This is a genomic window from Cytobacillus sp. T106, from assembly GCF_040492155.1.
Classification (GTDB): Bacteria; Bacillota; Bacilli; order Bacillales; family Cytobacillaceae; genus Bacillus_AB; species Bacillus_AB infantis.
In genome coordinates, this window is sequence record NZ_JBEUMK010000001.1 from 575,425 (window position 1) to 630,476 (window position 55,052).

General features: G+C 47.3%; 64 protein-coding genes, 1 riboswitch and 1 other annotated feature (2 of these 66 only partly in view). Of the genes, 51 read left to right on the forward strand and 13 right to left on the reverse strand.

The window, feature by feature from the left end:
- The 5 genes from ABU165_RS02840 to ABU165_RS02860 all read left to right on the forward strand — a co-directional run.
- Positions 1-1,130, forward strand: partial view of a Y-family DNA polymerase gene (locus ABU165_RS02840; protein ID WP_318059517.1) — the 3' portion only. It extends 130 nt beyond the left edge of the window; only the last 1,130 of its 1,260 coding nucleotides appear in the window; its start codon lies off the left edge, out of view; its stop codon occupies positions 1,128-1,130.
- Between the two features lie 12 nt (positions 1,131-1,142).
- Positions 1,143-1,478 carry a YolD-like family protein gene (locus ABU165_RS02845; protein ID WP_009794731.1) on the forward strand — a complete coding sequence of 112 codons (336 nt, stop codon included), beginning with the start codon at positions 1,143-1,145 and terminating at the stop codon, positions 1,476-1,478.
- A 61-nt stretch (positions 1,479-1,539) separates the two neighbouring features.
- A complete protein-coding gene (locus ABU165_RS02850) occupies positions 1,540-1,692 on the forward strand; it encodes a hypothetical protein (RefSeq protein WP_165352519.1) in 153 nt (50 codons plus the stop codon).
- 144 nt (positions 1,693-1,836) lie between these two features.
- Positions 1,837-2,163, forward strand: a complete 327-nt coding sequence (locus ABU165_RS02855) for an iron-sulfur cluster biosynthesis family protein (RefSeq protein WP_035403064.1) — start codon at positions 1,837-1,839, stop codon at positions 2,161-2,163.
- 402 nt (positions 2,164-2,565) lie between these two features.
- Positions 2,566-3,114 (forward strand): hypothetical protein, encoded by a 549-nt coding sequence (locus ABU165_RS02860; RefSeq protein ID WP_318059516.1) that lies wholly within the window; start codon positions 2,566-2,568, stop codon positions 3,112-3,114.
- Between the two features lie 68 nt (positions 3,115-3,182).
- Here the strand turns inward: ABU165_RS02860 and ABU165_RS02865 are convergent, their stop codons facing one another.
- The 3 genes from ABU165_RS02865 to ABU165_RS02875 form a co-directional block, all read right to left on the reverse strand.
- Positions 3,183-4,115, reverse strand: a complete 933-nt coding sequence (locus tag ABU165_RS02865) for an alpha/beta hydrolase (protein ID WP_009794736.1) — start codon at positions 4,113-4,115, stop codon at positions 3,183-3,185.
- Positions 4,116-4,266: 151 nt separating this feature from the next.
- The gene (locus ABU165_RS02870; RefSeq protein ID WP_318059515.1) at positions 4,267-4,398 is read right to left on the reverse strand and encodes a hypothetical protein; all 132 of its coding nucleotides are present in this window, start codon (positions 4,396-4,398) and stop codon (positions 4,267-4,269) included.
- Positions 4,399-4,471: 73 nt separating this feature from the next.
- Complete coding sequence (locus tag ABU165_RS02875) at positions 4,472-5,398, reverse strand: hydroxymethylglutaryl-CoA lyase (RefSeq protein WP_101550238.1); 927 nt, start codon at positions 5,396-5,398, stop codon at positions 4,472-4,474.
- A 180-nt stretch (positions 5,399-5,578) separates the two neighbouring features.
- Between ABU165_RS02875 and ABU165_RS02880 the strand changes: the two genes are divergently transcribed.
- The 6 genes from ABU165_RS02880 (at position 5,579) to ABU165_RS02905 (ending at position 9,523) form a co-directional block, all read left to right on the forward strand.
- Positions 5,579-6,766 carry an acetyl-CoA C-acetyltransferase gene (locus tag ABU165_RS02880; protein WP_101550236.1) on the forward strand — a complete coding sequence of 396 codons (1,188 nt, stop codon included), beginning with the start codon at positions 5,579-5,581 and terminating at the stop codon, positions 6,764-6,766.
- Between the two features lie 59 nt (positions 6,767-6,825).
- Entirely contained in the window at positions 6,826-7,515 is a 690-nt protein-coding gene (locus ABU165_RS02885) for a CoA transferase subunit A (protein ID WP_101550234.1), read from the forward strand.
- Positions 7,516-7,540: 25 nt separating this feature from the next.
- Positions 7,541-8,209 carry a 3-oxoacid CoA-transferase subunit B gene (locus ABU165_RS02890; RefSeq protein ID WP_009794741.1) on the forward strand — a complete coding sequence of 223 codons (669 nt, stop codon included), beginning with the start codon at positions 7,541-7,543 and terminating at the stop codon, positions 8,207-8,209.
- 60 nt (positions 8,210-8,269) lie between these two features.
- Positions 8,270-8,641, forward strand: coding sequence for a VOC family protein (locus ABU165_RS02895; RefSeq protein ID WP_009794742.1), 372 nt, complete (start codon positions 8,270-8,272; stop codon positions 8,639-8,641).
- Positions 8,642-8,723: 82 nt separating this feature from the next.
- Positions 8,724-8,969, forward strand: a complete 246-nt coding sequence (locus tag ABU165_RS02900; RefSeq protein WP_009794743.1) for a YqkE family protein — start codon at positions 8,724-8,726, stop codon at positions 8,967-8,969.
- On the forward strand, positions 8,966-9,523 hold the full coding sequence (locus ABU165_RS02905; RefSeq protein ID WP_253617956.1) for a GrpB family protein: 558 nt from the start codon (positions 8,966-8,968) through the stop codon (positions 9,521-9,523). The genes ABU165_RS02900 and ABU165_RS02905 overlap by 4 nt, the downstream gene beginning before the upstream one ends.
- Before the next feature lie 39 nt (positions 9,524-9,562).
- Here the strand turns inward: ABU165_RS02905 and ABU165_RS02910 are convergent, their stop codons facing one another.
- Positions 9,563-10,483 (reverse strand): aldo/keto reductase, encoded by a 921-nt coding sequence (locus ABU165_RS02910; protein WP_318059514.1) that lies wholly within the window; start codon positions 10,481-10,483, stop codon positions 9,563-9,565.
- A 68-nt stretch (positions 10,484-10,551) separates the two neighbouring features.
- Positions 10,552-10,719, reverse strand: a complete 168-nt coding sequence (gene mciZ / locus ABU165_RS02915) for a Z-ring formation inhibitor MciZ (RefSeq protein WP_022544165.1) — start codon at positions 10,717-10,719, stop codon at positions 10,552-10,554.
- A 73-nt stretch (positions 10,720-10,792) separates the two neighbouring features.
- Between mciZ and ABU165_RS02920 the strand changes: the two genes are divergently transcribed.
- Positions 10,793-11,347, forward strand: coding sequence for an NUDIX hydrolase (locus ABU165_RS02920; protein WP_101550229.1), 555 nt, complete (start codon positions 10,793-10,795; stop codon positions 11,345-11,347).
- Positions 11,344-12,516 carry an endonuclease Q family protein gene (locus tag ABU165_RS02925; protein WP_148949120.1) on the forward strand — a complete coding sequence of 391 codons (1,173 nt, stop codon included), beginning with the start codon at positions 11,344-11,346 and terminating at the stop codon, positions 12,514-12,516. Before ABU165_RS02920 ends, ABU165_RS02925 begins: the two co-directional genes overlap by 4 nt.
- A gap of 86 nt (positions 12,517-12,602) precedes the next feature.
- Here ABU165_RS02925 and ABU165_RS02930 read toward each other — a convergent pair whose 3' ends face one another.
- Complete coding sequence (locus ABU165_RS02930; protein ID WP_022544163.1) at positions 12,603-13,169, reverse strand: GNAT family N-acetyltransferase; 567 nt, start codon at positions 13,167-13,169, stop codon at positions 12,603-12,605.
- A gap of 152 nt (positions 13,170-13,321) precedes the next feature.
- Here ABU165_RS02930 and spoIIM point away from each other — a divergent pair, with 152 nt between their 5' ends.
- The 16 genes from spoIIM to lysA all read left to right on the forward strand — a co-directional run bounded on the left by spoIIM (position 13,322) and on the right by lysA (position 27,453).
- Positions 13,322-13,966, forward strand: a complete 645-nt coding sequence (gene spoIIM, locus ABU165_RS02935; RefSeq protein ID WP_022544162.1) for a stage II sporulation protein M — start codon at positions 13,322-13,324, stop codon at positions 13,964-13,966.
- Positions 13,967-14,112: 146 nt separating this feature from the next.
- Positions 14,113-14,577 carry a ferric iron uptake transcriptional regulator gene (fur, locus tag ABU165_RS02940; protein ID WP_022544161.1) on the forward strand — a complete coding sequence of 155 codons (465 nt, stop codon included), beginning with the start codon at positions 14,113-14,115 and terminating at the stop codon, positions 14,575-14,577.
- A 143-nt stretch (positions 14,578-14,720) separates the two neighbouring features.
- A complete protein-coding gene (locus ABU165_RS02945) occupies positions 14,721-14,948 on the forward strand; it encodes a YqzK family protein (protein ID WP_022544160.1) in 228 nt (75 codons plus the stop codon).
- A 7-nt stretch (positions 14,949-14,955) separates the two neighbouring features.
- Entirely contained in the window at positions 14,956-15,849 is an 894-nt protein-coding gene (gene xerD / locus ABU165_RS02950; RefSeq protein ID WP_318059513.1) for a site-specific tyrosine recombinase XerD, read from the forward strand.
- A 215-nt stretch (positions 15,850-16,064) separates the two neighbouring features.
- Positions 16,065-17,246 carry a phosphopentomutase gene (deoB, locus tag ABU165_RS02955; protein WP_148949122.1) on the forward strand — a complete coding sequence of 394 codons (1,182 nt, stop codon included), beginning with the start codon at positions 16,065-16,067 and terminating at the stop codon, positions 17,244-17,246.
- A 112-nt stretch (positions 17,247-17,358) separates the two neighbouring features.
- Entirely contained in the window at positions 17,359-18,180 is an 822-nt protein-coding gene (locus ABU165_RS02960; RefSeq protein ID WP_009794756.1) for a purine-nucleoside phosphorylase, read from the forward strand.
- 23 nt (positions 18,181-18,203) lie between these two features.
- The gene (locus tag ABU165_RS02965; protein ID WP_101550220.1) at positions 18,204-19,508 is read left to right on the forward strand and encodes a pyrimidine-nucleoside phosphorylase; all 1,305 of its coding nucleotides are present in this window, start codon (positions 18,204-18,206) and stop codon (positions 19,506-19,508) included.
- Positions 19,509-19,775: 267 nt separating this feature from the next.
- Positions 19,776-20,936, forward strand: coding sequence for a D-alanyl-D-alanine carboxypeptidase family protein (locus ABU165_RS02970; RefSeq protein WP_035403067.1), 1,161 nt, complete (start codon positions 19,776-19,778; stop codon positions 20,934-20,936).
- Positions 20,937-21,122: 186 nt separating this feature from the next.
- Complete coding sequence (gene spoIIAA / locus ABU165_RS02975) at positions 21,123-21,473, forward strand: anti-sigma F factor antagonist (RefSeq protein WP_009794759.1); 351 nt, start codon at positions 21,123-21,125, stop codon at positions 21,471-21,473.
- Between the two features lie 2 nt (positions 21,474-21,475).
- A complete protein-coding gene (gene spoIIAB / locus ABU165_RS02980; RefSeq protein WP_101550218.1) occupies positions 21,476-21,916 on the forward strand; it encodes an anti-sigma F factor in 441 nt (146 codons plus the stop codon).
- Positions 21,917-21,928: 12 nt separating this feature from the next.
- Complete coding sequence (sigF, locus tag ABU165_RS02985; protein WP_009794761.1) at positions 21,929-22,687, forward strand: RNA polymerase sporulation sigma factor SigF; 759 nt, start codon at positions 21,929-21,931, stop codon at positions 22,685-22,687.
- A gap of 141 nt (positions 22,688-22,828) precedes the next feature.
- A complete protein-coding gene (locus ABU165_RS02990) occupies positions 22,829-23,449 on the forward strand; it encodes a stage V sporulation protein AA (protein WP_022544158.1) in 621 nt (206 codons plus the stop codon).
- Complete coding sequence (locus ABU165_RS02995; protein ID WP_009794763.1) at positions 23,439-23,858, forward strand: stage V sporulation protein AB; 420 nt, start codon at positions 23,439-23,441, stop codon at positions 23,856-23,858. The genes ABU165_RS02990 and ABU165_RS02995 overlap by 11 nt, the downstream gene beginning before the upstream one ends.
- 28 nt (positions 23,859-23,886) lie before the next feature.
- The gene (gene spoVAEA, locus ABU165_RS03000) at positions 23,887-24,462 is read left to right on the forward strand and encodes a stage V sporulation protein SpoVABEA (RefSeq protein ID WP_009794764.1); all 576 of its coding nucleotides are present in this window, start codon (positions 23,887-23,889) and stop codon (positions 24,460-24,462) included.
- On the forward strand, positions 24,449-25,933 hold the full coding sequence (locus ABU165_RS03005) for a spore germination protein (RefSeq protein WP_009794765.1): 1,485 nt from the start codon (positions 24,449-24,451) through the stop codon (positions 25,931-25,933). The genes spoVAEA and ABU165_RS03005 overlap by 14 nt, the downstream gene beginning before the upstream one ends.
- Before the next feature lie 200 nt (positions 25,934-26,133).
- Entirely contained in the window at positions 26,134-27,453 is a 1,320-nt protein-coding gene (lysA, locus tag ABU165_RS03010) for a diaminopimelate decarboxylase (RefSeq protein ID WP_009794766.1), read from the forward strand.
- A 57-nt stretch (positions 27,454-27,510) separates the two neighbouring features.
- Here the strand turns inward: lysA and ABU165_RS03015 are convergent, their stop codons facing one another.
- The gene (locus ABU165_RS03015) at positions 27,511-28,383 is read right to left on the reverse strand and encodes a DUF1002 domain-containing protein (protein ID WP_318059512.1); all 873 of its coding nucleotides are present in this window, start codon (positions 28,381-28,383) and stop codon (positions 27,511-27,513) included.
- A gap of 452 nt (positions 28,384-28,835) precedes the next feature.
- Between ABU165_RS03015 and ABU165_RS03020 the strand changes: the two genes are divergently transcribed.
- Entirely contained in the window at positions 28,836-29,189 is a 354-nt protein-coding gene (locus ABU165_RS03020; protein WP_009794769.1) for a GNAT family N-acetyltransferase, read from the forward strand.
- Positions 29,190-29,220: 31 nt separating this feature from the next.
- On the opposite strand, the gene ABU165_RS03025 is transcribed toward ABU165_RS03020, so the two are convergent.
- Both ABU165_RS03025 and ABU165_RS03030 read right to left on the reverse strand, forming a co-directional pair.
- Entirely contained in the window at positions 29,221-29,742 is a 522-nt protein-coding gene (locus ABU165_RS03025) for a DUF309 domain-containing protein (protein WP_022544156.1), read from the reverse strand.
- Between the two features lie 129 nt (positions 29,743-29,871).
- On the reverse strand, positions 29,872-29,973 hold the full coding sequence (locus tag ABU165_RS03030; protein WP_022544155.1) for a YjcZ family sporulation protein: 102 nt from the start codon (positions 29,971-29,973) through the stop codon (positions 29,872-29,874).
- 262 nt (positions 29,974-30,235) lie between these two features.
- On the opposite strand from ABU165_RS03030, the gene ABU165_RS03035 reads away from it, so the two are divergent.
- The 18 genes from ABU165_RS03035 to ABU165_RS03120 all read left to right on the forward strand — a co-directional run bounded on the left by ABU165_RS03035 (position 30,236) and on the right by ABU165_RS03120 (position 47,599).
- Positions 30,236-30,985: a segregation/condensation protein A gene (locus ABU165_RS03035; RefSeq protein WP_009794772.1), complete on the forward strand. Its 750-nt coding sequence runs from the start codon at positions 30,236-30,238 to the stop codon at positions 30,983-30,985.
- Between the two features lie 5 nt (positions 30,986-30,990).
- Positions 30,991-31,578, forward strand: a complete 588-nt coding sequence (scpB, locus tag ABU165_RS03040; protein ID WP_009794773.1) for an SMC-Scp complex subunit ScpB — start codon at positions 30,991-30,993, stop codon at positions 31,576-31,578.
- Between the two features lie 113 nt (positions 31,579-31,691).
- A complete protein-coding gene (locus tag ABU165_RS03045) occupies positions 31,692-32,135 on the forward strand; it encodes a hypothetical protein (RefSeq protein WP_094767127.1) in 444 nt (147 codons plus the stop codon).
- A 154-nt stretch (positions 32,136-32,289) separates the two neighbouring features.
- Entirely contained in the window at positions 32,290-32,778 is a 489-nt protein-coding gene (locus tag ABU165_RS03050) for a YpuI family protein (protein ID WP_009794776.1), read from the forward strand.
- A 313-nt stretch (positions 32,779-33,091) separates the two neighbouring features.
- The gene (locus ABU165_RS03055) at positions 33,092-33,982 is read left to right on the forward strand and encodes a superoxide dismutase (protein ID WP_009794778.1); all 891 of its coding nucleotides are present in this window, start codon (positions 33,092-33,094) and stop codon (positions 33,980-33,982) included.
- 164 nt (positions 33,983-34,146) lie between these two features.
- Positions 34,147-35,298 carry a D-alanyl-D-alanine carboxypeptidase family protein gene (locus tag ABU165_RS03060; protein WP_224951456.1) on the forward strand — a complete coding sequence of 384 codons (1,152 nt, stop codon included), beginning with the start codon at positions 34,147-34,149 and terminating at the stop codon, positions 35,296-35,298.
- Positions 35,291-35,878 carry a nucleoside recognition domain-containing protein gene (locus ABU165_RS03065; RefSeq protein WP_009794781.1) on the forward strand — a complete coding sequence of 196 codons (588 nt, stop codon included), beginning with the start codon at positions 35,291-35,293 and terminating at the stop codon, positions 35,876-35,878. Before ABU165_RS03060 ends, ABU165_RS03065 begins: the two co-directional genes overlap by 8 nt.
- 6 nt (positions 35,879-35,884) lie before the next feature.
- Positions 35,885-36,415, forward strand: coding sequence for a spore maturation protein (locus ABU165_RS03070; protein ID WP_009794782.1), 531 nt, complete (start codon positions 35,885-35,887; stop codon positions 36,413-36,415).
- Positions 36,416-36,582: 167 nt separating this feature from the next.
- Positions 36,583-37,323, forward strand: coding sequence for a pseudouridine synthase (locus tag ABU165_RS03075; protein ID WP_022544152.1), 741 nt, complete (start codon positions 36,583-36,585; stop codon positions 37,321-37,323).
- A 178-nt stretch (positions 37,324-37,501) separates the two neighbouring features.
- Positions 37,502-38,029 carry a thiol-disulfide oxidoreductase ResA gene (resA, locus tag ABU165_RS03080; RefSeq protein WP_022544151.1) on the forward strand — a complete coding sequence of 176 codons (528 nt, stop codon included), beginning with the start codon at positions 37,502-37,504 and terminating at the stop codon, positions 38,027-38,029.
- 15 nt (positions 38,030-38,044) lie between these two features.
- Positions 38,045-39,700 carry a cytochrome c biogenesis protein ResB gene (gene resB, locus ABU165_RS03085; protein WP_148949127.1) on the forward strand — a complete coding sequence of 552 codons (1,656 nt, stop codon included), beginning with the start codon at positions 38,045-38,047 and terminating at the stop codon, positions 39,698-39,700.
- Between the two features lie 2 nt (positions 39,701-39,702).
- Positions 39,703-40,890 carry a c-type cytochrome biogenesis protein CcsB gene (gene ccsB, locus ABU165_RS03090; protein WP_306009044.1) on the forward strand — a complete coding sequence of 396 codons (1,188 nt, stop codon included), beginning with the start codon at positions 39,703-39,705 and terminating at the stop codon, positions 40,888-40,890.
- A gap of 121 nt (positions 40,891-41,011) precedes the next feature.
- Positions 41,012-41,728 (forward strand): response regulator transcription factor, encoded by a 717-nt coding sequence (locus ABU165_RS03095; protein ID WP_009794788.1) that lies wholly within the window; start codon positions 41,012-41,014, stop codon positions 41,726-41,728.
- Positions 41,725-43,497, forward strand: a complete 1,773-nt coding sequence (locus tag ABU165_RS03100) for an ATP-binding protein (RefSeq protein ID WP_009794789.1) — start codon at positions 41,725-41,727, stop codon at positions 43,495-43,497. Before ABU165_RS03095 ends, ABU165_RS03100 begins: the two co-directional genes overlap by 4 nt.
- A gap of 197 nt (positions 43,498-43,694) precedes the next feature.
- Positions 43,695-44,246, forward strand: a complete 552-nt coding sequence (sigX, locus tag ABU165_RS03105) for an RNA polymerase sigma factor SigX (protein ID WP_318059511.1) — start codon at positions 43,695-43,697, stop codon at positions 44,244-44,246.
- Positions 44,218-45,495: a hypothetical protein gene (locus ABU165_RS03110; RefSeq protein WP_318059510.1), complete on the forward strand. Its 1,278-nt coding sequence runs from the start codon at positions 44,218-44,220 to the stop codon at positions 45,493-45,495. The genes sigX and ABU165_RS03110 overlap by 29 nt, the downstream gene beginning before the upstream one ends.
- A gap of 304 nt (positions 45,496-45,799) precedes the next feature.
- The gene (locus ABU165_RS03115) at positions 45,800-46,732 is read left to right on the forward strand and encodes a peptidoglycan DD-metalloendopeptidase family protein (RefSeq protein ID WP_318059509.1); all 933 of its coding nucleotides are present in this window, start codon (positions 45,800-45,802) and stop codon (positions 46,730-46,732) included.
- Between the two features lie 54 nt (positions 46,733-46,786).
- Positions 46,787-47,599, forward strand: coding sequence for a histidinol-phosphatase (locus ABU165_RS03120; protein WP_318059508.1), 813 nt, complete (start codon positions 46,787-46,789; stop codon positions 47,597-47,599).
- Between the two features lie 49 nt (positions 47,600-47,648).
- Here the strand turns inward: ABU165_RS03120 and serA are convergent, their stop codons facing one another.
- From serA to ABU165_RS03135, 3 genes are all read right to left on the reverse strand, one after another.
- Positions 47,649-49,223, reverse strand: coding sequence for a phosphoglycerate dehydrogenase (serA, locus tag ABU165_RS03125; protein WP_009794795.1), 1,575 nt, complete (start codon positions 49,221-49,223; stop codon positions 47,649-47,651).
- A gap of 180 nt (positions 49,224-49,403) precedes the next feature.
- A complete protein-coding gene (locus tag ABU165_RS03130; RefSeq protein ID WP_318059507.1) occupies positions 49,404-50,741 on the reverse strand; it encodes a sodium-dependent transporter in 1,338 nt (445 codons plus the stop codon).
- Positions 50,742-50,892: 151 nt separating this feature from the next.
- Positions 50,893-51,113: a binding site (T-box leader), on the reverse strand.
- Positions 51,114-51,488: 375 nt separating this feature from the next.
- Positions 51,489-51,998: a MerR family transcriptional regulator gene (locus tag ABU165_RS03135; protein WP_022544149.1), complete on the reverse strand. Its 510-nt coding sequence runs from the start codon at positions 51,996-51,998 to the stop codon at positions 51,489-51,491.
- Positions 51,999-52,190: 192 nt separating this feature from the next.
- On the opposite strand from ABU165_RS03135, the gene ABU165_RS03140 reads away from it, so the two are divergent.
- On the forward strand, positions 52,191-52,715 hold the full coding sequence (locus ABU165_RS03140) for a type 1 glutamine amidotransferase domain-containing protein (RefSeq protein ID WP_009794801.1): 525 nt from the start codon (positions 52,191-52,193) through the stop codon (positions 52,713-52,715).
- Between the two features lie 154 nt (positions 52,716-52,869).
- Positions 52,870-53,007, forward strand: a riboswitch (FMN riboswitch).
- A gap of 170 nt (positions 53,008-53,177) precedes the next feature.
- Positions 53,178-53,762, forward strand: a complete 585-nt coding sequence (locus ABU165_RS03145; RefSeq protein WP_022544148.1) for an ECF transporter S component — start codon at positions 53,178-53,180, stop codon at positions 53,760-53,762.
- 223 nt (positions 53,763-53,985) lie between these two features.
- Here the strand turns inward: ABU165_RS03145 and ABU165_RS03150 are convergent, their stop codons facing one another.
- On the reverse strand, positions 53,986-54,234 hold the full coding sequence (locus tag ABU165_RS03150; protein WP_009794805.1) for a ferredoxin: 249 nt from the start codon (positions 54,232-54,234) through the stop codon (positions 53,986-53,988).
- Positions 54,235-54,545: 311 nt separating this feature from the next.
- Between ABU165_RS03150 and ABU165_RS03155 the strand changes: the two genes are divergently transcribed.
- A protein-coding gene (locus ABU165_RS03155; RefSeq protein WP_009794806.1) for a YpbB family protein crosses the window boundary here: on the forward strand, positions 54,546-55,052 show its 5' end (the start). Its footprint extends 558 nt past the window's final position; the window shows 507 of its 1,065 coding nt (coding positions 1-507); its start codon is at positions 54,546-54,548; its stop codon lies beyond the right edge, outside the window.

A 55,052-nucleotide genomic window follows, 5' to 3' on the forward strand; every position in this document is an offset into this window, starting at 1 on the left:
AAAAACGGAAAGGAAGCATTGTCCTCGCCGCCTCCCCGCGGATGAAAAAAGAATTTGGCGTCAAGACCGGAACCCGCTATTTTGAAATCCCGAAAGATCCCCGCATTATCGTGGTAGAACCGAAAATGGCCACCTATCTGAGAATTTCCACCGAGATTACACGTGTATTCCACCGCTATGTCCCGAAGGAAAGCATCCATACTTACAGTGTGGATGAAAGCTTCATCAAAGTTGACGGAGCTGCAAAGCTTTGGGGAGGCGCTTATACCATTGCCGAGAAAATCAAGGATGATATTGAAAGGGAGTTCCAGCTGCCCTGTGCCATCGGCATCGGCCCTAATATGCTGCTCTCCAAGCTGTGCCTTGATCTTGAGGCGAAGCAGAAGGGGATTGCTGAATGGACATACGATGATGTCAAGGAGAAGCTCTGGAAGGTTTCGCCCCTGAGGGACATGTGGGGCATCGGAAGAAGGGTGGAGAAGACCCTGAACGGGATGGGCATTTTCACTGTAGGGCAGCTGGCCCGCTATGATCTGGAAGCATTGGAAAAGAAATTCGGCATCATGGGGAACCAGCTTTACCACCATGCCTGGGGCGTTGATCTTTCCGACATCGGCGCGCCGATCATGGAGGGGCAGATCAGTTTTGGGAAAAGCCAGATCCTGCTGCGCGATTATAAGGAGGAAGGGGAGATCAAGCAGGTGATCCTTGAAATGTGCGAAGAGCTGGCAAGGAGGGCCAGAAACCACCGCAAGGCGGGAAGGACAGTCAGCTTTGGCGTGGGATACAGCCAGGATGAATTTGGAGGCGGCTTCTACCGGTCGCGCACCATCGATCAGCCGACCAATGTCACCATGGATATTTACCGGGTCTGCCTGGAACTTTTTCAGGAAAATTACTCTGGGAAGACGGTCAGGAAAATTTCAATGGCCCTTGGCAATATTGTGGATGACCATGAATTCCAGCTCAGCCTTTTTGACCTGAACAGCTGGAAAAGCAGGGAGCTCGGATACACCGTCGACAGCATCCGCCGCCGTTTCGGATCCGGTGCGCTGCTGCGGGCGATATCATATACTGCGGCAGGGACAGCCAAACATCGTGCTACACTGGTCGGGGGCCATAAAATGTAAGGAGGCAGAGATATGATCCGGGACAGGGGAAGGATAAAATGGACGTCGATGATGCTCCCAGAGCATGTAAAGCTGCTCCGGGACTGGGCGAAAGAGGACACCTATGAAAAGCCGAAAGAACTGGATGAGCAGCAGCTTGAACAGATGAATGAGACACTTGCTGAAGCGATGGAGTTCGGCCAGGCGGTTGCCATCACCCACTTCCGCACTCACCGTCATGAACTCGTAATCGGAAACATCCACTATTGGGATGAAATCGGCCAAAAGCTTCATGTCATAGACCATTTTGGCGAGGTCCACCGCATCCCGCTGAACACGGTTGCCGATGTCAGGGCCGCCGGGGAATAGCGGCAGGAAAAGAGAATGGATTTGCGCAGGGGGAGCACCTTAAAGGCAGGAGGTGTTTCTTATGCCAAGAGGCAAAGAGCTTGAGCAGCTGCCCATGTCCAATATTGCTCCGGGAGCAGGGTCGGATAAAGGAAGGTTTAACCGCCATTCGCTCAGCGGAATGGAGCGGAAAGACCAGCCCCGTCCGGAAGATGCCGGGAAAAGCCAGCCTTGATCCGGCAGAGCTGTCACCTGCCGGGTTATTCCCATACCGGCGGGCCGGCTTGTCCAGCAGGGCGGAAGTGCTGAGCACATGAAAAGGTGGAATGCCTGCTTTATGCTAGAATGGGATTATGAAACGAAAGCAGGTGATTTTCCCATGAAAATTGCAGTCACTAGAACAGCACAGGAAAAACTCAAAGAAAAAACAGCCGGAAAAGAAGGCTATTTAAAATTAAAATATGATACAGAAGGCTGCGGCTGTGTTGTCAGCGGCGTAAGCGCCTTATGGCTGGTGGATGGAGTGGATTCCGGCGACAGGGAAATCAGCACCGAAGCCGGCAGCATCTATATAGAAAAATCAAAAGAAGTCTTTTTCGATGAAAGCATGACAATCGATTATTCCGATCAAGCCAATTGTTTTCAGCTGAAAAGCCCGAATCAATACTTGAATCCGAGAATGAGCTTCATTAATAAGATTTCCTGAGGCAGGCCGCAATGCGGTCTGTTTTTTTGTAGTTGAAGAATTTATAAATTGGAAGACTTGTGGATAATTTTCAATTCTTGATCCACGTCCAGCAGCAGCGCCGAAGTCATAAGCCGAACCTCCCAAAAAGGCAAAGAACGCCTTTCCGGGAGGTTCGTCTTGGGGCCCCCAGGAAGCTGGTCATGCAGATGTTGCCACAGGACGTGGCGTTCTTAGTCTGCGTTCCTTAAGGTGATCAAGGCGCTTGCGCTTTTGTTCCGGCTCAAAACTCAAAATGGAATTTTTTATCAATTCAGGTTTCAAAAAAGCCGAATAAGGCTAGAGAACCATAGCACACCTTGGCGCATGTTACAGGCTGTTCCTTCATTTAATGATAAAAGAGATGCTAAAGGGGGCGGGAGAATGAAGAAAAAGGCAAGCTTATGGATCATGCTGGCGGCCATCTTCCTTGCAGCATGCCAGCCTAAAACCTTCGAGGAAACGATGAGTACAGAAGTGCCTTTCAATGTCCAGAAGGTGATACATAAAGAAAAGGTGAAGGGCGGCACGGTTGTGTTGTATCTGACAGAGCAGGAGCGGGAAGCGGACAATGGGGCGGAAAAGGTGCAGGCAGTTGCCGCCGCCTATCTGCAGGAAAGCAAGAAGGCCGGCTGGAAGAACGCGGGCCATAACCATTGGGAGTATAAGCAGAACGATCATATGACGGTCTATCCGGAAACCTTCTATCAGTATGACACAGAAGGCAATCTGAAGCATAAAGTGCCGATTGTGTTTGGGCGGATCCTGAACAATGACATAACAGCAGTGGAAGCGGGAAAGAAGGATTCATTCCAGCCGGCGAAGCTGATAGAGACGGAAGAGGGGCGCTTTTATTTTGCGGCCGGTGAGTTCGAACTCGTGAGGGGCCTGTCTGCCGAGGGGAAGGCCGTCAGCCAGCAGAAAAACAGATAGTGACGGCGGCTGTTATGCTGCGGGAGCATAAAGGGAGGAGGCTTTCAAAAAGCCTCCTCCCTATCTGTTTAAGAACCGGCGGCCATCGGCCCCTTTTTAAAAATATAGTCTTCAAGAAATTCGTCGATGGCTTTCTCATAGTCATTGCGGTTTTCATTCAAGGACTGGGCATGGACCCCGTTCATGGCAAGAAACAGTTTTTTCGGGCCGGGCTTGCGCAGGAAAAGGGCCTCTGTCATGGTGGGCAGGATAAAATCATCCTTCGTGCTGTGGATGAACAGCACCGGCTTTTTGATCTGGTCGATGACAGCGATGGGGGATACTTCGTTCAGAGAATATTTTTCCCTTAGGCGCAGGAAAATGTCTGCCACCGGAAGAACCAGCTGTGGCGGCAGCTTCATTTCTGTTTTCAGCCGGTAAGAAAGCTGCTCCCTGAAATCCGAGAACGGACAGTCGGCTATATAAAAATCGGCTCCATCCTCCAGCATTCCGGCATACAGCAGCATGGTGGCCGCTCCCATCGATTCGCCGTGGATCCCCAGGAGCAGGTCATCGCCTTTCTCTTTTTTCAGCCACTGGACAACGGCCTGAAGGTCGAATTTTTCATAGTGCCCATAACTCGTCGTCTTGCCGCCGGATTCTCCATGCCGGCGGTGGTCATAGATGAGGGCGTTGAATCCGCGGTTGAGGAACAGATTCATATACTTAATGCTGTTTGTTTTATTTTCTGTCACTCCGTGGCAGATGATAATATATTTGTTCGAAGAGTGCGGCTCTGCGAGAACCGCCTTCAGGGAGTAACCAAAAGGGGATGGGATCAAAACCTCCTTTTTTGCAAGGCTGCTGAAGGAAAGAGGATCTACCCTTCCGGCTTCAGTTTCCCTGTTGAGGATAAAGCTGTCATCCTTTTTCTTCATATACATGATCCGATTGGTAAAATACACACCGATCGAGGTTAAAAAGACAAGGAGTGAAAAAAGGTAACGGAATGCCTTTCTCAAGACGATCCCTCCAAAATAAGGTTTTTCTTTATTTTACCATTAGCAGATGCTCTTCGAAATGAAAACGGACCGAAAATCATCGTTTTCTTCCTAAAGAAAAATTCTGCTCTGTGAACGAAAAACAGCCGCGGCAATCGCGGCTGCTGAACGGCTATTGCGGAGAATTCTGGCCCCTTGCCGGGTGAATGGCTTTTTCCAGCTCTTCAGCCGTAATCGTATGATTGACAGTATCGCTTGCAGGCTTGCCTTTCTGGCTGTTCCCTTTGTCCCGCTTCTGGCTCATGATAATTCCTCCTTTGATTTAGCATTAATTCTTAAAGTGCTCACAAAGGCGGAAGTTATGCAGATAAAACAGATTATGAACCTGCTCGTTCCCTGGATGCCTCTCCCAAATACAGCTGGTAAATCGCGCTTTCAATCGGCCGGCTGAGATGGGGCTGTACAATATCAATGGCATCCATAAGGAGGTCCAAATTGATGCCAGTGCTGATTCCCATCCGTTCAAGCATATTCACAACATCCTCGGTTGCCGCATTACCTGCCGCACCTGGAGCGAACGGACAGCCGCCAAGGCCGCCTGCAGAGCTGTCGAAGCGGTCGATCCCTGCCTGGAGAGCGGCAAAGATATTCGTCAAAGCCATTTTCCTTGTGTCATGGAAATGCGCTGTCAGCAAAACATTCGGAAATTCGTGCTTCAGCCTGCTGAACAGGGAGTATGCCTCATGAGGGGCAGCCATGCCGATCGTATCGGCAACACTCAGCTCATCTGCCCCGGCGAGAGTAAATTGGCGGCAAAGCTCCACAGTCCTGTCTTCCTCTATTTTGCCTTCATAAGGGCAGTAGAAGCTGGTCGAGATGCAGGCGCGTACAAAGTAGCCTTTTTCCTTCAATTCCCTGACCAGCGGCAGGATTTCCTCCATGCTTTCCGCTGTTGTTTTGTTGATATTTTTTTTGTTGAAGCTGTCGCTTACCCCAACGAAGACAGCAATCGCGCGGCAGCCGGTCATATAGGCGCGTTCAATGCCCTTCCTGTTGGGGGCAAGGACAAAATCGCGCACACCTGATCCAATAGAGCTGGCGGCAATTTCAGCTGCATCCGCCATTTGCGGCACCCATTTAGGTGAGACGAAGGAGGTAAGCTCCATCTCGGCAAAGCCGGCTTTTTTCAGCGCGGATATGAATTCCTTTTTAACAGGGGTTGGAATGAACGTTTTTTCATTTTGGAGCCCGTCGCGCGGGCCTACTTCTATGATGGTCGCTTTCTTTGGCAGGCAGAGGGTCATGATTTCACTCCTGACAACATATTTTTATTTGTAGATTGCAAGATTAATGAAAGGGCTTTCTTATATTGTAGGAGAAAAGAAAAATAAAAAGCAAGAATAATAGAAATTTTGACAAAATAAAAGGAATTTCTCATTTTTGGCTCGAACTAATACATATTGCAGTTAGAAAGGGTGAATAGCTTGAAGCAGACAGACATCGTAATAGCGAGTGCTGTAAGGACGGCGATCGGGAGCTTTAACGGGAGCCTGAAGGGAGTTTCAGCTCCGGCGCTTGGGGCCGCTGCCATAAAGGGTGCATTGGAAAAGGCAGGGCTTGAGGCAGAACAGGTGGATGAAGTTATCATGGGAAACGTGCTGCAGGCGGGGCTGGGCCAGAATCCGGCAAGGCAGGCAGCTATTTTGGCGGGGATTCCTGAAAGCGTTTCCTCTATGACGATCAATAAAGTCTGCGGCTCCGGCTTGAAGGCAGTGCATCTTGCCTATCAGGCGATTATGGCAGGGGATGCAGAAGTCGTCGTTGCGGGCGGCATGGAAAATATGAGCCAGGCCCCTTACCTGCTAAAAGGCGCCCGCGAAGGGTTTAAGATGGGCGATCAGAAGCTGGTGGACAGCATGGTCTCTGACGGGCTGTGGTGTGCATTCAATGACTACCATATGGGCATGACAGCGGAAAACCTCTGCTCGCAGTATGGCCTCAGCAGGGAAGAGCAGGACACATTTGCAGCATGGAGCCAGGAAAAAGCGCAGAAAGCACAAGAGGCCGGGCGTTTCAAGGATGAAATTGTGCCTGTCGAAATTCCTCAGCGCAAAGGGGATCCGGTCATCTTTGACAGCGACGAATATTTGAAAAAAGGGACGACAGCCGAAAAGCTTGCCGGCTTGAGGCCGGCCTTCAAAAAGGATGGCTCAGTTACTGCCGGCAATGCATCGGGCATTAATGACGGTGCAGCCGCCCTTGTTGTGATGAGCAGGGCAAAGGCGGAGGAGCTCGGGGTCCAGCCGATTGCTGTCATCAAAGCGAACGCAAGTGCCGGCGTAGATCCGAGCATCATGGGAATCGGACCGGTGCCGGCGGTCAAGAAGGTGTTGGAGAAGGCAGGAGTTTCAATGGAAGAACTGGATTTGATCGAGGCAAATGAGGCCTTTGCCGCTCAATCGCTTGCAGTAGGAAAAGAGCTCGGCTTCAACAATGAAATATTGAACGTAAACGGCGGGGCAATTGCGCTTGGCCACCCGATTGGCGCCAGCGGTGCAAGGGTCCTTGTCACGCTCCTGCATGAAATGAAAAAGCGGAATGCAGAGAAAGGGCTGGCAGCACTATGCATTGGCGGCGGCCAGGGAGTAGCGACAGTGGTTGAGCTTGCCTAGTCCCGCCTGCACTGAGGGGAAGAACAGCAAAAAAAGAAAAAAATGAGAGGAGAGAAACGATGAAAAAAATACATACATCCTTCCAGGAAGCAGTTGCCGGCATCCAGGACGGAGCGGTACTGATGGTGGGCGGCTTCGGACTTTGCGGCATTCCTGAGAATCTAATACTTGCCCTCGTGGAAAAAGGGGTGAAGGATCTGACCGTTATCTCCAACAACTGCGGAGTGGACGATTGGGGTCTTGGCCTTCTGTTAAAAAACAAGCAGATCAAAAAAATGGTCGGATCTTATGTAGGTGAGAATAAGGAATTTGAGCGCCAGGTACTATCAGGTGAAATTGAAGTCGAACTGCTGCCGCAGGGAACGCTTGCTGAGAAAATCCGCGCCGGCGGAGCCGGCATTCCGGCATTTTATACACCTGCCGGAGTAGGAACCCCGATTGCCGAAGGAAAAGAGACCAGGATTTTCAACGGAAAGGAATATTTGCTTGAAGAGGCGCTTGCCGCAGACTTCAGCCTTGTCCGGGCCTGGAAAGGGGATCGTATGGGAAATCTCGTATACCGGAAAACGGCGAGGAATTTCAATCCAATGATCGCAGCCGCAGGGAAAACAACCATAGCGGAAGTGGAGAACCTTGTAGAGACTGGCGGGCTTGAGCCGGAAAACATCCACACGCCGAGCATTTATGTGCAAAGCCTTATTAAAGGCAGCCAGGAAAAACGGATTGAGCGGCTGACTGTCAAATCATAATTAACGAGAGAAAGGAGCAGAAGATATGAGCAGCGATAAAGGTGCCGTGCGCGAGAAAATTGCCAGACGGGCAGAGAAAGAAATTGAAGACGGATTTTATGTAAACCTCGGCATAGGCATGCCGACACTTGTGGCTAATTATATTTCCGGCAACAAGGAAGTGGTCCTTCAATCCGAGAACGGACTTCTTGGGATCGGCCCCTATCCGGATAAGGAAGATGTGGATGCCGACCTGATCAATGCCGGAAAAGAAACCGTGACGGCCATACCGGGTGCAGCCTATTTTGACAGTGCTGAATCTTTTGCGATGATCCGGGGCGGGCATGTCAATGTCGCCATTCTGGGGGGAATGGAGGTTTCCGAGGAAGGGGACCTGGCCAATTGGATGATCCCCGGCAAAATGATCAAAGGCATGGGCGGTGCGATGGATCTTGTCCATGGGGCGCAAAAGATCATCGTCATCATGGAGCATACAAATAAAAACGGGGAAAGCAAGATCCTCAAGTCCTGCTCCCTCCCGCTGACTGGCAAAGGGGTCGTGGACCGCATCATCACCGAGCGGGCTGTTATTGATGTAACAGCCGGGGGGCTGAAGCTGATTGAGGTGGCGAAAGGCTTTACGGTTGAAGAGGTGGTCAGCTCGACCGGGCCGGAACTGCAGGTGGACGACTCGGTCTTAACAGAGGCATTTTAATGAAAGTTGGGTGCAGCCTCTGCGGCTGTACCTTTCTTCTGTATAGAGAGGGGAATTTAAATGGGAATTACTTTTAAAGGGATCGATCATATTCAGCTGGCAGCTCCAAAAGGGACAGAAGAGCAGGCCAGGGAATTTTACGGAAAGCTGTTGGGGCTTGAGGAAATCCCCAAGCCTGGAAATCTGCAAAAGAGGGGCGGCTGCTGGTTCCTCTGCGGCAGCCAGGAGGTGCACATCGGCATCCAGGAAGATTTCCTTCCGGCCAGGAAGGCCCATCCTGGATTTGTGGTTGAAGATCTCGCGGGACTGCGGAGCAGGCTGGAGGAGGCAGGCACAGTGATCAAGGAGGAGCCGCCGATTGATGGAAGAAACCGCTTCTTTACAGAAGATCCGTTCGGGAACAGAATCGAGTTCCTCGAATTTATCAGCTGATCCTTACGTGAGCAGGGAAGAATTCGGCACTGCTCCTTGTATGCTATAATATCCTGTAAATACGCAAAAAGAGGGATAGAACATGAAGAAAAAACGCCAAACAGCACAGCAGAAAAAAGACGACAAGCCGGTTACACTGGGGGATATGCTCAATCAGGACCTGATGGATCAGCTGAAGGCAGCAAAGAAGCAGCTGAAGGATGAGGAATTGAAGAAGGCTGAGGAAGAGGAAAAAAGAAAGATAGAGGAACGGCGTTTAAGAGAGAAGAATAAGAGCTTTGAAGAGCTTCTCCAGGATAGCGATCTAAATTGGAAAGAGTATAAATGATGGAAACCCGGCCAAGGAAGGTGGATGTCCAGCCGTACAGCGGGAGCTGGGCCGATTCTTTTCAGGAGGAAAAACAGCTCCTTGCCGCTGTCTTTGGAGAATCAGCTCCCATACACCATATCGGAAGCACCTCCATTCCCGGCATGAGCGCCAAGCCGATCATCGATATCCTGGCCGAAGCGGACAATGCCGGCATCTTTGATGAGGCAGCACCCAAACTGCAGGGGTGGGGCTATACAGCAAAAGGAGAAAACGGCATCCCCGGCCGGAGGTATTTTGTGAGATTTACCGAAGCAGGTGAAAGGCTGGTCCATTTGCACGGCTATCCAAAGGGGCACCCTGAAATCGGCCGCCATCTGCTGTTCCGGGATTATTTGCGGAAGCATCCGGAGGAAGCCGATTTATACAGCAGGACAAAGCTGGTAGCCGCCCGGAAATACCCTTATGATATTGAGTCCTATATAAAGGAAAAGGATCCGGTGGTGAAGCTGCTTGATGAAAAGGCGCTGGATTGGCACCTGCAGAATGAAGGAAAGGAACAGGATCTAACTTGATCCTGTTCCTTTTCTTCGTTACTCGGGAATCGCCAGGGCCTATCTGTGCTGTCCATATTGATTTGCCAGGCTGATAGACTGGATGGCCGCCAGTTCTTCAGCCGATAAAGGGCCAGCTGCCGCGGCCCTAGCATTCTCCCTGACCTGTGCGGCCGAGCTGGCGCCGGCAGCCACAGAAGCGACTGCAGGGCTGGAAAGGACATATTGGAAGGCCAATTCTGTCATCGAACGATTGCCGGAAGCTTCTTTCAGGTGGCGGAGAATGTCTTCCAGCTCTTTGTAGCTGTAATCAAGATAACCGTTTTCCTTTACAGAACCTGGGGCTTTCCCGAGCATCTTATCGCTCAGCATCCCCTTGGCGAGAGGGCCGCGGACCACGGCGCTGATAGCTTTCTCTTTAAGAAGCGGAAGGGCTGTCTCCTCCGGGCGGCGGTCAAGGATGCTGTATTGCATCATGACAGAAGCGATATTGGACCTTTTCACGTATTCCCGGATCACATTCGGCCTGATGGAGGAGATTCCATAGTGGCGGATAAAGCCCTCTTCCTTCAGTTCTTCAAATGCTTCAATTGTTTCATCTATCGGATCATCAAGGGTTCCGCCGTGAAGCTGATACAAATCGATATAATCTGTTCCCAGCCGCTTCAGGCTTCCCTTGACCGCTTCTTTAATATAAGCCTTAGAAGGATCCCAGCTCCAGCCGTCCTTTGCTTCATTCCAGCGGTTGCCTGCTTTTGTAGCAATAATGACGTTTTCGCGCACTTCCTTGAGTGCTTCGCCGACAATCTTTTCATTTTCCCCGAAATCGTATAGATCGGCGGTATCAAAATAATTGATTCCTTCTTCCAAAGCTGCCTCGATGATCTTCCTTCCTTCAAGGGCATCTGTTCCAAGGGACATGCAGCCAAGTCCCAGCTCGCTTACATATAGTCCTGTCTTTTCAAGCTCTCTCTTTTTCATATTTTCACCTCGAACTTATGATGAGTCCATTGTATCTAAAAGAAGGGCATGGCCACAAATATAAGAGACTATTTTATCCTCCGGAGCCGGACTTTTTCCGGGGTGGCAGCTGCCTCTGCCGAATCGATCCATTCCTTGATCAGCGTATGTTTCACTGTGTACTCTCTCAATTTTTCACGAATCTCCCATGCCTTGCCTGCAAGGATGACGCCTTTAGAGTGGACGCGGATTTTCAATTCATACTCCCCCAAATAAAGTATGATAAAATGTATGAGCAGATAATCGGATTAGAACTGGAGTGATAGAACAGTGAAGCATCCTTTAGAAGAAAAAACGATAAAAACAGAGCAGATTTTTAACGGGAAGGTCATCTCCCTTCAGGTGGACGATGTGGAGCTGCCGAACGGAAAAAACTCAAAACGGGAAATTGTCAAGCATCCTGGAGCGGTTGCTGTCATTCCCCTTACAGATGACAACAAAATCGTGATGGTAGAGCAGTTCAGAAAACCTCTTGAAAAGGCAATTGTGGAAATTCCGGCAGGCAAGCTTGAAAAAGGCGAGGATCCGGAGCTTTGTGCAAAAAGAGAGCTGGAAGAAGAGACAGGCTATGTTTGCGGAGAAATCGAAAAGCTCGTTTCCTTTTATACTTCACCCGGATTCGCTGATGAGATTCTCCATATATATGCTGCCAGAAAACTGAGAAAAATAGAAAATCCCGCCATTCCGGATGAGGATGAATTCGTCGATGTTATTGAGCTTACTCTTGAAGAGGCGCAGGCTTATATAGAAGAGCAAAAAATCCATGATGCCAAAACAGTCTATGCTGTCCAGTATCTCCAGATCGAACAGCTGAAGAACAGATGATGCTTCAAACTTATTATGCCGATATGCACATCCATATCGGCCGGACAAAGTCAGGGCGCGCCGTTAAAATAACGGGGGCCAGATCACTTGTGTTTTCCAATATCATCGAGCATGCAAGGGACAGTAAAGGCCTGGATATGATCGGGATTATTGACTGCCATTCACCAGAGGTAATTGACGAGATGGAAGAACTGATGGCCACGGGCGAGCTTGTGCAATCGCCTGAAGGAGGTCTGCTGTACGGCGGCCTCGCAATCATTCCAGGATCAGAGCTTGAAATCTATGATGAAAGCTGCAAGGGCCCCATCCACGTTCTCTGCTATTTTCCAAACCTTGATGTGATGAAGGAATTCTCTTTGTGGCTGAAAGGCCGCCTTAAAAATATCCATTTAAGCTCACAGCGTATCTATGCATCAGGAAAAGAGCTGCAGTCACAGGTAAAAGCGCTTGGCGGATTATTCATTCCGGCCCATGTCTTTACGCCTTTCAAGAGCATGTATGGAAAAGGTGTCGACCGGTCGCTTGAAGAGGTCTTCGATAAAGATCTTATCGATGGGATCGAGCTGGGCCTGAGTTCGGATACAGAAATGGCTGATATGATTCATGAGCTGCACCAGTACCCTTTTCTTACAAATTCAGATGCTCACTCTCTCGGAAAAATAGCCAGGGAATATCAGCAGATTGAAATGGCCGGGCCTTCATTCAATGAGTTTCATTTAGCCTTGAAAAGAGAGGGAGGGAGAAGGATTTCCGCCAATTACGGACTGGACCCGCAGCTGGGGAAATATCATCAGACAGTTTGTCTGGACTGCCATTCCCCCCTCGCTTCCGGTCATAATGGCTGCCGGAAGTGCGGAAGCATAAAGCAGGTGAAGGGAGTGGCCGATCGGATTATGGAGCTTAAGACAGCTGGGAGTGCACCGGCAGACAGGCCGCCATATGTCCATCAAGTGCCGCTCGAATTCATTCCCGGCCTCGGCCCAAAGATACTGGAAAGGCTGCTGGACCATTTTGGGACTGAAATGGACATACTCCACAGAGTGCCGAAGGAGGCACTGGAAGAGGTCATTCCAGATAAGCTTGCTATGCTGATCGTCAAAGCGAGGAGCGGCCGGCTTAGCTTGAAAGCAGGCGGCGGAGGGAAGTACGGAAAAGTTGAGCAGGAATAGCAGCTGAAGGGGACGAACACAGGAGCCGGGCTATAACTGTAAATATCTAACGAAATACCGGATCCAGAGAGCGGATCCGGTTTTTTCTATTCTTTTAACTTTGCAAAAATACAAGTGTCCCGCAGCACATCACCGCTGGCGCAGAGGGTATTTTTTCTTAAGGTAGCTTCCAGCGTAAAGCCGAGCCTCTCGGGGATTTTTCTGCTGGCTGTGTTCTCCGGATCGCACCGGATCTCAATTCTATTGGCAGACAGGCTGCTGAATGTAAACTCAATAAGAGCTTCGACCGCTTCTGAGATATAACCTTTCTTATGATGGCGCGAATCGCACCAATAGCCGATTTCAAACCTGCGGGCCTCCCAGTCGATGCGGTGCAGCCCGGTCGATCCGATGAATTGGCCGTCTTCTTTGCGGTATATATGGAGGCGGATATCTTCCCTCAGCCAAAATTGGGCATATGACCGGCGGATGCCTGCTTCTGTTTCTTCGAGGGACTGTTCCTTGGCAGCGAAAGGCAGCCATTTTTTCAGCTCATCCTTTGATGCTATGACAGCATCATACACATCTTTGCCATCGCCTGGCAGGCAAGGCCGGATATACAATCTTTCTGTCTCTGCAATGATTTCAGGAAAGTCGATTAAAATTGGATTCATTTTCCACTCCTCCTTTGTGATTGTTCCGATTATATCGGGTGGCACAAAGACTGGCAATATATTTTTAAAATAATGGCAAAATGATAGAATCCTGTCATAGACTGTTCTTCCCTGCATAGGATGTAGTAATAGATTATACAGGAGGAAGAGCAATGAAAAAACGTATGTACCAGAACTTTGCAGCCAATCATTTTCGCGAGCATTCCTCGATCTACTTATTCGTCATCGTCCTGTTTCTGATGGGGGTCATTTTCGGTGCCGTAGTGGTGAACAGCCTGAGCTTCAATCAAAAGGAAGATTTATATTACTATCTGTCGCAATTTTTTGGACAGGTATCGGCCGGCACTGTAGCTGAGTCACATGATCTTTTTATCCAGAGCCTGTTCCATAACAGCAAGTTCATTGGACTGATGTGGCTTCTCGGCATTTCCATCATCGGCCTGCCGGTCATCCTCGTGCTGTTATTTATGAAGGGTATGGTTGTCGGATTTACAGTCGGCTTTCTTGTAAACAGGATGGGCTGGGATGGGTTCCTGCTTTCCTTTGTATCAGTTATGCCGCAGAATATCATCATCATTCCGATCTTTATCATCACCGCAGCGATGACAGTGGCTCTGTCTTTAAAGATGATCAGGAGGCAATTTATGAAAAATCTCGGCCAGCCGGTCGTGCCGATGTTTGGAAGGTACCTGGCTGTGTTCTGCGCGGCAGTTCTATTATTATCAGTGGCTGCCGGCATAGAAGCCTATCTTTCCCCGGCTTTGATGAAATCGGTTGTCAGCAGTATAAAGCCTTGATTGCTTATTTTATAGTGATTATAATATAAGAATGAATATATTTTATTATAATAATTGTATCTTCTTATTTATAATGATTTTATTTTGAAAACATCTCCCTATCTGTTATAATGAGAACTGACAGTGCGAGGGAGGGACTTTACGGGATGGAGACCAGAATAGATAGAATTAAAAAACAGCTGCATTCGTCAAGCTATAAATTAACACCGCAGCGTGAAGCAACAGTCCGTGTGCTGCTGGAGAATGAAGAAGATCATCTGAGCGCGGAAGATGTATACCTCCTTGTCAAAGAGAAGTCGCCTGAGATAGGACTGGCGACCGTTTATCGCACACTGGAGCTGTTAACGGAACTGAAAATTGTCGATAAAATCAATTTTGGTGATGGAGTTTCCCGCTATGACCTGAGGCAGGAAGGCGCCGCCCATTTCCACCACCATTTAGTATGCATAGAATGCGGGGCAGTAGATGAGATCCAGGATGACCTTCTGGAGGATGTCGAAGCGATAGTTGAGCGTGACTGGAACTTTAAGATCAAAGATCACCGCCTGACATTTCATGGCATCTGCTACCGCTGCCAGGATAAAGAAGAAAGCGCCGATGAGGCTGATTGACTGGAACCTTTTCTTTAAACCGGAAAAGGTTTTTATTATTCTCCGAAAAAAAGCCGGAAATGCCAAAAGCTTTAGCCGGGAAGGTATAAATCTTGTCCAGCTTGGCATATCTTTTATTATAGAATGCAGCTGGAGGAAGAATGATGAGATCCTGGATGATTATGACGTTTAAAACATTGAAGGTATTTGTCCTGTTTACGGGATGTACAATCCTTTTTTATTATGGGCTTTTATGGTTAAATGAAGAATATCAGAGCTATCACCGTTATGATGAGCCGGAAGGCAGCGCCGTCAGGGTATCTGGTGATGCAGTTTCTGATGAAACCGACTGGTTTGACAGACTGATTCTGTTTTACCACAATGGGGAGTAATGCATAAATGGAAGACAGGCTGAAAGATTTTGTTCACTTTTTATTGATTGAAAAGGGACTTGCCAACAATACAATTGTCTCTTATGAACGGGATTTGAAAAATTATCTTAAATTCATTGTGAAAAGCGAAGGGCTTGCCAGTTTGAATGAAGTCCAAAGGGTCCATATCGTCCAGTTCCTGAAAAAGCTGAAGGAACAGGGGAAATCTGCCAAGACCCTTGCCAGGCATATTGCTTCCATCCGTGCCTTCCATCAGTTCCTGCTCAGGGAGAAGGCATGCGAAAATGATCCATCTGTACATATTGAGTCGCCGCAGCAGGAAAGAAGCCTTCCAAAGGTCCTGAGCATGGCAGAAGTGGAAACCCTCCTGGAATCGCCCTCAGACTCGAGCCATTACAGCCTCCGCGACAAAGCGATGCTTGAGCTCCTGTATGCAACAGGAATCAGGGTCAGTGAACTGATCGGACTGCAGATAGGCGATGTCCATCTGACAATGGGCTTTATCCGCTGCATCGGGAAAGGAAATAAAGAAAGAATCATTCCGATTGGGAAAACAGCTTCAGAAGCAATTGAAAGATATCTTCTGCATGGAAGGCCGAATTTTGTTTCGAAAAGCCGCAGAGATGATACATTATTCCTGAACCATCATGGAAGGCAGCTGACCCGCCAGGGATTCTGGAAAATACTGAAAAAGCTTGCAGGCGATGCGGGCATTGAAAAAGAGCTTACCCCTCATACTCTAAGGCATTCTTTTGCCACCCATCTGCTGGAAAATGGAGCAGATTTGCGGGCAGTACAGGAGATGCTCGGTCATGCGGATATATCAACAACCCAGATATATACCCATGTCACGAAAATAAGGCTGAAGGATGTATATTCAAAATTTCATCCCCGTGCCTGATAAAACTGGAGTTTATAAATCTGCAAAAAAATAAATCTGATAAAACTGCTGAATATAAAGCAGTTTTTTCTTGTTTTTTAGGTTATTTGTTTTGTAGAATATAGATGTCAGACTTCTGACGATTCTAAACCTCTCGCAGGTTAATACTTTTGAAAAAGGGTAACATATATTTGTAAAATAAATTGAAAACGTGTACATGTTTAGGAGGAGAGCACATGAATTCGCATACATATAAAAGAATCTTTCTAATTGTTATGGATTCGGTGGGAATTGGCGAGGCAGCGGATGCTGAGCGCTTCGGCGACAAGGGATCTGATACGCTTGGCCATATCGCTGAAAGGATGAACGGGCTGAACATGCCGAACATGGGCCGGCTGGGCCTCAGCAATATCAAAGAAATCAAAGGTATTGAAAAAGCAGAGAAGCCGCTCGCTTCTTATACAAAGATGCAGGAAGCATCAAACGGAAAAGACACCATGACAGGGCATTGGGAGATCATGGGGCTGAATATCGAGACACCGTTCAGGGTATTCCCGGACGGCTTCCCGGATGAGCTTTTGTCAGAGCTTGAAGCCCGCACAGGCAGAAAGATCATCGGGAACAAGCCGGCAAGCGGCACTGAGATCCTTGATGAGCTTGGGGAAGAGCATATGAAGACAGGAGCCCTGATTGTGTATACCTCGGCTGACTCGGTCCTTCAGATTGCAGCCCATGAAGAGATTGTGCCGATTGATGAGCTGTACACGATCTGTAAAATCGCCAGGGAACTGACACTTGATGAGAAATACATGGTTGGAAGAGTGATAGCACGTCCTTTCATCGGACAGCCTGGTGCATTCAAGCGGACAGCGAACAGGCATGATTATGCCCTGAAGCCATTTGACAGGACGGTCATGAATGAGCTGAAGGACGGCGGACTGGATGTACTGGCCATCGGAAAGATTTCCGACATCTATGACGGCGAAGGTGTGACAAAGTCACTGCGCACTGTCTCTAACATGGACGGGATGGATAAGCTCCTCGAAACGATGGATATGGATTTCACAGGCTTGAGCTTCTTGAATCTTGTGGACTTTGATGCCCTTTTCGGACATAGACGGGACCCGGAGGGCTACGGGAAAGCGCTGGAAGAATATGATGCCCGCCTTCCGGAAGTGTTTGATAAGCTGAAGGAAGATGATCTGCTCATCATTACGGCTGACCACGGGAATGACCCGGTACATCCCGGGACAGACCATACACGTGAATATGTCCCATTATTGGCGTATTCTAAGGGCATGGCGGTCGGAAAAGAGCTGCCAATCAGGCAGACATTCGCCGATATCGGCGCTACTGTAGCGGAAAACTTTGCTGTGGCCGCGCCAAAATTCGGAAAAAGCTTTCTGGGTGAATTGTAAGCCCGGGTCATATTTTAAACAACTGACAAGCTGAGCCATAGAAGGAGATTGGCAGGCAATGGCTGCCACCGGTTATCCGCTCAGTACTGTCTGATAAAAAGGGGATTATAAAATGGACTACGGAAAAATTCAAAATGCAGCACAATTTTTAAAAGAAAAGTATGGAGAAACGCCTAAAATCGGTTTGATTCTTGGCTCCGGGCTCGGCGTTCTGGCAGATGAAATCGAACAGCCAGTGAAAATACCTTATAATGAAATTCCTGATTTCCCTGTTTCAACAGTTGAAGGGCATGCAGGCCAGCTTGTATTCGGCCTTCTGAACGGTGTACAGGCTGTGGCTATGCAAGGGCGCTTCCACTATTATGAAGGCTACAGCTTCGACAAGGTCACTTTCCCTGTAAGAGTCATGAAGGAGCTCGGAGTGGAAATCCTGATCGTGACAAACGCTGCCGGCGGTGTTAATGAAAGCTTTGCACCAGGAGATTTAATGCTTATCTCGGACCATATCAACAATATGGGAAGCAATCCTCTGATTGGACCTAATGACTCCAAGCTTGGCGTCCGTTTTCCTGATATGTCGGAAGCATACTCCAGGGATCTGCGCCAGCAGGCAAGAGAGATTGCAGGCAAGCTGAATATCAGCATCCAGGAAGGTGTATATGTTGGCAATACCGGCCCTACATATGAAACGCCTGCAGAAGTGAGGATGCTCCGCACTATGGGCGGTGACGCAGTCGGCATGTCGACGGTACCTGAGGTAATCGTGGCCAGGCATGCAGGCCTGAAAGTACTGGGTATTTCCTGCATTTCCAATATGGCAGCAGGCATACTGGATCAGCCTTTAAACCATGAAGAAGTAATTGAAACGACTGAAAAAGTGAAGGCGAACTTCCTCTCTTATGTGAAAGAGCTTGTACGCCAGTTTGGTGCTTAAATAAAGAAAAAGTGGTGACGAATATGAGAATGGTTGACTTAATAGAAAAGAAACGCGACGGCAAAGAGCTGTCTTCGGAAGAAATCCAATTCATAATAAAAGGCTATACTGACGGTTCAATTCCTGACTATCAGATCAGTGCTTTAACGATGGCTATCTTTTTCCAGGGCATGACAGAAAGTGAGAGAGCCGACCTGACGATGAGCATGGTAGAATCAGGCGATAAAATCGATCTGTCAAAAATCGAAGGCATTAAAGTCGACAAGCATTCCACAGGGGGAGTCGGCGATACAACTACGCTGGTGCTCGGCCCTCTTGTAGCGGCTGTCGGTGTCCCGGTCGCTAAAATGTCCGGCCGCGGCCTTGGCCATACAGGCGGTACCATCGATAAGCTGGAGGCGGTTGAAGGCTTCCATGTAGAGATAGAAAACGAAGAGTTCATCAAGCTGGTCAATCAGAACAAAATTGCCGTCATCGGACAGAGCGGTAATCTTACGCCGGCGGATAAAAAATTATATGCCCTCCGCGATGTAACAGCGACGGTAGACAGCATCCCGCTCATTGCCAGCTCTATCATGAGCAAGAAGATTGCAGCCGGCGCAGATGCCATTGTCCTTGATGTGAAAACGGGGGCTGGCGCCTTCATGAAGACGCTTGACGATTCAAGAGAACTTGCGAAAGCAATGGTGAGGATCGGGAACAATGTCGGCCGCAAGACGATGGCAGTCATTTCAGATATGAGCCAGCCGCTTGGCTTTGCCATCGGCAATGCCTTGGAAGTGAAAGAAGCAATCGACACATTAAAAGGCGAAGGACCGGAAGATCTGACTGAGCTGTGCCTTGTACTAGGCAGCCATATGGTTGTGCTGGCTGAAAAGGCAGAAACCCCGGCACAAGCACGAGAAATGCTTGAACAGGCAATCAAGGACGGATCCGCCCTTGAAGCAATGAAAACCTTCCTCAGCTCACAGGGAGGGGACGCTTCTGTTGTCGATGATCCTTCCCGTTTGCCGCAGGCCAAATTTGTTTATGAACTTGAAGCAAAAGAAGATGGCTATGTTTCAGAAATTGTCGCTGACGCCGTAGGAACGGCTGCCATGGTCCTTGGTGCAGGAAGGGCAACTAAAGAATCTGAAATCGATCTTGCCGTCGGGCTCATGCTCCGCAAGAAGATCGGCGACACTGTCTCAAAAGGAGAATCACTTGCCACCATCTACAGCAATTTCGAAAACGTTGAAGAAGTCAAAGAACGCCTGTACAGCAGCATCAAAATCACGGCTTCCAAAGTAGATGCCCCTGTACTGGTGCATGAAGAAATTACTGAATAACATTGTATGGAAAAGCTGCATCCCTTAAGGGTGCAGCTTTTTTATGCCTTGACTCCCGCGTGCTTTCCGGTCCCCTTAGAGCACTCCGAAAATAAGTGAAAGCAGCCTCTCCAGCTCTCGGGCAATCCCTCCATTATACAAGCTCTTAAATTCTCAAACCCATCTGAAACGGCTCATGTAAAATAAAAACCGTACCTCCGCCAATTTATTGTATAAATTTGTCTCCTTTGGAAAAAATGGAGGCTATAAAGAATGGAGGGTTATGTGATGAAGCGAATCGTTTCTATAATGGTGTTTGTTTTACTATCAGCAATGATGGCACCGGCAGCCTTAGCCGAAGAAAGCGGCGTCAAGCTGGTTGACAACGTAAAATCGGCGATCTTGATTGAGCGGGATACCGGGGCTGTTTTATATGAGCAGAACAGCAATGAACAGCTGCCTCCAGCAAGCATGACTAAGATCATGACCATGCTTTTGATCATGGAAGCGATTGATAAGGGCAAGCTTTCCATGGATGAAAAGATCAGGGCGAGTGAATATGCAGCATCCATGGGCGGCTCGCAAATATTCCTGGAACCGGGCGAAGAAATGACAACAGAACAGATGCTGAAGGGGATTGCCATCGGATCAGGAAATGATGCATCTGTTGCCATGGCTGAGAGGCTCGCCGGTTCAGAAGAAGAATTCGTCAAGCTGATGAATAAAAAAGCCAAAGACCTTGGCTTGAAGGACACGATTTTCAAGAATGCAACAGGCCTGCCTGTAACCGAGCACTACAGCACAGCCCATGATATGGCACTTATGGCAAAGGAACTGCTGAAATATGAAGGCATAACCAAGTTTACAGGAACATATGAAGCTTATTTAAGGGAAGATACCGACAAGAAATTCTGGCTGGTCAATACAAACAGGCTGGTCCGCTTCTATCCGGGAGTCGACGGATTGAAGACAGGCTTTACAAATGAAGCGAAATATTGCCTGACGGCTACAGCTGAGAAAAACGGGATGAGGGTAATCGCAGTTGTCTTTGGTGCTCCGACATCGAAAGAAAGAAATGCTCAGGTAACCAAGATGCTGGATTATGCTTTCAGCCAGTATGAGACACATCCAATGTATAAGCGGAATGAAGCTTTAGGTTCTGCCAAAGTCAGCAAAGGCGAGATAAAGCAGGTCGAAGCTCTGACAAGCGAGCCGATCTCACTGCTGACGAAAAAAGGCGAAGACACAAAGGCAGTCAAGAAAACCGTCGTCCTGAAAAAAGACCTGAAAGCCCCAATAGCTAAAGGCGATCAAATTGGTACGCTGAAAGTTGAAAAAGATGGGAAGACAATCGTGGAAAGCCCGCTGGTGGCCAAAAGCGAAGTGAAAGAGGCAGGCTGGTGGACGCTCTATAAACGGGCTCTCGGCATTTTCACGAAATCAAATTGATGTCGAAAAAAAGGTGCATCAAGGAAAATTTAGCGAAACCGCACTAGTTTTGCCTTCAGGAAGGAATAAGGGCCTCCTTCAGCGAAATTGACTCTCTAGAAAGGCTTGATCCATGCAGGAGATGAGGCATGGACAGCCGGCCGGATCTGTAAATGGTTCCGGCAGCAGAGAAGGAGGCTATCAGTCATGAGTCTGATGATTGGATTGGAAGTAAAAAATGATGTGCTGTGCATTCGCTTAAGCGGAGAATTGGACCACCATTCGGCAGATGAATTAAGGGAAAAGGCAACAAACGCCATAGAGTCTTATGGGATCCGCCACATTGTCCTCAATCTGGAGCAATTATCCTTTATGGACAGCTCAGGCCTTGGAGTGATCCTGGGCAGGTATAAGCAAATTAAGCAGCTTCACGGCGAGATGGTCGTCTGTGCCATTTCACCGGCGGTACAGAGGCTATTCGATATGTCCGGGCTGTTTAAAATCATCCGTCTTGAGCCGACTGAAGAATTTGCACTTCAGCGATTGGGGGTTGCCTGACAATGAAAAATGAAATGAATCTGCAATTCAGCGCTTTGAGCCAGAATGAGTCCTTTGCCCGGGTGACCGTCGCGGCTTTCATCGCCCAGCTTGATCCGACAATGGATGAACTGACTGAAATCAAGACGGTCGTATCAGAGGCAGTTACCAACTCGATCATCCATGGCTATAACAATGACAGTAAAGGGATTGTCTATATTTTTGTCAGTATTGAGGACGGCTTCGTTGATATGACAATCAGAGATGAAGGGCTCGGGATCGGGGATGTGGAAGAGGCCAGGCAGCCGCTGTTTACAACCAAACCAGAGCTGGAACGTTCCGGCATGGGCTTTACAATCATGGAAAATTTCATGGATGAGATAGAAGTTCGCTCACACCCAGGAGAAGGCACCGAAATCCGTTTAAGGAAGCATTTATCAAACAGTAAAATGCTATGCAATTAAGGGAGTCATGCTATGGATGTGGAGGTAAAGACAGATAAGACCCAGACGTATCTCAAGGATCACGAGGTAAAAGAGCTCATACAAAAAAGCCAGGCAGGAGACCAGGGGGCACGGGACACGATTGTCCAGAAAAACATGAGGCTGGTCTGGTCAGTGGTCCAGCGTTTTCTCAACAGAGGATATGAGCCGGATGATTTATTCCAGATCGGCTGCATCGGCCTCTTGAAGTCGGTTGATAAATTTGATCTGAGCTATGATGTAAAGTTTTCAACCTATGCCGTTCCTATGATCATCGGGGAGATACAGCGTTTCATCCGGGATGATGGAACTGTGAAGGTGAGCCGCTCCCTGAAGGAAATGGGAAATAAAATCCGCAAGGCAAAAGACGAGCTGACCAAGACTTTTGGAAGGATTCCGACTGTAACAGAGCTTTCCGCTTATCTGGAAATCCCTCCTGAGGATATCATCCTTGCCCAGGAAGCAGGCAGGACGCCATCCTCCATTCATGAAACTGTATATGAAAACGACGGCGACCCTATCACACTGCTGGATCAGATCGATGATGGCAATGATGGCAAGTGGTTTGACCAGATAGCCCTCAAAGAGGCAATCCGCGAGCTGGATGAGCGGGAAAGGCTGATTGTTTATCTCAGATATTATAAAGATCAGACACAGTCTGAAGTGGCAGCAAGGCTGGGAATATCACAGGTGCAGGTCTCCCGGCTCGAGAAGAAAATCCTGCAGCAGATGAAAGACCGGATGGATATGTGAATCCATCCGGTCTTTTTTGTGTACTGATTCCCGGGCAGTCCAGAGCGGCTTTCCATTATCCCCAATTTTTGGTCGACATGATTGGAATTTTATTACGAATACTATTTATACAAGGAAAACACTGTTTGGGAAGTGATCATAATGGAAAAAACGGTTTATGTCCGGCTCAGGAACCGTATTCAAGTGCGTCCGCAGGCTTCCGTCCAGCTAAAGGACATTGCCTTGATTATTGCAGATGAAACACTTTATGAACGGTTAGGGAATCTTTCCATCCATCACGTTTCAGATCATGACCGGAATATCATTGTCATTGACATTGTCCAGGTGATCCAGGCCATTGCCGCAGAAAAGCTGCAGCTCGATATACAGGCTGTCGGTCCCTCCCAGACGATCATTGAGGTGATCTATAAAAAGAAAAAAGCATCCACAGCGTTTTTCCTGCTAATCTGGTTTTTGCTGTTTTTTGGTGCCGCACTGACAATCATGAATTTTCATGAAGACGTCAGCATGCAGACAGTGCATCAGCGGATTTATACAATCATCACCGGAAAAGTGGAGAAAAAGCCCCTGCTGTTCCAAATTCCCTATTCTCTTGGCCTTGGACTTGGGATGATCATTTTCTTTAATCATGTTTTCAAAAAAAGGCTCAATGAGGAGCCCAGCCCGCTGGAGGTTGAAATGTTCAATTACCAGCAGGATCTCGACCGGTATGTCATCATGCATGAAAATAAAGAAAGCATGAAGAACCTTGATGACCATTAGCATCATTATCGTCATTTTCCTGGGATTTGCGGGAGGCGTCTCTGTGGGGGCAGGATTTGTTGCGTTTCTGACTGTGCTGGGGATCATTCCAAGGCTGACCCAGCTGTCAAAGACAATGAAAATGATCCATCACTATGAATGGGCAGTTGTAATCGGGGCGGTTGCAGGAACATCTGCAAGCCTTCAGGACCCGCGGCTTTACTTTCCGGGATTTATCCTTGTTCTTTTCGGTCTGGCAGGCGGGATTTTTGTGGGGATGGTGGCGGCAGCACTTACAGAAGTGCTTAACGTCCTGCCGCTGCTGGCCAAAAGGCTTGGGATTGACGGTAAAATAGTTGTTCTGCTGATGGCCATCGTATTCGGGAAAGTATTTGGATCGCTGTTTCACTGGATGTATTTTGTAGACTGACTATGTAAAGCGAAAGGACATCAAAGCAATGGATGAACGCAGGAAAGTCATACTGATTACAGATGGCGATGAGTATGCAAGAAGGACTGCAGAGCATGTAGCGAAGGATATTGGCGGCAGATGCATCTCTATGTCCCACGGGAATCCATCTGTTTTGTCAGGACCTGATATCGTGAAGATGATCAAGAAAGCCCCCAATGACCCTGTACTTGTCATGTTTGATGACTCCGGCTATGTCGGCGAAGGGCTTGGTGAAACGGCCCTTAAATATGTGGCAAGGCATGAAGACATTGAGGTGCTCGGTGTAATAGCAGTTGCTTCAAAAACAAGGCAGGCGGAATGGACGCATGTGGATGTATGTGTCGACAGGTACGGTGAGCTTACTCCGTATGGTGTTGACAAGCTTGGTGTCCCTGAAATGGAAATTGGAAAAATGAACGGGGATACAGTCTACTGCCTCGACGAATTGGATGTCCCGCTGATTGTCGGAATCGGCGATATCGGCAAGATGTCACGAAGAGATCATTATGAAAAAGGCTCTCCCATCACCAAAAAGGCAGTGGAACTCATTCTGGAAAGGAGCGGATTTTATGGCGGAAACTAAAAAGAAAAACAAAACCTCTATTTCAGAATCACCCGGCAGAAACGAAGACTTCATGAAAGAGCGCATCGGGCTTGGCGTCAGCTTTGACCTGGGTGTCAGGAAGCTGCAGATCCTGAAGAAAGAAATCCAGATTTATTATGTAAATGGATTATGTGATACTTCTTTTATCACCCAAATCCTTGAAGAGCTCGTGGAAATCAATGATCACGAGAAACTGTCCTCAAACGTTTTCAATATCGTGAAAAACCGCATTGTCAATCAGTCGGTGCAGCCGATTGAAACAATGGACGAACTGGTTGACCAGGTGCTGTCCGGCCTGATTGTTATACTGGTTGAAGGGGAGACGACGGGACTTGTTGTCGATGTCAGAAGCTATCCCGGCAGAACACCGGAGGAGCCCGATACAGAGAAAGTTGTGCGGGGGTCAAGGGATGGATATGTAGAAAATATTATTGTTAATACCGCCCTGACCAGAAGGCGGATCAGGGATGAGCGGCTCCGCTTTGAAATCATGCGGATAGGGGAGCGCTCCAAAACCGATATAGCGATTGCTTATATTAAGGATGTCGCCAGTACAGATTTGATTGAAGTGGTCAGGCAGGAAATTCAATCGATTGATATCGACGGACTGACAATGGCGGATAAAACGGTTGAAGAATTTCTCTTAAAGCAAGGCTATAATCCATATCCGCTCGTCCGTTATACAGAAAGGGCCGATGTCGGTGCAACCCATCTGCTGGAAGGGCATGTCCTGATTTTCGTTGATACGTCGCCAAGTGTGATCATCACGCCGACAACCTTTTTCCACCATCTGCAGCATGCTGAGGAATACAGACAGTCGCCGGCAGTCGGCACATTCATCCGCTGGATCCGCTTCATCGGAGTGCTCGCCTCACTATTCCTGCTGCCATTATGGTTCTTATTTACTCTGGAGCCGCAATTGCTGCCGGATGCCATCAAGTTCATCGGCCCGAATGAGAAGACAAATATACCTATTGTCATACAAATCTTCTTGGCGGATATTGGCATTGAGTTCCTGAGGATTGCTGCCATCCATACGCCCACACCTCTTTCAACGGCAATGGGATTGATAGCAGCCGTCCTGATCGGACAAATTGCCATCGATGTCGGGCTGTTTGTGCCGGAGGTCATTCTCTATGTGGCTGTTGCTTCTATAGGAACCTTTTCAACCCCAAGCTATGAACTCAGTATAGCCAATAAGATGGCAAGGCTTGCCATGCTGATTGCCGTGGCACTCTTCCATACACCGGGCTTCATTATCAGCATAACAGTGTTCATCCTCCTCCTGGCAAGCATCAGGTCGCTGAACACGCCATACTTATGGCCGCTGCTGCCTTTCAGCCCGAAAGCATTTCTGCAGATCCTGATCAGAAGGTCTGTCCCGGGGTCTAAGATCAGGCCAAGCATCGTCCATGCGAAAAACCGCTTCAAACAGCCGGCTAAAAATTGAATATTATGCTAATATCAATTGCAGTTTTCCGGCAATTATGGTAAGTTTTTAACTAAATAAAGGACTAAAGAAGCTGAAATAGACAGTTCAGAAACGGGGACTGTCTATTTTATATAGCATGGAATTATTCGGGGCTGTAAAAAAGCGGCCGCGGCAGTCTATAATAAGAGTAACAGTATAGAGGGAATGAGGGAGTAAGCATGTTTTTTCATGGGACAGCAAGAGTAAATGGACAATCTCATTTGGAAATCGGCGGAATGGATACCGTTGAATTGGCAAAGCAATTCGGGACACCGGTTTATGTATATGATGTGGCACTGATTCGCGAAAGGGCAAGAGGCTTCAGGCAGACATTTGAAGAACTGGGGGTGAAATCCCAGGTTGCTTATGCGAGCAAAGCATTTTCATCCATTGCCATGATTCAGCTGGCTGAAGAAGAAGGCCTGTCGCTTGATGTGGTTTCAGGAGGAGAGCTGTATACCGCTCTGGCGGCTGAGTTCCCTGTGGAAAGAATCCACTTCCATGGCAATAATAAGAGCAGGGAAGAACTGGAGATGGCTCTTCACTATGGAGTCGGATGCATCGTTGTAGACAATTTCGATGAGCTGGAACTGCTTAAGTCAGTTTGCGAAAACAAAAACACGAAAACCAAGATTCTGCTGCGTGTGACACCGGGAATCGAGGCGCATACCCACGATTATATCCTGACAGGGCAGGAGGATTCCAAATTCGGCTTTGATCTGCAAAATGGACAGGCCGAAGCTGCGCTCAAGCAGGCCATATCAACTCCATGGCTGGAAACACTCGGCATTCACTGCCATATCGGATCACAAATCTTTGAAACGACCGGCTTCATTCTTGCGGCCGAGAAAATATTTGAAAAACTGTCAATCTGGAAAAAAGAGCTTGCCTATGAACCGGCTGTGCTGAATCTGGGCGGAGGCTTTGGCATCCGCTATACAGATGAAGACGCGCCGATTGCGGCTTCAAAATATGTCGAAGAAATCATCAGCGAAGTGAAAAAGCTGGCCGGCAGCTACCAGATGGAAATGCCGGAAATCTGGATTGAACCAGGCCGTTCGCTTGTCGGCGATGCCGGGACAACACTCTATAAGACAGGCTCAAGAAAGGATGTCCCGAATGTCCGCCATTACCTGGCGGTGGACGGAGGCATGAGCGATAATATCCGTCCGGCCCTTTATCAGGCCAAATACGAAGCTGTGCTTGCCAACCGGCCGCTGGAGAAAGCGGAAGAAACGGTCTCCATTGCCGGCAAATGCTGCGAGTCAGGCGATATGCTGATATGGGACCTGCCTTTGCCGAAAGCAGAGCGGGAAGACCTTCTGGCTGTATTTTGTACAGGAGCCTACGGATATTCCATGGCCAACAACTATAACCGAATCCCGCGGCCGCCGGTTGTATTCGTAGAAAATGGAGAGGCGCGCCTTGTCGTCAAACGAGAAAGCTTCGAAGACTTGATCAGGCTTGACCTGCCTCTTCAGGAGAAAATCAAGAACTAGAAAAAAGCAGCCGAACGGCTGCTTTTTTGAGCTGTGCTGTTAAGCACCTCTATTTTACTATGAGAAGAATGCTTTAACAGCATCGATGGCACTTGAGAAAAAGCGTTTCAGGCTGTCCAGGAAGCCCTGGCCTTCTTCACTTTCAAGATACTTGGTGATTTTGTCCTTTGCTTTATCAAGCTGATCTCCGACCTGATTCCAGTCAATGTTCAGATCCTTCAGTTTGTTGAACAGGTCGATCAGGCTTTGCATTTCTTTATCTGTCAGGGTGATGCCAAGGTCCTTTGCCGCGTTTTCGATGATGTTCTGGAGCTCTTCGTCGGTGGCAGGTTTATTTTTGCTGATTTCTTCTTTGATTTTTGCTATTAGAGCAGCGGCATTCTCATTCCCGACCGAATCGCCAAGCTTGGCCGTTTCTACCATTTCTTCATTTGCTGCCTGCTTGACTTCTTCAGGTATCGTCTCATCTGCTGAGATCTCATATGCTTTTATAATTCCGGTCAGGGCGGCTGTCCCGGATACAGGCGATGGTGCGGTTATATATATTTCAGCATCTTTTACACCAGCAGTTATCAGAGCATTGATATACATTTCGTCTGTTACCCAGTTGATGTTCTTCGTTTCAACTTCAAGTCCTGATCCGGATTTCGCGACCGTTGTCGCTGAAGAAGAAATGGCTCTTGTGCCGATGAGTGCTTTGCTGATATAGCTGCCCAGATATTGATGTTCCTCTTCATTTGAGACAGTGATGGTCATGGCGTCCTTTGGCGCTTCCATCTCTGCAAGCAGGACGTTTTTCTGTTCTTCGGAAAGGTTTTCGCCAAGGGTGACGATCATATCTCCTTCGGCCATGTCTGCTGAAGCTCCCGCTGGCAGAATCAGCATCAGAGCAAGGGCAAGCAGCATTATATTTTTGCATCGTTTAAGCATAATGTTCCTCCTAATCTTGTATACGCAGGCTGGACTCTATATTAATAGACGTACATAATGATATAAAAGTTTCGGAAAAAATTCATCCCCCTGCAGCCAATAGTCCCTATTTTCCCGGCGGGATAGATAAAAAAACGCATTTAGTGTAGAATAAAAAAGGAGTTTGGCGATTGGAGGCAAGTGTATACGATGAAAAAAAATAACTGGCTGCTTTTCTCTTTTTTCCTGGCCATCGGGCTGATTTGGGGATTCATCTATTGGCTGGTCATTGTGCCTGGATCCTGATTCGATTTGATTGCTGTCCTGCTTAAATTTTTGTATCATAGTAATGATTAATGGAACCTGCAACAAAAATGCTTTCTTACATATCATATACTAGCCGCCATATAGTTTAGACAATGGCTTATTGGGAAAAGATAGTTTGGAAATGTTTTATTTAATGAGGGATAATTATGCTAATTCGATATAAAAAGACATTCGAAAAGATTGCCATGGGCTTATTATCATTTATGCCAAATGAAAAGGATCTGAAAAGGCTGCAGCAGACCATGAAGCAGTATGAGTCGGACGACGGCTGGCAGCTGTTCCTATGGAAGCAGGATGATATAACAGGGCTGATCGGGGTTTCTTTCATGGACGGCCCTGCAATGGAAATACAGCATATTTCCGTAAGTCCTTCACATCGCCAGCAGGGCATCGGAAAAGCAATGGTCAAGGCTTTGAGGGATCTGTACCCTGACAGGAAGCTCGTCAGCAATGAAAATACAGAACCGTTTGTAGACAAGTGCACGGATGAAGAATGCTGAAAAGGCAGAGAACCTGGTTCTCTGCCTTTTATTATTCGGTATCATTGCGGGCGTCCCATGCAGCTTTCCGCTCAAGGATGACATCAGTCCGGTCTCTCATCGAATGCCGGTGAATGAGCATTCTGTCAGAAAGATCGCTTGGGCTCCCCCAGACAAGGCCAAGGGATTCTGCCGTTCTTATGCATAGGCTGGCAAGCTCATGATCAGCCAGTGGAATGAAGGGACTCGAGTAAGGTTCTCCTTTTGCAATTCCCTCCAATCTGCCGCTGATCAGCAGCGTGAATTCCCGGGCGCTGATTCCAAGCTCCTTCAGCTGGAGGGGGACCTTGTCCAAAATAGATCGGGATTTCCGCAGCGTCCGTTCAGCGCCTTTGAAGTTGCCGCGGCGATGATGATAGGCGGAAACTGCGAACAGAATGAGCCCTACCCAAACAGAGTCCTTATTCCGCGGGTCTGCTTCTTTCCAGTATTCTTCAAGCACTTCATGGCATTCGAAATAATCTCGGTCTGCATGGAAATGGACAAGATACTGTATATATTCTTCAGGATACATATTGACCTCCCTTTTGCCCTGGTGACTGACATTTTGCACTTATTTTATCATATTCCGGCTTGAAGCGGTGCTGGGGACAAATGAATCAAGAAGAAAGCCCGGCTCATGCCGGGCCTTCAGTCTATAGTTTTAGAAGCACCATGATGCTCCCACAATGATCAGCAGAATGAACAATACCACTATTAGGGCGAAGCCGCCTCCGTAACCGTAACCTGCACCTGCATCTGACATATCACCGATACCTCCTATATAGTCTGCGTTTTTCTTTACAAATTCATCTTATGCGGGAATGGGCCATAACGTATGGGCGCCTGGAAAAAAAGCTCGGAGAGAAGGAATTTCGTTCCCCGGCTTTCTGGAAGTTTGTCTGTATTTTTCTATTGGATATCAGAATGGAATCCTCTATACTAGTAATAGCCATTTACAGCCGGGAACCTGCCTGTGTTTGGCGCAGCATCAGGCAAAATTCAAAATTAGAAATTATGGTGGAAATATGCAGTATAATGTGAAGATTGACGCGTTTGAAGGGCCTCTTGACCTGCTTCTTCATTTAATTAATCGCCTTGAAATAGATATTTACGATATTCCTGTAGCAGAGATTACTGAACAGTATCTTATTTATATACATACAATGAAAGAGCTCGAACTTGACGTTGCGAGTGAATTTCTTGTCATGGCGGCGACCCTGCTTGCCATTAAAAGCAAAATGCTCCTTCCAAAGCATGAGGAAGAGCAGCTGGATGAGTTTGATATGGAGGAAGGGGAAGAAGACCCCCGTGATGAGCTTGTTGAAAGACTTGTAGAATATAAGAAGTATAAAGAAGCTGCAGCTGAGCTCAAAACGAAAGAGCAGGAGCGCGGGCTGATGTTTACAAAACCTCCAAGCGATTTATCGGATTATGCAAAAGACGTGCAGCCTGAAAAGGCAGACTTGAATGTGTCGCTGTATGACGTGCTTGGGGCATTCCAGAAGCTGATGCGGAGAAAGAAGCTCCAAAAGCCGGTCACCGCAAAGGTGGCAAGGCAGGAAATACCTATTGAGAAGCGGATGGATGAAATCCTTGATCAGCTTCAGCGGGCAAGGGTGAAGACAAGCTTTTACGATTTGTTTCCTTCCGATGAAAAGGAACATCTTGTCGTCAGTTTCCTCGCAGTGCTGGAACTGATGAAGAGGAAACAAATCGAGCTGAACCAGGAACATAATTTTGCAGAGATTTTTGTATCTGCAAAGGAGGATCAATAAAAGTTTTGGACATCGTAAATTGGAAAGGGATAACAGAGAGCCTGCTCTTTGCAGCAGGAGATGAAGGATTATCCTTGAAGCAGATCGCTGAGGTGCTTGAGATGGACGAAAGCCAGGCGGAAACCATTTTGCAGGAGCTTATCCAGTCCTGCGAGGATGACTACACGAGAGGCATTACAGTGGCCCAATTTGCCGGCACCTATCAGCTGGTCACAAAGAAGGAGAACTCAGATTATCTTAAGAAATTGGTGGAGACCCCCGGGACAGGCTCCCTGTCACAGGCAGCATTGGAAACCCTTGCCATCATCGCATACAAACAGCCGATCACAAGGGTGGAAATAGAAGAAATCAGAGGTGTTAAAACAGAGAGGCCGCTTCATACATTGGCCGCCAAAGCTTTGATAAAAGAAGCCGGAAGGGCAGAAGGGGCGGGCAGGGCCTATTTATATGCCACTACAAAGGAATTTCTTGATTACTTTGGTTTAAAAAGTATAGACGAGCTTCCTCCGTTGACAGAAAATGATGAGGATGAATATGCAGGGGATGAGGCAGATTTATTTTTCGAAAAGTTTCAGGAAACCTTAGATAATTGATTTTTCTGACACATTCCTGCGGCCTATATGATAAAATATAGCTAGATTGTCCGAAGCTCACTGTTAGCATCGTGCTTTATATCATTTAGCTGTGCCTGCTGCCACAGCAGTGCATGAGCCGGGGAGTGTCTGGATTGTTTATAAAGCAGTGCAAAGGGTATGAATTGGAGAAAGAAATGCCGAACACTTCCGAGGATTTCTTCAACAGGAGCGAGGTGGTGTATATGGAGGAAGGGCAGGAGAAGACCCTCCATGTACTATATATACGCTACTTCGAAGAATCCATGGAAAGCTTCACGCCATTTGGCTCGGACCCTGTGTTCAAGGCAGGCGGCAGGGAAGTGGCTTTCAAGGATTTAGTGGCGCTTGCGTGTTTGCTGAAAAAAACGGGATTACGGGACAGAAAAAGAGTATACATAAATAACAAAGCTGAATTTGAGTCCTATTTTGACAAACTGGATTTCGGCAGATTAAGGGAGGTTTTCAATGGCGTAGAAGAGGAGAAAGGTTTTCAAATCGCTTCGCCTCTTGATTTCTTCAATCATCAGCAAGCTTAACGAAAGCTGCTTGCTGAAGCCTGGCCAGGATTCAAAATAAGGAAGTCCAATACATTAAGAGGCTGCCAGGAAGCCGTCTGAAATGGCAAGGATGGCAAGCCGGTCGAAGCAAGAAAAAGCATGGCATCAGCCTGCAATCTGAAGGGGTGTAACAATGGCGAACACAATCGTTAAATCGCAGACAGAAGAAGTGAAAAAATTCCTGGGAAATACTGTTTCAGAATTGGAAGCATATTTAAATGAAACAACACTATCCGGCCTCATAAAGGAAAAGGACGGAGACCGGAATTATTATAAAATGGTTTTGGGAAATCTGAGAAAGTTGCTTGTTTTCTGTGAGGAAGGCCTTGATGCCTGCAGTGTACTCCTGAAAAATGAGCCTTTCCCAAAGCCTGCGGCCGAAAAGACGCTTTACCGCATTTATCATCAGTGCATTGACGAATTCTTCTCGCCGAAAAATGATGCATGGTTCGAAAACAGCCGTTCCGCTTATACCGGGAAAAACTCCATTAAGTTTCAGGGAGGGGTCCCTGAAAGCATGAAGGGAATCTTTGACAGCCTGGAGAGTGAGTTCCAAAGGATCCGGGAAGAGCTTGAATATTATGAAACAGATTACCGGACAAAAATGATTCAATCCAAATAGAACAAAGGCTGCCGACAAGGCGGCTTTTTTTATAGTTAAGGGATTTATAAAGTGGAAGACTTGTGGATGATTTTCATTTCTTGATCCACGTCCAGCAGCTGAGCCGAGGTCATATGCCAAACCACCCAACAAGAAAGAATGCCTTTCGGGGTGTTCGTCTTATGCTAATTGGGGGTGGTCAAGGCGCTTGCGCTTTTGTTCTATTTATGAAGGCCGCCGGAAGTGGACATGTACAAATTTCGCCTGGGATAAGCAAATATTTTAACATCATACATATCATTGGAAAAGGAGGAAGACAGATAGGAGGGGAAGGATGAGCAAGTTTCACGATTATATCAAGGATGTATTCAATTGGAATGAGGAAATGAAGAGATTCCTGGAATCGGAGGATGTGGAGAAAGACGCAGAACTATGGGTAAAACTGGATAAATTCTCGGGAGTGATTGAAAAGCTTGACGGCCAGCTTGATATAGAGGAGCTGAATGCGCTCCAGTCCCGTGTAGATGAACTTCATAACGATGTTGAACAGTATTTTTCCAGAAGGCAGCCGGTCGGCCATATTTACATCAATGAACCTTTTATTCCGGCAGGCGGCCATTCCCTTCCGCCGCTGCCATATGGCTATGACAGCCTAGAACCATATATAGCAGAAGAAATCATGAGGCTTCATCACACGAAGCACCATCAGTCTTATGTTGATGGACTGAACCGTGCTGAGGAAATGCTTAAAAAGGCACGGCAAGATGGCGATTTTAAACTTGTTAAGCATTGGTCGAGAGAGCTGGCATTCCATGGCTCCGGCCATTACCTCCATACTATTTTTTGGAATAATATGAGCCCCTCTGGGGGAGGGAAGCCATCTGGTGCCCTGCTGGGAGAGATAGAAAAGTATTTTGGAAGCTTTGAACAGTTCAAGAAGCATTTTTCTGAAGCTGCCAAACAGGTGGAAGGCGTCGGCTGGGCAATCCTTGTCTGGTCACCGCGTTCAAGGCATCTTGAAATCCTTCAATCGGAAAGGCATATGCTGCTTACCCAGTGGGATACGATCCCGATTCTTGCCCTTGATGTCTGGGAGCATGCCTACTATCTGCAGTATAAAAATAACCGCGCCGATTATGTGAATAACTGGTGGAATATTGTGAACTGGAAAGATGCAGAGGAACGCTTCCAAAAAGCAAGCCAGCTGAAATGGAAGCCTTTTTAGAAGTATGGGGATGGCAGCAGCCATTCCTTTTTTTATGGGGAAGGCAGAGATGCCGATATATGGATTATAAGAATGGAGACACCCGCCGCTTTTCATTTTTAGTCATAAGCTGTCCCGACTCGCATAAACTTGTACAAACATATTAGGAGACGGGGTTTTGGAGAATGAACAGATTGTTTAGATGGATGCTATTATCCTGCATAGCAGCTGTCCTGGCAGCGAATCTGCCTGCAAAGGTACAAGCTGCCTATTCGGCCAGCTCAGGCAGCGCCATACTGATGGAGCAAAGCACCGGGAGGATCCTGTATGAGAAGGATGCTTATACGAAGAAAAGGATTGCAAGCATAACGAAGATTATGACAGCCATCCTTGCCATTGAATCCGGGAAGCTGGATACAAAGGCCAAGGTGAGTGAAAAGGCTGTACGGGCTGAAGGATCATCTATTTATCTGCAGCCGGGAGAAAAAATTCTATTGGAGGACCTGGTTTACGGACTTATGCTCAGGTCGGGGAATGACTCGGCGGTGGCAATTGCCGAACATGTCGGGGGAAGCCTTGAAGGGTTTGTATACTTAATGAACAAAAAAGCTGAAGAAATCGGCATGATAAATACCCATTTTGCCAATCCGCACGGGCTCGATGACCATGAGGAACACTATTCTACCGCGTATGATATGGCAGTCCTGACCAGATATGCCATGAACAATGAAACATACAGGAAAATAGCAGGGACGAAAATGCATCGGGCGCCGAACCCGAATGAAAGCTGGGACAGAGTCTGGAAAAATAAGAACCGCCTCCTCACCGAATTGTATGAATATTGCACAGGGGGAAAAACAGGTTATACAAAACGTGCCAAAAGGACGCTGGTTACCACTGCCTCAAAGGATGGTCTGGACCTGATTGCGGTTACGCTGAATGGCCCGGATGACTGGAACGACCATATCGGCATGTATGAGAGCGGGTTCAAGGAATATTCGCTCAAAAAAGTTGTTGAACAAGGCGGGATCAGGGAGCTGGAGGATACTGCCTATGAAAAAAAAGCCTTTTTGAAGACAGACTACAGCTATCCTGCCTCTGAAAATGAAAAAGACCTTTTCCGTGTCGAATATAAGATGCTGAAGCCTTCGGGAAGCTGGAAGGAAGATAAGGATTTTCCCGATGTGGTCGGAAGGGCCATTGTTTACTTTGAGAACAAGCAAGTGAAAAGTCTGCCGATTTACTATGAAAAAGAGCCCCAGAAAGAAGAAAAATCTTTTTTGGATTTCTTTAAGAGCATCTTTATGACAATTGCTGGAGTTAAAACAGATGGTTAATATTATTTGGGTTGCGATGACCGTGATCGGGATTGTTTTTGCCATTTTCAATGGCACAATGGCTGAAGTAAATGAAGCGGTCTTCAGCGGGGCGAAAGAAGCGGTCACCCTTTGCATCGGGCTCATCAGCATCCTTGTCTTCTGGCTGGGGATGATGAGGATTGCCGAAGACGCAGGACTGCTGAAAAAATTGGCTTTTCTTTTCAGGCCGGTAGTGACAAGGCTTTTTCCTGATGTTCCTAAGGACCACCCGGCAATGGGGTATATCTTATCGAATATGATGGCGAATATGTTCGGGCTGGGCAATGCGGCCACGCCACTTGGAATAAAGGCAATGGAGCAGCTTAAAGCGCTGAATGGCGGAAAAACCGAGGCGAGCAGGTCGATGATCACCTTCCTGGCCATCAATACCTCAAGCCTGACACTCATCCCGACAACGGTGATTGCCATCAGGATGAACTATCACTCTGCCTCTCCTACTGAAATTGTCGGGCCGACCTTGATTGCCACCTTTTGCTCAACACTCGGGGCAATCCTGATCGACAGGTACTTTTATTACAGACGAACCCGTAAAGGATGAGCGCGAATGGAAATTGTCTCTTTAATCTCATTATGGTTTATCCCGGTGCTGATTGGATTTATCCTGCTGTACGGTACTTATAAAAAAGTCCCTACATATGAGAGCTTTGTGGATGGCGGCAAGGAAGGAATCAAGATTGCTGTTTCCATCATCCCTTTTTTAGTCGGGATGCTGGTGGCCATTACTGTCTTCAGGGCTTCAGGGGCACTTGAATTCATGATGGGTTTTATCAGGCCGGCAATGGAAGCGGTCGGGGTCCCTCCCGAAATCGCCCCGCTCGCCATCATCAGGCCGATATCAGGCACTGCGGCCCTTGGCATGACAAGTGACCTGATTGCTGCCCATGGGCCGGATTCTTTTATCGGAAGGCTCGCCTCCACGCTCCAGGGAAGCACAGATACGACCTTTTATGTGCTGACAGTCTACTTTGGGGCTGTAGGCATTAAAAAAATGGGGGATGCGCTGAAGGTGGGCCTCCTGGCCGATCTTGTCGGCTTTATTGCAGCGATAGCAGTTGTCATGCTTGTATTCGGATAAGAAAGGGAAGGGCGCCGAAAAACGGCGTCCTTTTTGTGGTTCCATGGAGGACCTGTTCCGCTTTCGGCATACTTTTAACATCGGCTGCTTTGAAAATAGGCCGGTTTGTGTCATAATTCATTAGATGGACAAAAGATTGCCATAAGTATTTTATTGAGGTGACATAAATGGAAAGGCTTCAAAAAGTGATTGCCCATGCAGGGGTTGCATCGAGACGAAAAGCGGAGCAGCTGATTGCAGAGGGACATGTAAAAGTAAATGGGAAAGTTGTAAAAGAACTTGGACTGAAAGTTTCTTCTTCAGACAGGGTGGAAGTGGACGGAATCCCGGTTGAAAGGGAAGAGCCTGTGTATATCCTTCTGTATAAGCCCAGAGGGGTTATTTCAAGTGTGACGGATGAAAAGGGAAGGAAGGTCGTAACTGATCTCCTGCCTCAGATCAAGGAGAGGGTCTACCCTGTCGGCAGGCTTGATTTCGACACTTCGGGCCTCCTGCTGATGACCAATGACGGAGAATTTGCCAATCTGCTCATGCATCCGAAAAACGAAGTGGAAAAGGTATATGTGGCGAAGATCAAAGGAATACCAGCCAGGGAAAAACTGAAAAGCCTTGAAAGGGGTGTCCGCCTGGAGGATGGCAAAACAGCTCCGGCAAGAGTCAAGGTGCTTTCAATTGACAAACAAAAGAATACAGCCATCGTTGAACTGGTCATCCATGAAGGAAGGAACCGCCAGGTCAGAAGGATGCTGGAGGCCATCGGGCACCCGGTCATGAAGCTCAAAAGGGAGCGATACGGCTTTCTTACTCTGCAGGGATTGAGCGCAGGTGATGCGAGGGAGCTTACAGCCCATGAGGTAAAACAGCTCAGGACTCTTGCGAGCAGTGCCGGCAAAAAGAAAAATTCATAGAAGTTTCACAGTTGGAAGGCTTTGTTAACAACAGTGCGATAATGAATAAGGTATAATGATAGACAGTTGCCCGGGGGAGCGCTCATACCTGCACGCAAAGGATTGTATGCGGATTCTTGCAGGGTGCTGCAGCTCCATCCAAGGGCTAAGAAGCAGCATGAACATCAGGGAGGTACTTATGAAAAAACGGCGTCTCGTTATGAGAACAGTCATTTTGCTTGTTCTGGGTGCTGCCGTTGCATACACTCTATACGCAAGCATAACGAAAGATGATATCAGAAAAGTTGCAGTCGGGGAAAAAGCCCCTGATTTTGCTTTGGTGGACATGGATGGGGAAAAGCACAGGCTTTCAGATTATGAAGGACAGGGTGTTTTCCTGAACTTCTGGGGAACCTGGTGCAAGCCTTGTGAAAAGGAAATGCCTTATATGAATAACCAGTACAAACAGTTCACGGACGAGGGCGTCCAGGTGCTGGCTGTAAATGTAGGCGAATCTGATTTTGCCGTCAAGAAGTTTGCTGAAAGATATGGACTCGCATTCCCGATTGTCAATGACAAGGATGGTCAGGTGCAGAATGCTTACGCCATCGATCCCCTTCCCGCCACATTCCTGATCAATCCGGAGGGCGAAGTGGTGAAGATTCATACCGGCCAATTGACAGAAGATACGATCCGCACCTTCATGGAGCAGATCCAACCTAAGTAACAGGGAGTTTTTAGGATGAAAGAAGTTAAATGCGAATGCGGGCATCTCAATCCGCATGGGACCATTCTTTGTGAATCATGCGGAAAGGTGCTCGAGGAGCAGGCAAAAGACAAAAAGCTGATCGATATGAGATATGAAGGGACAGCGCGGCGCTCACAAACCTATAATAAGACATTTGTGGACAAAATCTGGAATTTCTTTTCCTCTGTCAAAGTCGGCGTGTGGATCATCGTACTCACCCTTATTGCATCGGCAATGGGGACAATCCTCCCGCAGGAAATGTATATCCCTCCGACCATGCCTGCTGCCGAATATTATGAAGACCAGTACGGATGGTTCGGGAAGCTGTATTATGAACTTGGCTTCCATAATCTCTACAGCTCATGGTGGTATTTAATCCTGATTGCTTCCCTCGGCGTTTCTTTGGTCATTGCCAGCCTTGACCGGGCAGTCCCTTTATACCGGGCTTTAAAGACCCAGCGTGTTACAAGGCATGAAGGCTATTTAAAGCGCCAGAGGCTTTTTGGGATTTCAAAGACTGATAATGTTGACGGGCAGTATGAAGTGATCAAGGAAAAGCTGAAGGCAAGAAAATACAATATCCGTGAAGAAAACGGCAATGTCCTTGCTGAAAAAGGCCGCTTCTCCCGCTGGGGCCCCTATGTCAACCATGTCGGCCTGATCATTTTCCTGATTGGAGGCATGCTCCGCTTTGTTCCCGGAATGTACGTGGATAAAGTGCTGTGGATCAGGGAGGGCGAAACGAAGGTAATCCCTGAAACAAAGGGAGAATATTATCTTTCCAATGAGGCATTCACTCTAGAAGTCTATGATAAAGAAACTGACAAAGAAGTCTTTAATGATGCGATTGACAGGGCAGGCACCGTCGCTAAGAATTATCAATCTGATGTGACCTTGTACCGGAAACAGGGTGAAACCGTTACCGGTGAAACCCATGACCTTGAAAAGGTAAAGAATTATAGCATCAAGGTTAATGAGCCGCTGAAGTTCGAGTCGTTTGCACTATATCAGGTAGATTATAAGCTGAACGAACTGAACAAAATGTCATTTTCCCTGACAAATAAAGAATCAGGGGAGACATTCGGCGATTTGACGGTTGATCTGTATGATCCCAAGACTGAATATAAGCTGAATGAAGGCTATTCAGTAGAAGTTGTCAGCTATTTCCCGGACTTTGAATTCGATGAAAATGGAGACCCGACAACCAAATCACGCATCCCGAATAATCCGGCATTTGTTTTCAAAATGTTTACACCGGATAAGCCGGACGGTGAAGTCAGCTTTGTGGCCATTCAGCAGACAATCGAGCCCATGGGGGACAATGAATATAAACTGGCCTTCCAGGGCGTCGAGACAAAGGATGTTTCAGGCCTGACAGTGCGCAAGGATCTGACTCTTTGGATACTGGCTCTCGGAGGGGCGATCTTCATGATCGGCGTCATCCAGGGCGCCTACTGGAACCACCGCCGTATCTGGCTGCGCCGCTTCGATGGTGAAGTGTGGGTTGCCGGCCATACAAATAAGAACTGGCATGGCCTGAAGAGGGAGATTGAGCTCGCCCTTGAAGATACAGGCATCAGCATGCCTGAAGACCAGATGGAAAATGATAAAACTGATAAACTGGAAAAATCAGAAAAGGAGGGGCAATAATTGTGGTAGCACTGAGCGGAAATTTATTATACACTGCTTTTATTTTATACTTAATTGCCACATTATTTTTTGGCGGAAGCATAAGGGATAAAAAACATGGCGCCGGCCAAAAGTCTCCAAACAGATGGGCAAAGATTGCCATTATCGTGACCATTGCCGGGTTCGCAGCCCAGCTGGGTTATTTTATTACCCGCTGGGTCGCCTCCGGCCATGCTCCTGTGAGCAATCTTTTTGAATTTATGACATTCTTCGGGATGTCCCTTGTTGGAGCATTCATCATCATTTACTTTTTATACAGAACACCGATGCTTGGTGTGTTTACCATGCCGGTCGCGCTGCTTGTCATCGCTTATGCCAGCATGTTTCCGCGCGATATCTCGCCGCTCATCCCTGCTTTGCAGAGTGACTGGCTTTATATCCATGTAACGACTGTTTCTATCGGCGAAGCGATTCTTTCAGTCAGCTTTGCAGCAGGCCTGATCTATCTGGTGAAGGCTGTTGACCAGTCAAAATCCAGCAAACGGACCTTCTGGCTTGAAGCAGTCATGTTCGGACTTATTTGTACTGTAGGTTTCATTGCGGTCTCATCCATTTTCTCAGCGGCTGATTATAAAGCAAGCTTTACATGGATAGACAAAGGGGACCAGGAATCAGTACTTGAATACTCCATGCCTGCCATAACGGGCCCTCATGAAGGAACACTTACCACTGACGGCAGATTTGAGCCGCTTGTGGAAATGCCGGCTATCATCAATGCTAAAAAACTGAATACTGTCATATGGTCGATCGGGGCAGGACTCATCCTTTACGGATTGCTCAGGCTAATCCTCCGCAAGAGGATTGCTGCAAGCATCCAGCCGCTGGTCCGCAACATCAAACTGGACCTTGTGGATGAAATCGGATACCGTTCAGTCTTGATAGGATTCCCGGTATTTACGCTGGGAGGGCTTATCTTTGCGATGATCTGGGCACAAATTGCCTGGACGAGATTCTGGGGCTGGGACCCGAAAGAGGTATGGGCGCTTGTCACATTCCTGTTCTACGCTGCTTTCCTTCATCTCCGGCTGTCCAAGGGCTGGCATGGAGAAAAATCGGCATGGCTCGCAGTCATCGGGTTTGCCATCATTATGTTTAACCTGGTTGCAGTCAATCTTGTCATTGCAGGTCTGCACTCATACGCGGGATCCTGACAATAATTCCATAAAGCCTTCACGATTTCTATGTGGAGGCTTTTTTTAAAATATAGACATTTGCGGCATTCCGGCTGCCCAGGGGACCCCTCGCAGCTGATCTATTAAAGGAGGATTTTATATGGAAAGAGAAACCAAAATCCTGGTAGTGGACGATGAGGTAAGAATCAGGCGGCTTTTAAAGATGTACCTGGAGAGGGAGAACTATGTGATTGAAGAAGCCGGTGACGGCAGCGAGGCTCTGGAGAAGGCTTTTGAAACTGATTATGATGTTATCCTGCTGGACTTGATGATGCCGGGCAAGGATGGGATCGAAGTATGCCGTGAGCTCAGGGAAAGAAAGGCGACGCCTGTCATCATGCTGACAGCGAAGGGCGAGGAAGTGAACCGGGTCCAGGGCTTTGAAGCAGGGACAGATGATTATATCGTCAAGCCGTTCAGCCCGCGGGAGGTTGTCCTCCGGGTAAAGGCACTTCTGCGCCGGTCCAGCACGACGAGCTACCTGCAGACTGAAACTGCTGCAAAAGATGTAATCGTATTCCGGCATTTAACCATCGATAATGATGCCCACCGGGTAATTGCAGACGGTAAAGAGGTCAGCCTGACTCCCAAGGAATATGAGCTCCTGTATTTCCTTGCAAAATCTCCAGATAAGGTTTTCGACCGCGAGCAGCTGCTTAAGGAAGTCTGGCAGTATGAATTTTTCGGAGATTTAAGGACAGTTGACACACATGTGAAAAGGCTGAGGGAAAAGCTGAATAAAGTATCTGAGCAGGCAGCGCGGATGATCGTTACGGTCTGGGGCGTCGGCTACAAATTCGAGGTTGTTAATGAATGATGTTTTGGCGCAGTGTAGTAGGCAAGCTTTGGATCACAATCATTTTTCTGGTGGCCTTTGTCCTTTTTACCCTTACGGTACTCCTTCTTGAGTTTTTCGAGAACAACCAGATCAATGAGATTGAAAAAGGGCTGACCAAAACGGCCAACAAGATCTCCGTGATTCTCAAGGAGCATGACCTTGATGTGGGGCTGGAGATTTCCTGGGAACTGGTCGATGACGTGACCAATATTGCTATCATCAAGAGCGATGAAGAGTATTACCATTCACCTGACAAAGGAGAGCCGATCGAGCTCCCCCGCGAATTCTTCATGGAAGATAAAGGGCTGGCCGAGGCTTTTTCCGGACGGTCAGTCAAGAAGGTATATCCATACCCGGCCAGCGGTAATTCTGAGGAGGATTCACGCATCCTGATCATCGGTGTGCCGTATGTTGACGATGGGGACACCGGAGCTGTATTTATATACCAGTCTCTTGAAGAAATGCAGAAAACGACAAGATCAACCACTAAGTTCATTATTCTTGCTGCAGGAATCGCCATTATCCTTACCACCATCTTTGCATTCTTCCTATCAACAAGAATCACAGCACCGCTCCGAAAAATGAGGGAGGCGGCTTTTGAAGTGGCGAAGGGCAAGTTTGATACGAAGGTCCCTATTCTCACCCATGATGAAATCGGAGAGCTGGCAACCGCTTTTAATCAGATGGGCAGGCAGCTGAAATTCAATATCAATGCTCTGAGCCAGGAAAAAGAGCAGCTTGCAAGTATATTGAGCGGAATGGCGGACGGTGTGATCACCTTCAGCCGCGACGGGACCATCCTTGTCACCAACCCTCCTGCTGAGCGCTTCATCCAGAACTGGTATTATGAGCAGGGGGAAGAGAGTACGAATATTGAAGCAGTCCCTTCAGAAGTAATGAAGCTGTTTCAGCGCGCCGTCGATACGGGAAAAGAGCAGATAGGCGAAATGCCGATCCAGGGAAGAATCTGGGTCATCATCGTCAGCCCTTTGTATAACAATACTTTTATCCGCGGAGCGGTTGCCGTTCTGCGTGATATGACAGAGGAAAGGCAGCTGGATAAGCTGAGAAAAGACTTTATTGCCAATGTCTCCCATGAGCTCAGGACGCCAATCGCCATGATGCAGGGCTACAGTGAAGCGATTGTGGATGACATTGCAGGGACAGATGAAGAGAAAAAGGAAATGGCAAGCGTCATTTATGACGAGTCACTTAGGATGGGCAGGCTGGTCAATGAACTGCTTGACCTGGCAAGGATGGAAGCGGGCCACATACAGCTTACCCTGGACAGAGTCGAACTGAAGCCATATATCAGCAGGATTGCAAGGAAATTTCAAGGGCTTTCCAAAGAGAAGATTATCAAGCTCGAAAGCGAATTCAGCATAACAGAAGATGATTTTGTTTTTGATCCTGACAGAATTGAACAGGTGCTGACCAATCTGATTGACAATGCCATCCGGCACACACCTGAAGACGGGTCTGTCAAAATAACAGTAAAGTCAGAAGAAAAAGGCCTGATGGTCGAGGTTTCTGATTCCGGATCCGGTATCCCGGAGGAGGATCTTCCGTTTGTTTTTGAACGATTCTATAAGGCAGATAAAGCAAGGACAAGAGGAAGGTCAGGGACAGGTCTCGGTCTTGCAATCGCAAAAAATATCATTGACGCCCACAAAGGGCAGATTTCTGTACAAAGCAAACTGCAGCAGGGAACGACATTTTCCTTTGTCATTCCTCGAAATATTGAATAAAAGACAGGAAAATGCCGTTTATTCTTGATTCACAAGAAACATATACACCATATAAAGCATCATTCATCAAAAGAGGAAGCAGCTGGAAGGGAATACACAAAAAGTCCCTTCCTTTTTTTTCTGAGAAATACTATATTTATAGATGTAACTTTTTGTACATAAACTGCGACTAATTTATGAACGGGGAGGGAAGACCTATGGACTCCGTTTTTGATGACTTATATATCAATTATCATCAGGACGTTTTTCAATTCCTATTTTATATGGTGAAGAGCAAAGAGCTGGCCGAGGATCTGGTGCAGGAAGTATATATCCGTGTCCTTAAATCCTATGACCGGTTTGAAGGAAAAAGCAGCGAGAAAACCTGGTTATTCTCTATTGCCCGTAATGTTGCAATCGATTCTTTCCGGAAGCAGAAAGGTTGGAAACAGAGGATACTGGAAAAGTTCGACTGGACGGAGCAGCAGATCAGGGACGACAGCCCTGTACCGGAAGATATCGCTATGCAGCGCGAAGAAATCCAGATGATCTACCGCTGCCTTGACTTATGCACAGTCGACCAGAAGATGGTGATTATTATGAGATATATCCAGGAGCTGTCTATTTCGGAAACGGCCGAAGCCCTCCATTGGACCGAAAGCAAGGTAAAGACAACCCAGCATAGGGCTCTGAAGGTATTGAAGGGCCATATGGAGACTTTATTGATAAAGGAGGGAAGAGATGGTGAAAAAATCAGAGTGGAACGATGAACAGCTTGAGAGGCTGCTCCGGCAGCTTCCAAAGATACAGGATGAGCGGGCCCCACAGGAAATCTACCAGAATGTATCCCGCCGGATGCGGAAGCGGAGACGCACATTCTGGGTCATTCCTGCAGCGGCAGCTGCTGCGGCTGTCCTTCTTCTCTTTATCCTGATTCCGGGCATGACCGGTCAGCAGTTTCAGGAATCTGCAGATCAGGCGGCAGAAAACAAAGGCGACCAGGCTTCTTCAGGAATTGAACCTTCTGAACAGAAAGAAAACAGCTATGAGACTGCCCAAAAAAGTGAAGACACCAGCGAAGGGGAGGCAGGGGTCCAAAATGATTCTGAGGCAGAGCCGTCAGAAACAGAAGTGCAGGAGGATGACGGGAAAGCGGGGCTGGCTTCTTTTGCGGAAGAAGAAAGCGACTACCGGACCGCTTTATATGAAGAAGATGTTCAGGAGCAGACGATCCTTACCTATGCCATCCCTGATGCAAATATACAGACACTAGTGCCTGTAAGCGTCCTTGCTGCACCGGAGGAAGGCAAGACAGAATTTGATTTATATAAAGAAACTATGGAAAAGCTGACGGAGGAAGAATGGGGGCTGGGCGAAGCTTATCCGATCCCGGAAACTGAGCTGTATTATGATCAGGAAACTGAAACTTTGACAGCAGACCTGACAAAAGAAGCAGACTTAAACGGCTCTGCTAAAGAAGTCTTGTTCAACAGTATTTTAACGAATAATATTGATTCGCTTCATGCAAAATCAGTCCTTTTGACAACAGAGGGAGAACCAGGAGTAGAATACCCTCACACAGGAGTGGTAGAAAGTCTTCCCGTTGCAGATGACAAAGGAAATCATGCTTATTACTTTTTATACACTAATCCTCAATCTCCCCCATTCATTGTGCCTGGAGAAGAAAGCTATGGCTCAATACAGGAAGCAATCGAGGCAATGAAAATGAACAAAGACACGCTTGGGCTGGAGCCGTCTATCCCAAGCGATATGAATATAAAAAGCGAGACAGAGTCCGAAGGCGAAGGCAGTGAGCTCACACTGACCCTGGAAGAAGGCACTAAGCTTGAGGATAATGCTGTTTCGTCGTATACCATCGAAGCGATCCTTCTGATGGCCAAAGGATTCAATTACAGTACAGTAAAGCTGGATAATGCCGAGATTGAAGAAGTAGGAAGCTTTCAGCTGCAGGAAGCATTGAATGTTCCGGCAGCGCCGAACTTGCGGCAGCTCCCATAATTTTAAAATATATGCATAGAACAGGGATCGGCCCATAGGCTGAACCCTGTTTTTATTTTTGAAGAATAACAAAATATATTTTCTCCTTAGATTACGGTCTATAGCTTCACCTGCCTTTGAATTTTCCTAAATAACCTTAATATTCTTTCATGTATAAACCCGCCTGCCGTAATTGCATAATAATGGCTGTGTTTTCTCCCGGGAAATCGTGCAGGAATAATAAGATTTCCGGACACGGAGGTTCTAATATAGGACATGCTTTCATACGGTGGGAAAGTAAAGCTGAAATGGCAAGGAGGATCATATGAGAGATTATATAAGAAGGTTTTTAATAGCATGGCTTGTGCTGGTATTCATTAGCCTGCTTTTCATCGGCGGCAGGCAGCCGCAGGCTTCAGAACTGCATGATGAAGTGTTTGCTTCAGGCTGGCAATGGCCGGCAGATGGTGTCCTGTCTGATTGCTTCGGCACCCGGAATGGCGCACACAAAGGAATTGATATCGCTTCAGCCCCCGGTACACCGGTTTTTGCAGCAGAGGAGGGCATTGTGACCAGATCCTATTATTCTGATTCTTATGGGAATGTAATATTTATTAAGCATCAGAATGGCACTGAGACCGTTTATGCCCATCTCCAGGAGAGAAAGGCAGCAGAAGGGGAAAAGGTGCTGCAGGGCCAGACAATCGGCACTATGGGCAATACAGGGGATTCCTCTGGTGTCCATCTTCATTTCGAAGTACATATATCAGAATGGACATACGATAAGCAGAACGCTGTCGATCCATTCCTTGCACTAGGAGAAACTGAGATCGGTTCGGCTGTCAGTTCAGTGCAGCCTGCAGAAGGTTCCAATACTATTGAAACGGCCAGCCTGCTGCTAGCAGATGATAATGGACAGCCCTTCGCCGCTGCACGCAGAAATGACGAAAGTGCCGGGAGGAAAGGTACAGCAGCCAGTGAAACAATGAAAAATTCCATTCTTAAGCCTCCAGCAGTGCCCGCTGCCGAGGCGCGTGAGCATAGGCTCAGGCTGCGGCAGCTGATGATTGCTTCCAGGAGCCATGAGAAGGGCAAAGAAGCTGCTGCACCAGTATATGAAGTGAAAACCGGAGATACTTTGTATTCTATATCAGCCAAATTGGGGACCACAGTATCACAGCTTAAAAAAGCAAACAGTCTGGCAGATGACATCATTCATCCCGGAGATATTCTTTCTGCCGGATTATTCACAGAATAGATTGAAGCCTGTCCTCTCCCGAAGTATAATGAATAAAATTGGGGAGGGGATACTTTGCTTACCGATTACCATAATCACCTGGAAAAAGGCACTTTGACGCTTGATTATTTAAAACAATTTACAGACAAAGCCGAGGAAAAAGGAATTGCCCACTTCGGCATTTCCGAGCATGCCTACCATTTCTATCAGACTGCAGATATACTGAGGAATCCATGGGTAGATGAAAGGCGCTATTATGATATGAATGATTATACAGCGCTTTTCAGGGAGGCCTGGAACAGCGGCATTGATGTGAAGATGTCGATCGAAATGGACTATACCCCGGGAAAGCATGATGAAATGCGCCGGTTTATCACGGGCTATGACTTTGATTACATAATTGGGTCTATCCATTGGATCGGGGATTTTGGGATTGACCTTTCAGAATACAGGCATGAATGGGACAAAAGGGATCTGTATGAAGTATACCGAGCCTATTTTGACCAAGTCGTCACCCTTGCCCAGTCCAATCTCTTCGATATCATCGGCCATATCGATTTAGTGAAAATATTTAAATATGTACCGCAGGATGAAGAATTCCTGCTGGAGCAGTATGAAAGGGCTGTAAATGCCCTTGCTGAATCAAAAACCTGTGTCGAAATCAGTACAGCCGGGCTGAGGAAGCCTGTAGGGGAGCTTTACCCGGATCCGAGGCTCTTAAGGAAATGCTATGAGAAAAACATTCCGATTGTCCTGTCATCCGATGCCCACTTTCCGAAGGATGTAGGCGCCGATTTTGATCAGGCGCTCCTGCTGGCAAGAGAAGCGGGTTATGAGAAAATCATGACCTTTTCCAAGGGAGAAAGGGTTGAGCATCCGATCGGCTGAAGAGGAAAAAGAAGATGGCGGTTTCCGCCATCTTCTTCTTTTTGTACTGCTATAGAGATATATTCCTGATCGAAACGATATCTTCCTGGCCTTCAAGCAATTTGAACGAGCTTTCTCCAAGAGGCTTATCAAATGATAAAACCATGATGGCTTCACCGCCGGCCTCTTTCCGCCCTACCTGCATGGCGGCGATATTGATGGAATGGTCGCCCAGGACTTTTCCTACCCGCCCGATTACCCCTGGACGGTCCATATGCTGAATATAAAGAAGTTCTCCCTCGGGAAGGAAGTCAATATTGAATCCATTCAGGAATACGATGCGCGGACCGTAATTTTCAATGAATGTCCCCCTGACAATAAATTCGCTTTTATCGTTTCTCGCTGCAACGGAGATGCAGTTCGCATAGCCGAATCCTGACACTGATATCTTTTCACCGATTGTTATGCCGCGTTCTTTTGCAGTTAAAAGCGCGTTCACTTCGTTCACGTGAATATCTATGCGGTTCTTGAAAAAACCTGATAATAAGGCTTTTGTCAGATAAGAAGTTTCCAGCTCTGTGACAGTCCCGGAATAGGTGATGGAAATTTCCTGAACCCCTTCGGTCACGCACTGTGAAAGAATCAGGCCGATTTGCTTGGAAAGCTGGTGGAAAGGCTGTATTTTATCATAGATCTCCTTCGACATCGCCGGAAGATTGATGCTGTTGGAGACAGGCTTATTTTCCAGAAAAAGCCGGACTTCCTCGGCTACCTGTGTTGCGACATTCAGCTGTGCCTCCCTTGTTGAAGCGCCGAGATGAGGGGTTACAATCACATTGTCAAACCTGAGGAGCGGATTATCGAAGGGAGGCTCCTCTTCAAAAACATCAAGGGCAGCACCTGCAATATGTCCGTTCCTGATATATTCTGCAAGATCCTTTTCATTGATGATCCCGCCGCGGGCGCAATTAAGGAAATAAACGCCTTTTTTGGTCAATTCTATTTTTTTGGCGTCAATCAGGCCCTTTGTCTGAGGGGTCAGTGGAGTATGGACAGTGATAATATCCGCTTTTTTCAGCACTTCCTCAAGAGGAAGGCTTTCAACGGCAAGCTTGGCAGCCCGTTCTTTCGTCAAGAAAGGATCATAAACAGAAATGGACATGCCAAAGGCCTTAGCGCGCTTGGCCAGCTCAGAACCAATCCTGCCCATGCCGACAATGCCCAGTGTCTTTCCGAATAGCTCATTCCCGATGAAGCTATTTCTGTTCCATTCCAGATTTTTGACGGTCCGGTGGGCCTGGGGGATATTCCTCATCAAAGAAGCCATCATTGCAAAAGTGTGCTCTGCAGTGGAAATGGTATTTCCATCAGGGGCATTGACCACCACGATCCCTCTTTTAGTAGCCTCAGCAACGTCAATATTGTCGACCCCGACACCAGCTCTTGCAATAATTTGGAGTCTTGGCATTTTATCGAGCAGTTCACAGTCCACTGTTGTGGCGCTCCTGACCAAAAGGGCATCAATATTTTCCAGATCTGCTTCAGGGTCATCTGTCTTTTTTTGTATCAGCCGGGCATTCTCCATCTCAGTGAGAGGAAGCAATCCAGCTCCGCTGATTGAATCTGCAACAAGAATTTGAAACATAGCCAATCCACCTGCTTTATAATAATTTTCTGATAATTTTACAAGACGAACAATTTTCTGTCAATGAGGCAAAACGTTCTTGTTTGGATGTAAACGCTTTATTATAAAAGAAGTTTTCAGGTTTGAGTGATGCTTTTTGAATAGCATAAGAAAATGCCAGGGAAATCCCTGGCATTCAGCCTAAAATTTTATTATTCCTGTTCCATTCAGGAAAACAATGATAATGGCTGCAGGAACTGCGTATTTCAGCAGGAGCAGCCAGAAGGCGAACAGCCGCCGGGCCATGCCGGATCCTGCCTGCAGTTCTTTGACCAGTGTGTTCCTGTCCATCCGCCAGGGAACGAAAATAGTAATGAATAAGGCACCTAGAGGCAGGAGGATATTAGAGACAAGATAGTCGGCTGAATCAAAGAACGTTTTTCCGAAGATCAGGATGTCACTCCATTCGCCAAAAGACAGGGCGGAAGGGATGCCGGCTGCAAATATCAGCAGTCCGAAAAGGATGCTTGCCTTTGTTCTGCCTGCCTTTTCGCCCGCAGCCGCCACATTGATTTCCAGCATGGAAATAGCCGAAGTCAAAGCAGCAAAAAAGAACAGCAGCAGGAAGAGTATGAAAAAGAACTCCCCGAAGGCGATTTTGCTGAATATGGCCGGAAGTACAATGAACAGAAGGCCCGGCCCTTCTTCTGGCTCCATGCCAAAAGAGAAAATGGCAGGGAAAATCGCCAGTCCTGCGAGAAGAGCAATCAGGAGCGTCAGCCCTGTGATTGAGAAAGCAGCTTTTGTGATATTTTCCTTCTTGGATAGATAGGAACTGTATGTCACCATTACGGACACGCCTACAGACAGCGAGAAAAAGGACTGCCCCAAGGCGTATAGAAACACATCAGGCGTCATCTTGCCAAAGTCTGGCTGCAAAAAGAATTTGACTCCTTCGATGGCATTATCAAAGCTCAATGACCGTGCAATCAAAGCCAAGAACATGATGAATAATGCCGGCATAAAATATTTGTTGACCTTTTCAAGGCCGCCCTGCACCCCCCGGCTGACAATCAGAACCGAAAGCAGGATGAAAACCAGTTGGGCACCTGCAGCAAGCATCGGGTCGGAAATGGCTTCGCCAAAGACAGCCTCAAAGTTCAGCCCCTCGGTCCACAGCTTTCCGGAAAGGGCATACCAGAGATAAATAAGGATCCACCCGCCAATGACACTATAAAAAGATAAGAGCAGGAAGCAGGCGGCAACACCCATTCTGCCGACCCATGGCCATAGTGAACCTGGAGCAATTGTTTTATAGGCTGCAACTGCCTCTTTTTGAGTGCTTCTGCCAATGACAAATTCGGCAAGCAGGATGGGCAGGCCAATGAATAAAGTGAACAGAATAAAAACAAGGAAGAATGCACCGCCTCCGCCGATCCCTGTCATATACGGGAATTTCCAGATAGCGCCGAGACCGATCGCAGAGCCGGCAGCAGATAGGATGAACCCGATTTTTGTCCCCCATTTTTGTTTTTCCATACTATCACTCTCCTAAAGATTATTTCAGCGGGCATTGAAGCAAATAAAAATCCCTGCATGAATTTCATGCAGGGACGAAAAAAATTCGCGGTACCACCCTCATTGTGAAGAAAATTCCAGGCACAGAAAATAAAAAACGCCCCTGCTTAACAGCAGGGACGATTATATCGCGGTACCACCCATTTTTGTGAAAACATCTTCACCACTTTGTTTGATAACGGTATACACTACCGTTTTCCGCTTTCTTATCCAAGAGTTCACGGAAAATGCTCCAAGGGGAAATTCATGCCATTTCTTTGTACCGGTTTTCACCTGCCACCGGCTCTCTAAAACAGGGAGAAATACATTACTATACCTTTTCAATGCCCAATATTTTTTTACAATACTATCACAGGATCGGAGAAATAAAAAGTTTTTTTTTAGAAATGCGGGAAAGCCTTGTTCTATTAAGGAACGCAGATGCCCGAATGAGTACATGACTGCCCGATTTGGGGAGTGTTTATGTATCCCAGGAGCCTGAATGAGTACATGACCGTCATTTTGCTGGAGAGTCAAGCACCCATAGATCCGGCAGAGTCCTGATTCCTTACTTCAAGCACAAAAAAGAAGAGCCTTTGACCCTGGCAATACATTCCGGCCAGACCCGGTTCCTGGACTGCAGGCTTTTATTCTAAAGGCTTCAGCAGCGGCAGCCTGACGTGCGAAGTCTGCCGCTTTGAAAAAAAAAGCACCGCCCCCGTGGCGTGCTCAAAAACCGAAAAGCATGCTGATAATATTCTTTTTCTTCCAGCTTCTTTTGATCGAAGGATGATCAAAAACAGGGAGCTGATCAGAAGCAGCAATTTGTGATGAAGCTTCGAGCTGAGCTACCTTTTCAGCCATCTGCAGCAGCTGGGTCTTCAGATCTTCAATTTCACGGCGGTGCTGCAGCAGCTGGTAGGAAACGACGTCATCAGCCTTGGAATCAAGCCGGGAATCCAGCTGGGTGACCTTATCTGCCAATTCCTTTATTTGAACAGAGTGATCCTCATTCTGCTGCTTCACTTCCGGTGTTTTTTGGACCGAGAGCTTTACCTCATGGACAAGGGCACCGTTCTGGATCTGGGATTGTATATCTTTCAGGATTTCTAATTGATCTTCCTCAAAATGGTAGTGGCCAAGTTCGTTCCTTCCGACTTCAAGACCGAACTGTTTAACCCAGCGCTGGATTGTGCTCGGCGATACTCCCAAAGAGCTGGCAGCTTTATTTGTATTCATTTTCATCACTCCTTTATCTTACAAATACTGCAAACAGGAAGACATTCCTTCCCTCATGACAAAACAAGTTGGGATTCGGCAAAAAAAGCCAGGAAAAGCCTAAATCTGCCGGGGGGGCCAGGGCCGGAGGGGAGACATGCAGGCAGATTAGGGGTAGAATGACTGTAACCATGAAAAAAGGAGTGCTTATTTATGAGACTGGAAGGCAAAAAAATTATCAGCTTGGTACATCACGAGTTTGAAGACCTGGAGCTTTGGTATCCCATTCTGCGGCTTCGGGAAGAAGGGGCCATTGTAGAGCTGGCAGGTGAAACAGCGAATGAAACATATCTGGGGAAGTACGGGGTCCAGGCGAAGTCCGATTATGCCTATTCAGAGATCTCCGCTGATGATTATGACGCCATCCTGGTGCCGGGCGGATGGGCGCCTGATAAAATCAGGAGGTTCCCGGAAGTTATTTCACTCATCAGGGAAATGGATGAAGCGAAGAAACCGATCGGACAGATATGCCATGCAGGATGGGTGCTTATATCTGCAAAGATCCTTGAAGGCCGCACAGTCACGAGTACCCCGGGAATCAAGGATGATATGGAGAATGCAGGAGCAATCTGGGTTGATGAGCCTGCTGTAACGGACGGCCATATTGTATCAAGCAGGAGGCCGCCTGATCTTCCGGATTATATGCGGGAATTTATCCGGGCGCTTGAGAAGAAGTAGTTAGTGCAAAGCGGGCATCAAGGTCCATAGTGACGATCTGAGTGGGGACTAAGGGATCCGGCAAAAAGTTAGAGCAATTTTCTTCACAAGAGGGTTTTTTTTCAGTATAATAAATTCAGAATTCCAATTAGGGGTTCAAATATAATTTAATATGGTCTATCTTCGGGGCAGGGTGAAATTCCCGACCGGCGGTGATGAGGCAAGTTGCTCTAAGCCCGCGAGCCTGTTTTATTGGGCAGGATTTGGTGAGATTCCAAAGCCGACAGTACAGTCTGGATGGGAGAAGATGGAGGTTCTGCAAACGTTCAAAAGATGCAGGAATTGAACGTTTATTAAGCTTGCCTTTGTAAATTCTCCCTCAAGCAGTTTGCTTGGGGGATTTCTATTTCAATGGCACTGGCTTTTTTTGCCGAACCTTTCTTCTTTAGGTGAGATGGATCCTAAAAAGGAGAGAGGAATAACATGAAGAAATTTTCTATTAAAGCTTTGGTTTCAATTGCAATGCTGAGCAGCATATCATACGTACTGATGCTGCTGAATTTCCCGATACCGCCGTTTCCGAAATTCTTAATGATTGACTTCAGCGACATACCTGCATTGATTGCTGCGTTGATCTTTGGTCCGGCTGCAGGGATACTTGTGGAATTATTTAAAAATGTACTGGATTATTTTATGACAGGAAGCGCCACCGGTGTACCGGTAGGACATTTGGCAAACTTTGCTGCCGGAATCCTTTTCGTGCTTCCAACCTATTATATCTACAATAAACTGAGGACGAATAAAGGCATGACAGCTGCCCTGGTCATTTCAACCTTCATCATGGCAGTGCTGATGAGCATCCTGAATTATTTCATCATTTTGCCTGCCTATACGCTGTTCCTGAACATGCCTGCCATGTCAGCGCCTGAAACGCGCACAATGGTTGTAACAGCCATCCTGCCGTTCAACATCGTAAAAGGCCTGATCATCACCGGGATCTTCATGCTTCTGTTTGCCAAAATGAACCCATGGATCAATAAGCAGTCTGCATACCGCAGTGCTGCATAAATAAAGGAAAAACTGCAGCCTGCACTGCAGTTTTTTTTATGTGCAAATTTAAAGTCAGGCAAGAGAAAGAGCGAGAAGAGCCTGAATCCTTAGGATGCAGACAGTGAACACCTTGTCCTGCGGCAGCTTTTGCAAGACCGATTTCCTAAAGCATGCCTAGTGTCCGGCGGGAGACAAAACATAAAAAAACAGCCTCGAAAAGGAGGCTGTTTTTCAGTGTCTGCTATTCAAATTTAAGGGCATCGCCCTCAAACGGCTCATCCGCAACTTTGATGGAATCAGTCGGGCAGCCTTCAAATGCATCCATCATATCGTCTATTAATACATCAGGAATTTCAACGATGCCTTCATTTTCATCAAGTGTAACAAATGCAATGCCTTCATCATCATAATCATAAATATCTGGAGCAGCAGCTCCGCATGCGCCGCATGCAATACATGTTTCTTTGTCAACAATTGTATACTTTGCCATGTAAAAAACCTCCCAATCAATTAACCGAAATAGTCGCCGTTTCCGCTTTCTGCCGTACGGAAACTCTTTCCTCATACACCTATTGTAAGTGTGCTTTCTTTACTTTTCAATAGAAAATGTATTGAGAATGCTTATCACATCAGGGTTTGCAACATTTAATACCCTGTGTGCATGTTTTAAAACAGCCTGGTTATTTCTAAACATGTTAAAATAATATAAAGGAACAGGCTGCTTAAAAATGTAATATATATTGCCGCTTTAAAGTGTTATATTAGCAAAAAGGCTAAAAATATACAAGCAAGGTGAATTTTATGCCTATTAACTATCTGCAAATGATTATTTTATACTGTCTGGACAAGCTGAACGGCGAGAGGACCATCTATTCGATCTATCATCTGCTGAATGGAAAAAAGTCATCGCAGACAATTCAGGATGCCCATCTATTCCAGCTTGGCGCTTTATTCCAGACTTGCCCTTCACTGGAGAGGGCTGATCTTGATGAGAAGATAAAGCATCTGGAAAAACAAGGCTTGATCCAAGAGAAGGAAGAGCTTCATTACATGGTCACAGACGAGGGAGCTTCAGCCCTTGCTGCCCAGCTGCAGAAAACGCCAATTCCATCATCATTGAATGGGTGGAAGCTTCATGACAAGTCTGCCCTTTTTTGGGAGAGGCTGTCGCTGCTCGTTCAGGTGGTTTCCCAGCTTAGCCATAATAATTCACATTATATTCCGATCCAAAGAAGAAGGGCCGCCCATATTTGGCTGAAAAAAGCCCTGCGCGAAGCGAAGATGGATAAAAAGGCCCTCGCTGCCGGA

What these genes read in the sequence shown, in the direction of transcription:
- ABU165_RS02925 (WP_148949120.1), top strand. Translation starts at nt 11,344, where the DNA reads ATGATGCTTCAAACTTATTATGCCGATATGCACATCCATATCGGCCGG.
- ABU165_RS03030 (WP_022544155.1), bottom strand. Translation starts at nt 29,973, where the DNA reads ATGTCAGATGCAGGTGCAGGTTACGGTTACGGAGGCGGCTTCGCCCTA.
- ABU165_RS03020 (WP_009794769.1), top strand. Translation starts at nt 28,836, where the DNA reads ATGCTAATTCGATATAAAAAGACATTCGAAAAGATTGCCATGGGCTTA.
- ABU165_RS02860 (WP_318059516.1), top strand. Translation starts at nt 2,566, where the DNA reads ATGAAGAAAAAGGCAAGCTTATGGATCATGCTGGCGGCCATCTTCCTT.
- ABU165_RS02885 (WP_101550234.1), top strand. Translation starts at nt 6,826, where the DNA reads ATGAAAAAAATACATACATCCTTCCAGGAAGCAGTTGCCGGCATCCAG.
- ABU165_RS03140 (WP_009794801.1), top strand. Translation starts at nt 52,191, where the DNA reads ATGAGACTGGAAGGCAAAAAAATTATCAGCTTGGTACATCACGAGTTT.
- spoIIM (WP_022544162.1), top strand. Translation starts at nt 13,322, where the DNA reads ATGAAAAAACGTATGTACCAGAACTTTGCAGCCAATCATTTTCGCGAG.
- ABU165_RS03115 (WP_318059509.1), top strand. Translation starts at nt 45,800, where the DNA reads ATGAGAGATTATATAAGAAGGTTTTTAATAGCATGGCTTGTGCTGGTA.
- ABU165_RS03130 (WP_318059507.1), bottom strand. Translation starts at nt 50,741, where the DNA reads ATGGAAAAACAAAAATGGGGGACAAAAATCGGGTTCATCCTATCTGCT.
- ABU165_RS03075 (WP_022544152.1), top strand. Translation starts at nt 36,583, where the DNA reads ATGGAAAGGCTTCAAAAAGTGATTGCCCATGCAGGGGTTGCATCGAGA.
- ABU165_RS03095 (WP_009794788.1), top strand. Translation starts at nt 41,012, where the DNA reads ATGGAAAGAGAAACCAAAATCCTGGTAGTGGACGATGAGGTAAGAATC.
- ABU165_RS02870 (WP_318059515.1), bottom strand. Translation starts at nt 4,398, where the DNA reads ATGAGCCAGAAGCGGGACAAAGGGAACAGCCAGAAAGGCAAGCCTGCA.
- ABU165_RS02960 (WP_009794756.1), top strand. Translation starts at nt 17,359, where the DNA reads ATGGACTACGGAAAAATTCAAAATGCAGCACAATTTTTAAAAGAAAAG.
- deoB (WP_148949122.1), top strand. Translation starts at nt 16,065, where the DNA reads ATGAATTCGCATACATATAAAAGAATCTTTCTAATTGTTATGGATTCG.
- lysA (WP_009794766.1), top strand. Translation starts at nt 26,134, where the DNA reads ATGTTTTTTCATGGGACAGCAAGAGTAAATGGACAATCTCATTTGGAA.
- ABU165_RS02930 (WP_022544163.1), bottom strand. Translation starts at nt 13,169, where the DNA reads ATGAATCCAATTTTAATCGACTTTCCTGAAATCATTGCAGAGACAGAA.
- ABU165_RS02875 (WP_101550238.1), bottom strand. Translation starts at nt 5,398, where the DNA reads ATGACCCTCTGCCTGCCAAAGAAAGCGACCATCATAGAAGTAGGCCCG.
- ABU165_RS02905 (WP_253617956.1), top strand. Translation starts at nt 8,966, where the DNA reads ATGATGGAAACCCGGCCAAGGAAGGTGGATGTCCAGCCGTACAGCGGG.
- ABU165_RS02945 (WP_022544160.1), top strand. Translation starts at nt 14,721, where the DNA reads ATGAGATCCTGGATGATTATGACGTTTAAAACATTGAAGGTATTTGTC.
- ABU165_RS02965 (WP_101550220.1), top strand. Translation starts at nt 18,204, where the DNA reads ATGAGAATGGTTGACTTAATAGAAAAGAAACGCGACGGCAAAGAGCTG.
- ABU165_RS03150 (WP_009794805.1), bottom strand. Translation starts at nt 54,234, where the DNA reads ATGGCAAAGTATACAATTGTTGACAAAGAAACATGTATTGCATGCGGC.
- ABU165_RS02850 (WP_165352519.1), top strand. Translation starts at nt 1,540, where the DNA reads ATGCCAAGAGGCAAAGAGCTTGAGCAGCTGCCCATGTCCAATATTGCT.
- ABU165_RS03100 (WP_009794789.1), top strand. Translation starts at nt 41,725, where the DNA reads ATGATGTTTTGGCGCAGTGTAGTAGGCAAGCTTTGGATCACAATCATT.
- ABU165_RS02855 (WP_035403064.1), top strand. Translation starts at nt 1,837, where the DNA reads ATGAAAATTGCAGTCACTAGAACAGCACAGGAAAAACTCAAAGAAAAA.
- ABU165_RS03015 (WP_318059512.1), bottom strand. Translation starts at nt 28,383, where the DNA reads ATGCTTAAACGATGCAAAAATATAATGCTGCTTGCCCTTGCTCTGATG.
- ABU165_RS02890 (WP_009794741.1), top strand. Translation starts at nt 7,541, where the DNA reads ATGAGCAGCGATAAAGGTGCCGTGCGCGAGAAAATTGCCAGACGGGCA.
- ABU165_RS03050 (WP_009794776.1), top strand. Translation starts at nt 32,290, where the DNA reads ATGGCGAACACAATCGTTAAATCGCAGACAGAAGAAGTGAAAAAATTC.
- xerD (WP_318059513.1), top strand. Translation starts at nt 14,956, where the DNA reads ATGGAAGACAGGCTGAAAGATTTTGTTCACTTTTTATTGATTGAAAAG.
- ABU165_RS02990 (WP_022544158.1), top strand. Translation starts at nt 22,829, where the DNA reads ATGGAAAAAACGGTTTATGTCCGGCTCAGGAACCGTATTCAAGTGCGT.
- serA (WP_009794795.1), bottom strand. Translation starts at nt 49,223, where the DNA reads ATGTTTCAAATTCTTGTTGCAGATTCAATCAGCGGAGCTGGATTGCTT.
- ABU165_RS03110 (WP_318059510.1), top strand. Translation starts at nt 44,218, where the DNA reads ATGGTGAAAAAATCAGAGTGGAACGATGAACAGCTTGAGAGGCTGCTC.
- ABU165_RS03145 (WP_022544148.1), top strand. Translation starts at nt 53,178, where the DNA reads ATGAAGAAATTTTCTATTAAAGCTTTGGTTTCAATTGCAATGCTGAGC.
- fur (WP_022544161.1), top strand. Translation starts at nt 14,113, where the DNA reads ATGGAGACCAGAATAGATAGAATTAAAAAACAGCTGCATTCGTCAAGC.
- ABU165_RS03060 (WP_224951456.1), top strand. Translation starts at nt 34,147, where the DNA reads ATGAACAGATTGTTTAGATGGATGCTATTATCCTGCATAGCAGCTGTC.
- ABU165_RS03025 (WP_022544156.1), bottom strand. Translation starts at nt 29,742, where the DNA reads ATGTATCCTGAAGAATATATACAGTATCTTGTCCATTTCCATGCAGAC.
- ABU165_RS03065 (WP_009794781.1), top strand. Translation starts at nt 35,291, where the DNA reads ATGGTTAATATTATTTGGGTTGCGATGACCGTGATCGGGATTGTTTTT.
- ABU165_RS03005 (WP_009794765.1), top strand. Translation starts at nt 24,449, where the DNA reads ATGGCGGAAACTAAAAAGAAAAACAAAACCTCTATTTCAGAATCACCC.
- ABU165_RS03035 (WP_009794772.1), top strand. Translation starts at nt 30,236, where the DNA reads ATGCAGTATAATGTGAAGATTGACGCGTTTGAAGGGCCTCTTGACCTG.
- resA (WP_022544151.1), top strand. Translation starts at nt 37,502, where the DNA reads ATGAAAAAACGGCGTCTCGTTATGAGAACAGTCATTTTGCTTGTTCTG.
- ABU165_RS03045 (WP_094767127.1), top strand. Translation starts at nt 31,692, where the DNA reads ATGAGCCGGGGAGTGTCTGGATTGTTTATAAAGCAGTGCAAAGGGTAT.
- ABU165_RS03055 (WP_009794778.1), top strand. Translation starts at nt 33,092, where the DNA reads ATGAGCAAGTTTCACGATTATATCAAGGATGTATTCAATTGGAATGAG.
- ABU165_RS02895 (WP_009794742.1), top strand. Translation starts at nt 8,270, where the DNA reads ATGGGAATTACTTTTAAAGGGATCGATCATATTCAGCTGGCAGCTCCA.
- ABU165_RS02970 (WP_035403067.1), top strand. Translation starts at nt 19,776, where the DNA reads ATGAAGCGAATCGTTTCTATAATGGTGTTTGTTTTACTATCAGCAATG.
- spoIIAB (WP_101550218.1), top strand. Translation starts at nt 21,476, where the DNA reads ATGAAAAATGAAATGAATCTGCAATTCAGCGCTTTGAGCCAGAATGAG.
- ABU165_RS03070 (WP_009794782.1), top strand. Translation starts at nt 35,885, where the DNA reads ATGGAAATTGTCTCTTTAATCTCATTATGGTTTATCCCGGTGCTGATT.
- spoIIAA (WP_009794759.1), top strand. Translation starts at nt 21,123, where the DNA reads ATGAGTCTGATGATTGGATTGGAAGTAAAAAATGATGTGCTGTGCATT.
- spoVAEA (WP_009794764.1), top strand. Translation starts at nt 23,887, where the DNA reads ATGGATGAACGCAGGAAAGTCATACTGATTACAGATGGCGATGAGTAT.
- ABU165_RS02910 (WP_318059514.1), bottom strand. Translation starts at nt 10,483, where the DNA reads ATGAAAAAGAGAGAGCTTGAAAAGACAGGACTATATGTAAGCGAGCTG.
- ABU165_RS03135 (WP_022544149.1), bottom strand. Translation starts at nt 51,998, where the DNA reads ATGAATACAAATAAAGCTGCCAGCTCTTTGGGAGTATCGCCGAGCACA.
- sigX (WP_318059511.1), top strand. Translation starts at nt 43,695, where the DNA reads ATGGACTCCGTTTTTGATGACTTATATATCAATTATCATCAGGACGTT.
- ABU165_RS02900 (WP_009794743.1), top strand. Translation starts at nt 8,724, where the DNA reads ATGAAGAAAAAACGCCAAACAGCACAGCAGAAAAAAGACGACAAGCCG.
- ABU165_RS02995 (WP_009794763.1), top strand. Translation starts at nt 23,439, where the DNA reads ATGACCATTAGCATCATTATCGTCATTTTCCTGGGATTTGCGGGAGGC.
- resB (WP_148949127.1), top strand. Translation starts at nt 38,045, where the DNA reads ATGAAAGAAGTTAAATGCGAATGCGGGCATCTCAATCCGCATGGGACC.
- sigF (WP_009794761.1), top strand. Translation starts at nt 21,929, where the DNA reads ATGGATGTGGAGGTAAAGACAGATAAGACCCAGACGTATCTCAAGGAT.
- ABU165_RS02845 (WP_009794731.1), top strand. Translation starts at nt 1,143, where the DNA reads ATGATCCGGGACAGGGGAAGGATAAAATGGACGTCGATGATGCTCCCA.